The organism is Gilliamella sp. WF3-4, assembly GCF_001690275.1.
GTDB lineage: Bacteria > Pseudomonadota > Gammaproteobacteria > Enterobacterales > Orbaceae > Gilliamella > Gilliamella apicola_C.
Genome location: NZ_LZGW01000045.1, coordinates 1 through 57671, shown reverse-complemented (window position 1 = coordinate 57671; position 57671 = coordinate 1). Strand labels below are relative to the sequence as shown.

51 protein-coding genes (1 of these 51 running past the window's edge) are annotated in these 57671 nt (G+C 35.0%); 5 read left to right on the top strand and 46 right to left on the bottom strand.

Translation table 11 applies throughout. The features are described from left to right. From A9G47_RS09490 to moaC, 5 genes are all read right to left on the bottom strand, one after another. Positions 1–376: the 5' end (the start) of a DUF3413 domain-containing protein gene (locus tag A9G47_RS09490; RefSeq protein ID WP_065642761.1), read on the bottom strand. The gene continues 1469 nt to the left of window position 1, outside the view; 376 of the gene's 1845 nt are visible here — the first part of the coding sequence; it begins with the start codon at positions 374–376; the stop codon falls past the left edge of the window. A 178-nt stretch (positions 377–554) separates the two neighbouring features. Beyond that, positions 555–1253 (bottom strand): Bax inhibitor-1/YccA family protein, encoded by a 699-nt coding sequence (locus tag A9G47_RS09485; protein WP_065566857.1) that lies wholly within the window; start codon positions 1251–1253, stop codon positions 555–557. A gap of 59 nt (positions 1254–1312) precedes the next feature. After that, complete coding sequence (gene moaE / locus A9G47_RS09480; protein WP_141673701.1) at positions 1313–1756, bottom strand: molybdopterin synthase catalytic subunit MoaE; 444 nt, start codon at positions 1754–1756, stop codon at positions 1313–1315. Positions 1757–1760: 4 nt separating this feature from the next. Then, entirely contained in the window at positions 1761–2006 is a 246-nt protein-coding gene (moaD, locus tag A9G47_RS09475; RefSeq protein WP_065566859.1) for a molybdopterin synthase sulfur carrier subunit, read from the bottom strand. An 18-nt stretch (positions 2007–2024) separates the two neighbouring features. Next, a complete protein-coding gene (moaC, locus tag A9G47_RS09470) occupies positions 2025–2501 on the bottom strand; it encodes a cyclic pyranopterin monophosphate synthase MoaC (protein WP_065566860.1) in 477 nt (158 codons plus the stop codon). 215 nt (positions 2502–2716) lie between these two features. Between moaC and priA the strand changes: the two genes are divergently transcribed. Next, on the top strand, positions 2717–4885 hold the full coding sequence (gene priA, locus A9G47_RS09465; RefSeq protein WP_065642760.1) for a primosomal protein N': 2169 nt from the start codon (positions 2717–2719) through the stop codon (positions 4883–4885). A gap of 43 nt (positions 4886–4928) precedes the next feature. Here priA and A9G47_RS09460 read toward each other — a convergent pair whose 3' ends face one another. From A9G47_RS09460 to accD, 21 genes are all read right to left on the bottom strand, one after another. Continuing rightward, positions 4929–5240: a ComEA family DNA-binding protein gene (locus tag A9G47_RS09460; protein WP_065587931.1), complete on the bottom strand. Its 312-nt coding sequence runs from the start codon at positions 5238–5240 to the stop codon at positions 4929–4931. A 153-nt stretch (positions 5241–5393) separates the two neighbouring features. Beyond that, entirely contained in the window at positions 5394–7253 is a 1860-nt protein-coding gene (locus A9G47_RS09455) for a SurA N-terminal domain-containing protein (RefSeq protein WP_081303624.1), read from the bottom strand. 136 nt (positions 7254–7389) lie between these two features. Beyond that, positions 7390–9825 (bottom strand): endopeptidase La, encoded by a 2436-nt coding sequence (gene lon / locus A9G47_RS09450; RefSeq protein ID WP_081301485.1) that lies wholly within the window; start codon positions 9823–9825, stop codon positions 7390–7392. Between the two features lie 183 nt (positions 9826–10008). Beyond that, positions 10009–11283 (bottom strand): ATP-dependent protease ATP-binding subunit ClpX, encoded by a 1275-nt coding sequence (gene clpX, locus A9G47_RS09445; protein ID WP_065642758.1) that lies wholly within the window; start codon positions 11281–11283, stop codon positions 10009–10011. Between the two features lie 10 nt (positions 11284–11293). Beyond that, positions 11294–11896, bottom strand: coding sequence for an ATP-dependent Clp endopeptidase proteolytic subunit ClpP (gene clpP, locus A9G47_RS09440; RefSeq protein WP_065566865.1), 603 nt, complete (start codon positions 11894–11896; stop codon positions 11294–11296). A 92-nt stretch (positions 11897–11988) separates the two neighbouring features. Next, positions 11989–13290 carry a trigger factor gene (gene tig / locus A9G47_RS09435; RefSeq protein ID WP_065642757.1) on the bottom strand — a complete coding sequence of 434 codons (1302 nt, stop codon included), beginning with the start codon at positions 13288–13290 and terminating at the stop codon, positions 11989–11991. 121 nt (positions 13291–13411) lie between these two features. Further along, positions 13412–14425, bottom strand: a complete 1014-nt coding sequence (lpxD, locus tag A9G47_RS09430; RefSeq protein WP_065566867.1) for a UDP-3-O-(3-hydroxymyristoyl)glucosamine N-acyltransferase — start codon at positions 14423–14425, stop codon at positions 13412–13414. Beyond that, complete coding sequence (locus A9G47_RS09425) at positions 14425–14913, bottom strand: OmpH family outer membrane protein (RefSeq protein WP_065566868.1); 489 nt, start codon at positions 14911–14913, stop codon at positions 14425–14427. The genes lpxD and A9G47_RS09425 overlap by 1 nt, the downstream gene beginning before the upstream one ends. Before the next feature lie 37 nt (positions 14914–14950). After that, positions 14951–17374 (bottom strand): outer membrane protein assembly factor BamA, encoded by a 2424-nt coding sequence (gene bamA, locus A9G47_RS09420; RefSeq protein WP_065566869.1) that lies wholly within the window; start codon positions 17372–17374, stop codon positions 14951–14953. Positions 17375–17399: 25 nt separating this feature from the next. Then, positions 17400–18758, bottom strand: coding sequence for an RIP metalloprotease RseP (rseP, locus tag A9G47_RS09415; RefSeq protein ID WP_176700693.1), 1359 nt, complete (start codon positions 18756–18758; stop codon positions 17400–17402). Between the two features lie 13 nt (positions 18759–18771). Next, positions 18772–19629 (bottom strand): phosphatidate cytidylyltransferase, encoded by an 858-nt coding sequence (locus tag A9G47_RS09410; protein ID WP_065642755.1) that lies wholly within the window; start codon positions 19627–19629, stop codon positions 18772–18774. Between the two features lie 9 nt (positions 19630–19638). Then, a complete protein-coding gene (locus A9G47_RS09405; protein WP_065566872.1) occupies positions 19639–20355 on the bottom strand; it encodes an isoprenyl transferase in 717 nt (238 codons plus the stop codon). A gap of 52 nt (positions 20356–20407) precedes the next feature. Beyond that, entirely contained in the window at positions 20408–21040 is a 633-nt protein-coding gene (crp, locus tag A9G47_RS09400; protein ID WP_065566905.1) for a cAMP-activated global transcriptional regulator CRP, read from the bottom strand. Positions 21041–21122: 82 nt separating this feature from the next. After that, positions 21123–21329, bottom strand: a complete 207-nt coding sequence (locus A9G47_RS09395; RefSeq protein WP_065566873.1) for a YheU family protein — start codon at positions 21327–21329, stop codon at positions 21123–21125. Positions 21330–21463: 134 nt separating this feature from the next. Continuing rightward, positions 21464–22414 (bottom strand): hypothetical protein, encoded by a 951-nt coding sequence (locus tag A9G47_RS09390; RefSeq protein WP_141673702.1) that lies wholly within the window; start codon positions 22412–22414, stop codon positions 21464–21466. Between the two features lie 157 nt (positions 22415–22571). Continuing rightward, a complete protein-coding gene (locus A9G47_RS09385; protein WP_065642754.1) occupies positions 22572–25256 on the bottom strand; it encodes an inverse autotransporter beta domain-containing protein in 2685 nt (894 codons plus the stop codon). 463 nt (positions 25257–25719) lie between these two features. Beyond that, the gene (gene purF / locus A9G47_RS09380; protein WP_065642753.1) at positions 25720–27237 is read right to left on the bottom strand and encodes an amidophosphoribosyltransferase; all 1518 of its coding nucleotides are present in this window, start codon (positions 27235–27237) and stop codon (positions 25720–25722) included. Positions 27238–27254: 17 nt separating this feature from the next. After that, positions 27255–27740: a CvpA family protein gene (locus A9G47_RS09375; RefSeq protein ID WP_065566906.1), complete on the bottom strand. Its 486-nt coding sequence runs from the start codon at positions 27738–27740 to the stop codon at positions 27255–27257. Positions 27741–27829: 89 nt separating this feature from the next. Next, positions 27830–28411 (bottom strand): SPOR domain-containing protein, encoded by a 582-nt coding sequence (locus A9G47_RS09370; protein WP_065566877.1) that lies wholly within the window; start codon positions 28409–28411, stop codon positions 27830–27832. A gap of 12 nt (positions 28412–28423) precedes the next feature. Continuing rightward, the gene (folC, locus tag A9G47_RS09365; RefSeq protein ID WP_065566907.1) at positions 28424–29695 is read right to left on the bottom strand and encodes a bifunctional tetrahydrofolate synthase/dihydrofolate synthase; all 1272 of its coding nucleotides are present in this window, start codon (positions 29693–29695) and stop codon (positions 28424–28426) included. Positions 29696–29701: 6 nt separating this feature from the next. Then, the gene (accD, locus tag A9G47_RS09360) at positions 29702–30592 is read right to left on the bottom strand and encodes an acetyl-CoA carboxylase, carboxyltransferase subunit beta (RefSeq protein WP_065566878.1); all 891 of its coding nucleotides are present in this window, start codon (positions 30590–30592) and stop codon (positions 29702–29704) included. Positions 30593–30910: 318 nt separating this feature from the next. Between accD and tmaR the strand changes: the two genes are divergently transcribed. Beyond that, entirely contained in the window at positions 30911–31231 is a 321-nt protein-coding gene (gene tmaR / locus A9G47_RS09355) for a PTS system regulator TmaR (RefSeq protein WP_065566879.1), read from the top strand. A 61-nt stretch (positions 31232–31292) separates the two neighbouring features. On the opposite strand, the gene yciH is transcribed toward tmaR, so the two are convergent. From yciH to casA, 14 genes are all read right to left on the bottom strand, one after another. Continuing rightward, positions 31293–31613 (bottom strand): stress response translation initiation inhibitor YciH, encoded by a 321-nt coding sequence (gene yciH, locus A9G47_RS09350; protein ID WP_065579680.1) that lies wholly within the window; start codon positions 31611–31613, stop codon positions 31293–31295. 7 nt (positions 31614–31620) lie between these two features. Beyond that, positions 31621–32325 carry an orotidine-5'-phosphate decarboxylase gene (gene pyrF, locus A9G47_RS09345; protein WP_065579681.1) on the bottom strand — a complete coding sequence of 235 codons (705 nt, stop codon included), beginning with the start codon at positions 32323–32325 and terminating at the stop codon, positions 31621–31623. Positions 32326–32354: 29 nt separating this feature from the next. Then, entirely contained in the window at positions 32355–33518 is a 1164-nt protein-coding gene (locus A9G47_RS09340; RefSeq protein WP_065566882.1) for a GDSL-type esterase/lipase family protein, read from the bottom strand. Next, positions 33511–34728 carry an SGNH/GDSL hydrolase family protein gene (locus A9G47_RS09335; protein ID WP_065642752.1) on the bottom strand — a complete coding sequence of 406 codons (1218 nt, stop codon included), beginning with the start codon at positions 34726–34728 and terminating at the stop codon, positions 33511–33513. Before A9G47_RS09335 ends, A9G47_RS09340 begins: the two co-directional genes overlap by 8 nt. A gap of 12 nt (positions 34729–34740) precedes the next feature. Next, on the bottom strand, positions 34741–36141 hold the full coding sequence (locus tag A9G47_RS09330; protein ID WP_065642751.1) for an MBOAT family O-acyltransferase: 1401 nt from the start codon (positions 36139–36141) through the stop codon (positions 34741–34743). 62 nt (positions 36142–36203) lie between these two features. Beyond that, a complete protein-coding gene (gene holB, locus A9G47_RS09325; protein ID WP_081303620.1) occupies positions 36204–37199 on the bottom strand; it encodes a DNA polymerase III subunit delta' in 996 nt (331 codons plus the stop codon). Continuing rightward, on the bottom strand, positions 37199–37837 hold the full coding sequence (tmk, locus tag A9G47_RS09320) for a dTMP kinase (RefSeq protein ID WP_065566885.1): 639 nt from the start codon (positions 37835–37837) through the stop codon (positions 37199–37201). The genes holB and tmk overlap by 1 nt, the downstream gene beginning before the upstream one ends. A gap of 560 nt (positions 37838–38397) precedes the next feature. Beyond that, a complete protein-coding gene (cas2e, locus tag A9G47_RS09315) occupies positions 38398–38691 on the bottom strand; it encodes a type I-E CRISPR-associated endoribonuclease Cas2e (protein ID WP_065566888.1) in 294 nt (97 codons plus the stop codon). Positions 38692–38693: 2 nt separating this feature from the next. Next, positions 38694–39611 carry a type I-E CRISPR-associated endonuclease Cas1e gene (cas1e, locus tag A9G47_RS09310; protein ID WP_065566910.1) on the bottom strand — a complete coding sequence of 306 codons (918 nt, stop codon included), beginning with the start codon at positions 39609–39611 and terminating at the stop codon, positions 38694–38696. A gap of 13 nt (positions 39612–39624) precedes the next feature. Beyond that, complete coding sequence (gene cas6e, locus A9G47_RS09305) at positions 39625–40296, bottom strand: type I-E CRISPR-associated protein Cas6/Cse3/CasE (protein WP_065566889.1); 672 nt, start codon at positions 40294–40296, stop codon at positions 39625–39627. After that, complete coding sequence (cas5e, locus tag A9G47_RS09300; RefSeq protein ID WP_065642750.1) at positions 40297–41040, bottom strand: type I-E CRISPR-associated protein Cas5/CasD; 744 nt, start codon at positions 41038–41040, stop codon at positions 40297–40299. Between the two features lie 13 nt (positions 41041–41053). Then, a complete protein-coding gene (gene cas7e, locus A9G47_RS09295; RefSeq protein WP_065642749.1) occupies positions 41054–42118 on the bottom strand; it encodes a type I-E CRISPR-associated protein Cas7/Cse4/CasC in 1065 nt (354 codons plus the stop codon). 5 nt (positions 42119–42123) lie between these two features. Then, positions 42124–42747, bottom strand: a complete 624-nt coding sequence (gene casB / locus A9G47_RS09290) for a type I-E CRISPR-associated protein Cse2/CasB (RefSeq protein ID WP_065566892.1) — start codon at positions 42745–42747, stop codon at positions 42124–42126. 21 nt (positions 42748–42768) lie between these two features. After that, positions 42769–44295 carry a type I-E CRISPR-associated protein Cse1/CasA gene (casA, locus tag A9G47_RS09285; protein WP_065642748.1) on the bottom strand — a complete coding sequence of 509 codons (1527 nt, stop codon included), beginning with the start codon at positions 44293–44295 and terminating at the stop codon, positions 42769–42771. Between the two features lie 623 nt (positions 44296–44918). Between casA and A9G47_RS09280 the strand changes: the two genes are divergently transcribed. Further along, positions 44919–45329, top strand: coding sequence for a hypothetical protein (locus A9G47_RS09280; RefSeq protein WP_065642747.1), 411 nt, complete (start codon positions 44919–44921; stop codon positions 45327–45329). 14 nt (positions 45330–45343) lie between these two features. Beyond that, positions 45344–45700 carry a fumarate reductase subunit FrdD gene (gene frdD / locus A9G47_RS09275; protein ID WP_065566895.1) on the top strand — a complete coding sequence of 119 codons (357 nt, stop codon included), beginning with the start codon at positions 45344–45346 and terminating at the stop codon, positions 45698–45700. Between the two features lie 70 nt (positions 45701–45770). Here the strand turns inward: frdD and A9G47_RS09270 are convergent, their stop codons facing one another. From A9G47_RS09270 to A9G47_RS09250, 5 genes are read right to left on the bottom strand one after another with little or no spacing between them, the layout of a single operon-like run. Next, on the bottom strand, positions 45771–46625 hold the full coding sequence (locus A9G47_RS09270) for a hypothetical protein (RefSeq protein ID WP_065642746.1): 855 nt from the start codon (positions 46623–46625) through the stop codon (positions 45771–45773). A gap of 32 nt (positions 46626–46657) precedes the next feature. Further along, the gene (gene yejF / locus A9G47_RS09265) at positions 46658–48382 is read right to left on the bottom strand and encodes a microcin C ABC transporter ATP-binding protein YejF (RefSeq protein WP_065642745.1); all 1725 of its coding nucleotides are present in this window, start codon (positions 48380–48382) and stop codon (positions 46658–46660) included. Continuing rightward, complete coding sequence (locus tag A9G47_RS09260) at positions 48379–49410, bottom strand: ABC transporter permease (RefSeq protein WP_065566898.1); 1032 nt, start codon at positions 49408–49410, stop codon at positions 48379–48381. Before A9G47_RS09260 ends, yejF begins: the two co-directional genes overlap by 4 nt. After that, the gene (locus A9G47_RS09255; RefSeq protein WP_065566899.1) at positions 49410–50498 is read right to left on the bottom strand and encodes a microcin C ABC transporter permease YejB; all 1089 of its coding nucleotides are present in this window, start codon (positions 50496–50498) and stop codon (positions 49410–49412) included. Before A9G47_RS09255 ends, A9G47_RS09260 begins: the two co-directional genes overlap by 1 nt. A gap of 1 nt (position 50499) precedes the next feature. Next, on the bottom strand, positions 50500–52452 hold the full coding sequence (locus tag A9G47_RS09250) for an extracellular solute-binding protein (protein ID WP_081303616.1): 1953 nt from the start codon (positions 52450–52452) through the stop codon (positions 50500–50502). A gap of 306 nt (positions 52453–52758) precedes the next feature. Between A9G47_RS09250 and A9G47_RS09245 the strand changes: the two genes are divergently transcribed. Further along, positions 52759–55476 carry a CRISPR-associated helicase/endonuclease Cas3 gene (locus A9G47_RS09245; RefSeq protein ID WP_065642744.1) on the top strand — a complete coding sequence of 906 codons (2718 nt, stop codon included), beginning with the start codon at positions 52759–52761 and terminating at the stop codon, positions 55474–55476. A gap of 695 nt (positions 55477–56171) precedes the next feature. Here A9G47_RS09245 and A9G47_RS09240 read toward each other — a convergent pair. After that, positions 56172–57671: primase-like DNA-binding domain-containing protein (locus tag A9G47_RS09240; protein WP_218057459.1), on the bottom strand; the 1500-nt coding region annotated here is incomplete at its 5' end.

The following is a 57671-nucleotide window of genomic DNA, read 5'->3' as shown; positions in this document are numbered from 1 at the left end:
CAATAAGCACAAGCATTAAAAGGTAAGTCAACATTGAAAAATCAACAGTTTGACCAGAAAAAACCATCGATAAAACAGATTGATTTATATGAAACCGGTATTGTTCAAAAACAATCGTATCAATATATAATCCAATTTGGAAAAAACTAAATAAAATAGCAAGAATGATATTACGAATAAATTGCTTAAGTAAAAGCAGAGGAGTACAAATAATTAAAAGTAGCAAGTAGGCAGAGAAGAAATGCCCCAATACCGCAAATATTGAAAATACCATCCCTAGCCAATGAAATGAGCCCCCAGGAACAAGAAAGAATCGAATTGCTATTATTGATGAAATAAAGATATTAATTAGAACAAAGGGGTATAATTTTTTCATAGTATTTGTTATCAAGAAGTTCACTTTATATTATATGAATATTACAGCATTTTATACTTAAAAGTGGTTCTTTCTTGAAACTTTTTAACAAACTAGCACTGCTAAATAAATTTCTCATAAAATATTAACAAAAAGGGCTCACTTTAGGAGCCCTTTTCACTTAATTGGAATAAAAAAATTATCGACGATCGGCAAAGATTCTCAATAACATAATAAATAAGTTAATGAAATCGAGATAAAGCGTTAATGCTCCTAAAATAACAAATCGTCTAAACATATTGGGGTCATCTTGTGATAATTGATCGCCTAACTCTTTAAGTTTTTGTGTATCATAAGCCGTTAACCCAGCAAAAACAAATACACCTATATAAGTAATTGCCCACATTAATGGCTGACTATGCATAAAGATATTTACTATTGAAGCAATGACAATACCAATTAACCCCATAAACAAGAAACGTCCAAATCCTGATAGATCTCGTTTAGTGGTATAACCGTAAAAAGCCAAAGCAGCAAACATACCAGCTGTAATAAAAAATACGCTTGCTATCGAAGATGATGTATAAACAATAAAGTAAATTGAGAACGTACAACCATTTAAAACTGAATAAAGCATAAATAACGTTGTCGCAACAGCCCCAGAAAGTCGATTAATTAAGCCAGAAATGACAAAAACTAATCCAATCTCAGCAATCAACAATACCCACATGCCTTGGTATAATAAGTTCAAAAGCTCAACATTACTAGATGCATACCAAGCCACCAAAGCTGTTAATAACAATCCAACTGTCATCCAACCATAGACATGGCTCATATATGTTTGAATACGGCTACCTGTTTGTTCAATGATTGAACCATTAGGCGAATAATTTTTCATTAATAACCTCTCATTAAAAAGAATGATATAACTTTGTATCATTATAACCTAAATTATATCTAAAGCCATTTTTTCAATGCCTCTTTATCTGTTTTTTTAGCTTCTACCCAATTTTGCCCGTTAGGTGTTCTTTCTTTCTTCCAAAAAGGCGCTTCGCTCTTTAATATATCTATAATAAACTCTGTGGCAGCAAATGCATCTGAGCGATGTGCACTACTCGCGCCCACAAAAACAATTTGCTCATTGGCATTAATTTCACCCACCCGATGAATTATTGCTATTCGGCTTAATTGCCAACGTTCTCTTGCTTGAGCTGCGATATTAGCTAGCACTCTTTCTGTCATACCTGCATAATGTTCTAAAAATAGGCTTATCGTTTGCTTTTCAAGACTACGAACTTTGCCCATAAAAGTGACAATAGCTCCATCTTGCGGTAATTGAGAAAGCCAATCATTAAGCTGATTAACATCAATAGGGTCGTTATTAACTTTGATAAGATCCATAATGCTATCCTCCTGTTACAGGTGGAAAGAATGCAATTTCATCGTTTTCTTGAATAATATAATCAAGATCAACCAAAGTTTGATTTACTGCACATAAAACAGCACTTTCCGTAAAAGCCAATAGCCACCGATCACCGCGTTGACTTAACTGCTCAATAAGATGAGAAACTGAAAGTTCATTAGCATCTAACATAACACACGTAGTTCCCACTAATTCTCTAATTTGTGCAAAAAAAATAACTTTATTCATCTTATCTCTACTAACTTTTTAGGCTATAAAATCACCCGACTTACCACCACTTTTGGTCAGCAAGCGCACCTGAGAAATCACTATATCTTTTTGTACAGCTTTACACATGTCATAAATAGTTAAAGCAGCGACAGAGGCTGCAACCATTGCTTCCATTTCGACACCGGTTTGCCCATTTAATCGACAAAAAGATTGAATCTTAACACAATTGTTTATTCGATCTGGTTCGATTTTAATTTCAATTTTACTCAAAAAAAGCGGGTGGCAAAGCGGGATAAGCTCCCATGTTTTTTTAGCCGCTTGAATACCAGCAATTCTTGCCGTTGCAAAAACATCTCCTTTATGATGTTTACCATCAATAATCATATTCAGTGTTTCAGTTTTCATTAAAACCAATGACTCAGCACTTGCTTCTCGCATTGTTATCTGCTTATCTGAAACATCAACCATATGAGCATCACCATGTTGATTAATATGCGAAAATGATTTGAGCATTATTTTATCCTTTACAATTTATTCTCATTAACTATAGCCAAGATAGCAAATTTTACGAATAGTTACCACTATTGCATATTAGTTTACCAACTAATATATCTCGGTGAACAAACAAATTTTTCTGTAATAATAAATTGCCTTTGATAGCTTTTGCGGGTTAAGTAAAAACTGCGTACAATATAGCTTTATATTAATCGTAACATTTGTGATTTTTGATGCTTATTGCTCATATAGCCTTGCCTGTACCACTTTACCAACTGTTTGATTACCAATTGGCGAAACCTGCACAGATTGGAATGCGGGTGAAAGTGCCTTTTGGCAAACGTAACATAATAGGAATTATTGTTAGTATTGATGAAAAAACTGAGTTTGATATAAAAAACTTAAAATCAATTACGACAGTTATTGATACAGAGCCTGTTTTTCCCCCTTCTATCTGGCAATTATTAGAGTGGGCGGCTAGTTATTACCATTATCCTATTGGTGAAGTTTTATTCCATGCTATGCCTATTTTACTCAGGCAAGGGCACCAAGCAGTCAAAGATGAGGCAAAACGATGGCAATTAACAGCATTAGGAAAACATATAGATCTGCAATTGTTATCTCGTGCTCCAAAACAAAAGCTATTATTATCTTCATTTAGAAATAATACTATACCTGATACGAATGTAAATAGTGCCACGTATAACGAATTACAAAAGAAACAACTTATAGAACAAGTCACCTATCTGCCTAGTAATATTCAATGGCAAACAAATTTTTCAACTAATGTTAGTTCTATTCAGCTAAATAAAGAACAGATCCATGCTATAAATGCAGTGAATGAGGAAATTAACCAATTTAAGGTATTTTTGCTAGAAGGAGTTACTGGTTCGGGTAAGACAGAAGTATATCTAAATGTGCTATCGACTATCTTAGCAGCAGGGAAACAAGCGTTAGTATTAGTTCCTGAAATTGGCTTAACACCACAAACAATAAAACGTTTTAAACAACGCTTTAATGCACCTATTGATATTTTACACTCAGGATTAACAGATAAGCAAAGGCTTAACGTTTGGTTAAGAAGTAAACGTGGAGAAAATGCTATTGTTGTTGGTACTCGTTCATCACTTTTTACCCCATTTAAAAACCTAGGAATGATCATTATTGATGAAGAACATGATAATTCCTATAAACAGCAAGAAGGTTGGCGTTATCATGCACGAGATTTAGCAATCATTCGAGCTAAATTTGATAATATTCCAATTATTTTAGGTTCAGCAACCCCATCTCTTGAAACACTTAATAATGCGCAAAACAAAAAATACCATTTATTGCAATTAACAGAAAGAGCAGGTAATGCAACATTAGCTAAACAATCAATTTTGGATATACGTGGGTTAATGCTTACTTCTGGCTTATCTCAACCTTTAATTGAACAAATAAAAAAACATTTGTCTAACAACAATCAGGTAATGTTATTTTTAAATCGTCGAGGATTTTCACCACTATTGATATGCCATGATTGCGGTTGGATTGCCGAATGCCCTCGTTGTGATAGGCCTTACACATTTCATCAAAAACAAAAAAAACTGATTTGCCACTATTGCGATACGCCAAGAACAGTGCCCAAACAGTGTCCAAAATGTGGCTCTACACATTTAATGCCAATTGGGTTTGGAACGGAACAACTTGAACAACAACTTGAAGTGCTTTTTCCTTACATCAAGATCAGCCGTATTGATCGCGATACAGTTAGTAAAAAAGGTTCATTAGATACCTATCTACAAACGATCCAACAAGGTGGTGCACATATTTTAGTTGGTACACAAATTTTGGCTAAAGGGCATCATTTTCCTGATGTTACTTTAGTTGGAATTATTGATGTCGACGGTGCTTTATTTTCAAGCGATTTTCGTGCAACTGAACGATTTGCTCAAATTTATACTCAAGTATCAGGAAGAGCTGGTCGCGAAGCAAAAGCGGGGGAAGTTATTTTACAAACTCATCATCCAGATCACCCCTTGTTGAACATTTTACTAACGAAAGGCTATCAACAATTTGCTAAACTAACACTGCAAGAGCGCCAACAAACACAATTACCGCCATTTAGTTACCAAGCATTAATTCGTGCTGCAGATCGGAATAACCATTATGCTCCTGCATTTTTACAGCATATTCATGATTGGTTAAAAGTACATTATGGGCCTGCTTTATGGCAACTTGGACCAATGCCAGCTAGCCAACCTAAGAAAGCAGGTTACCATCGTTGGCAATTACTCCTTCAGCATACAAATAGACAACAATTACAACAAATATTAGATCAATTATTAATAACAATCGCTAAATGGAGTGAAACATCAAAATTGAGATGGAGTATTGATGTAGATCCTATCGATAATTAGCGTAATATTATTTCCACCAATACCAATTGGTGGAAATAATAAATTATAATGTTATTTTACCAGCATTTTTGTCCAGTGTTGCCTGTCCGATACCTGAAACTTCTTTTAACTGCTCAACTGAAACAAAAGGCCCAAATTTTTCTCGATATTCTATAATCTTCTGAGCTTTATTCGGGCCAATTCCACTCAACACTTTTGATAGCTCTTCTGCTGTTGCAGTATTTATATTTACTTGAACAATTTGTTTTTGTTCCTGTTTTATTGGCTCTGGTGTTGTAGAAGCCGAATCGGCAAAACTTGTGTTTGAAAAAATAAAGCTTGATAACATAATACATAATAATGGAAATACTTTCATTTGATTAACCTCTTAAAATAGTTACGCAAATAAATTTGCTTTACAACTATCTCACTTAATCAAATGAAAAAATTTCATGAATAATAAAAATGAGAAAAGCCACCTAGGTGACTTTCCATTTTTGCTATTATTTCTACTATTTTGGAGGTTAAATCACAAATTTGCATCAGGCATAATTTCTATCTTAGCCTTAGAACGTATATCTGTGGCAAGATAATAATGCATATCATTAAGTAATATAGGTAATAGTTCTGAAGAAATATCTTTGTATTCTTTTGGTGTATCTACCTTAGTTAGCGCAACAATATACGCTGTTTTATCATCCAAAAGTTCCGCACCATAAACAGGTTTTCCTGATGCTAAAGGGTGTAAATTAAAAACCATATTAACAACGTTTTGATCAATTTCGGTTGAATTTCGATTCAACGTATATTTTTTTGCAAACTGTACGTTTTTAGCACTTCCTTTTTCATTTAGTTGAACCAATGCATTATCAATATTTGATTTAAATTGTTTTTTAGCCATTTCTGCAAAAAGCTTTTTATGGATTTCATCTTTAACTTCATCAAAAGGGGCAATGCCTTCAGGGCGATAATCAACTGTTTGTACAACAAAATCATACTTTCCATAATTTCTATCTGCTGTTATTAAATCAGAAATTTTATTAGTTGCTTTCTCATCAACAATCATTTCGTCACTAAAAATGACATCTCTCACTTCAGGATGAGAAGCAATCGAAAACTTATCATTGAAAGTGATCCAATCCGAAGTTCTTACTTCAAGACCAACTTTTTCAGCAAGTTCTTCAATGTTCTTAGGAGATTTTTTCAAAGCAGCATTAATCATTTTTTCTTGCTTTTCTAAAGCTTGTTGTATTTTTTGCTTAGTTAACTTTGAATCAATTTGATATTTTGCATAATCATAATCCATAAATTTTTTAGGTTGCATACCATCCAATTTTACTATCACATACCCATCATCCACAGCGATTGGCAAGGAAGTTTTACCTACTTTATTCAACTTAGCATCTTTAAGAAATTTAGGTAAAGAATCATCATCAGCAAACCAGCCCAAAAAACTGTTCTCACCATATGGAGAGGTATGATTATCTTGTTGGTTCGTTTTAACCATCTTTTCGAAATCAGCTCCAGAAGAAAGTTCTTTAGCAATTTTATTAGCTTGTTCTTTATCGGTTACAAAAATTATACTGTAAGCTTTCTTTGCTGGATATGAATAATTTTTAATGTTTTTATCATATTCATTTCTTAAATCACTTTCAGTAACAACAATTGTTTTTCTTATTAAGTCTTCAGAAGCCACGATATATTTAACTTTTACTCGTTCACTTTTAAAAAACTCTTTGGGATGTTCATCATAATATTTTTGTTCATCATCTAACGTAACATTTAATTCATCAATACCACCTATAGAAGTATCAACTAAAGTAGCGTATACATTTCTAGTTTGATTTTTGAGTGAGCCTATTTCGGAGTCATTTGGCAAAACAAAGCCACTATTTACTATAGCATTAACAGTTTGTTGTTGTTGTAATACGGTTCTTATAATTTCGGCATAACTATCTGGAGTGAAATTATTTTCAGCAAGAAGATTTAAATAAGTTTGATTATCAAATTTACCATTTTTGAAAAAGTCTCTTTGTTTCTTAATAAACTTTTTAATCTGATCATTACTAATAGCTACACCAATACTTTGCGAAAACTTATAAGCTAAATAATTATCAATTTGATGAGATAATACATTACGGCGTATCTGCTTAATAAAAGAACTTTCACCGCCAGCCTTTGCTGTTACAGCTCTTGCTTGGGCTTCAAATTCAGCTCTGCTAATACCCTCACCATCAACTTTTGCTATGTACAGCTGCTGATCTCGTGGGCTATTACCACCGCTAAAGCCCAAAAATCCGACGCCTGTGAAAATAAAACATAAAATAATTATTGCAAAAATAATCTTAACAAAAATATTATTTGCTGCTGTTCGGATTGTTTCCATCATTTCTTGCGATTCTCCATATACCTAATGTTGAATTTTGAAAGTATAGCACATTTAACTAAATTGGCTATTGCCAGAATGTTAAGCCTCAAAAAAAAGATCAACATAAAGTTGATCTTTTTTAAAATTATAAGATAGATTAATTTAATCTAACAGAATTCCCAACATTATTTTTTACTTTCTTTATAGCTTTTTTCGCTGGTTGCTTCAATGTGACTTTTTTATCTATTGGCTCTATACCTAATGGGTTGTTTTTTAGCGCAATTGTGAGCACTTCATCAATCCATTTTACTGGGCGTATATCAATTTCAGATTTCACATTATCAGGGATTTCTTCCAAATCTTTAACATTATCCATTGGAATCAATACCGTTTTAATTCCGCCTCGGTGAGCAGCTAATAACTTCTCTTTTAGTCCCCCAATAGGTAATACCTCTCCACGTAATGTTATTTCACCCGTCATCGCAACATCCGAACAAACAGGATTACCTGTTAATGTTGAAATTAATGAGGTACACATAGCTATACCCGCACTTGGTCCATCTTTGGGAGTTGCACCATCTGGCACATGTACATGGATGTCTCGCTTTTCATAAAAATCACTATTGATACCCAATTTTTCTGCACGAGATCGAACAACTGTCAAGGCTGTTTGTATTGACTCTTGCATAACATCACCTAATGAACCTGTATAAGTTAATTTTCCCTTACCTATTACACTTACTGATTCAATAGTAAGTAAGTCGCCCCCTACCTCTGTCCATGCAAGACCAATAACCTGACCGATTCGGTTCTCGTTATCCGTTTTACCATAATCGAAACGCTGTATTCCCAAGAAATCTTTTAAGTTATCTTGTGTCACAGTTACTTTCTTCAATTTGCTGTCTAACGCCAATTTTTTAACAACTTTACGGCAAATTTTTGCAATCTCTCTTTCTAAGCCTCGAACGCCTGCTTCGCGCGTATAATAACGAATGATTCCAATAATGGCTGAGTCATCAATACTAATTTCTCTTGATTTTAAGCCATTGTTTTCTATCTGCTTAGCGATCAAATGTTGCTTAGCAATATTCAGCTTCTCGTCCTCCGTATAACCAGAAAGGCGAATAACTTCCATTCTATCCAATAATGGCGCTGGAATATTCATAGAATTAGCAGTTGCAACAAACATTACATCGGATAAATCGTAATCAACTTCCAAATAATGGTCACTAAATGCATTATTTTGTTCTGGATCAAGCACTTCTAATAATGCTGATGCAGGATCACCACGCATATCAGTTGCCATCTTATCAATTTCATCTAGTAAAAATAATGGATTTTTAACCCCCACTTTTGCCATACGTTGAATCAATTTACCTGGCATCGAACCAATGTAAGTGCGTCTATGCCCTCGAATCTCAGCCTCATCGCGCACGCCACCTAATGCCATACGAATATACTGACGTCCTGTTGCTTTAGCTATCGATTGACCCAGTGATGTTTTACCTACTCCTGGGGGACCAACCAAACATAAAATAGGTCCTTTCACTTTATTAACGCGACTTTGAACTGCTAAATATTCTAAAATTCTATCTTTTACACGTTCAAGTCCATAATGATCTTTATCTAAAACTTTTTGTGCCCCTTCAATATCTTTTCTAACTTTACTACACTTATACCAAGGAACTTGAATCATCCAATCAATATAACCTCGAACAACCGTTGCTTCTGCGGACATTGCTGGCATCATTTTTAACTTATTAAGTTCAGCTAATGCTTTATCCTCAGCCTCTTTTGGCATTTTAGCTTTAGTGATTTTTTCTTTTAGCTCTTCGTATTCATCAGTCTTATTATCTATATCACCTAATTCTTTATGGATAGCTTTAATTTGCTCATTGAGATAATACTCTTTTTGAGCTTTTTCCATTTGCTGTTTAACTCGTTGCCGTATATTTTTTTCAACTTGTAATAATTCAATTTCTGATTCCATCAATGAAATAAGCAATTCAAAACGTTTAGCAAGGTTAACTGTTACTAAAATCTCTTGTTTTTGATTAACTTTTAAAAATAGAGTAGCAGCAATAGAATCAGCTAAATGAGATGGCTCTTTAAGTAAACGAATAGAATCAACCACTTCCTGAGCTATTTTTTTATTAAACTTTGAGTACTCATCAAAATTAGATAAAGTTAAGCGAATCATAGCCTCACTTATATCTGAAGCCATTTTTGTTTCACTTAATGGTTTAACCTCAGCAATGAAAAATTCATTGTCGTCATGCTCAACTACATCAAGCATTTTTGCTCGTTCAACACCTTCAACAAGAACCTTCACTGTTCCATCAGGTAATTCTAGTAGCTGTAAAACATTAGCTACAGTTCCAACTTCATATAAATCATCTATAGCAGGATCATCTTGAGATGGATCTTTTTGGGTTACAAGAAAGACTTGTTTATCCATTTCCATTGCCCTTTCCAAGCAACGTATTGATTTACTTCGACCAACAAAGAGAGGGATTACCATATGAGGAAATACAACAACATCACGTAATGGTAAAATAGGCATAATTATATGTTTAGTTCGTTTTATATTCATTTTATTCTCTCTAGTAGTACAAACCCATTAGATAAATATTGGGATCGTTTTTAGATATTCAAGCCTATCTTTTTTGATTAAAATTACACTAGTTATGAAACATTATTAGCAGTATTGGCAACTTTAGTATTAATTCTTAGTTTACATGTTTTGCCATCATATTTATGATGGCAAATTTATATTTTAAGCAGAAAGTTCATCACCTTCACAATGTACTAATTTCGGAGCTTGAGATCTTTCAACAGTATCTTTGTCTACAATCACTTTTTTAATAGTATTCATTGATGGTAAGTCATACATTGTATCCAATAATATATTTTCCACAATTGAACGCAAACCTCGTGCTCCTGTTTTTCGTTGCATCGCCTTTATAGCAATAGCATCTAGAGCTTCTTTAGTAAACTCAAGCTCTACACCATCTAACTCAATTAACGTTTTAAATTGCTTAGTTAGGGCATTTTTAGGTTCAGTTAGTATATTAATTAAGGCATTTTTATCCAATTCAGATAATGTACCAATAACAGGTAATCTTCCAATAAACTCTGGAATTAAGCCAAACTTAACTAAGTCTTCAGCCTCGATTTGAGCTAATAGTTCCGATTCAGAAACTTTATTTTTAGTACTTTTAACCTCAGCACCAAAACCTATTCCTGTATTAGTTGATACACGATTTTCGATGACTTTATCCAATCCACTAAATGCACCACCACAAATAAATAGAATTTTTGAAGTATCAACTTGTAGAAACTCTTGCTGAGGATGCTTACGCCCACCTTTTGGAGGAACTGAAGCAATAGTACCTTCAATAATCTTCAACAAAGCCTGTTGAACGCCTTCGCCTGATACATCTCTGGTAATAGATGGATTATCTGATTTTCGTGAAATTTTATCAATTTCATCAACATAGATAATACCCCGCTGGGCTTTTTCAACATCATAATCACAATTCTGTAATAATTTTTGAATAATATTTTCTACATCTTCACCAACATAACCAGCTTCAGTTAATGTTGTCGCATCAGCCATGGCAAAAGGCACATCTAAAAAACGAGCTAGTGTTTCAGCTAATAACGTTTTGCCACTACCAGTAGGTCCTATGAGCAAGATATTACTTTTGCCTAATTCAACATCACCGCGACTCGCATGACTACGTAATCGTTTGTAATGATTATAGACAGCGACAGATAAAACTTTTTTGGCTTTCTCTTGACCAATTACATATTCATCAAGATGCTCTCTGATTTCATGTGGTGTTGGCAGTGTCTTATTAATAAATTCTTCATAGGAAAGAGAACTTTTCGTTTCTTCTTTTAATATCTCATTGCATAAGCCTATACATTCGTTACAAATATAAATAGATTCTGGCCCAGCAATAAGTTTACGGACTTCATGCTCACTTTTACTACAAAAAGTGCAATAAAGTAATTTTTCTGAACTTTTCTTATTCACTTTTACCACCTACCTAATATTAAGATCGTTTACTAAATATGGCATCAACTAGGCCATATTCAACTGCTTTATCGGCAGACATAAAATTATCACGATCAGTATCTTTTTCAATCACACTAATATCTTGGCCGGTGTGCATGGCTAAAATATTATTTAAGCGGTTTTTTACCTGTAAAATCTCTTGTGCATGTATTTGGATATCTGAAGCCTGCCCTTGGAAGCCACCTAATGGTTGGTGAATCATTACACGGGCATTAGGTAAGCAATAACGTTTACCTTTAGTGCCAGCTGTTAAAAGTAATGACCCCATTGAACATGCTTGTCCTAAACAAATTGTGCTGACATCGGGTTTTATAAATTGCATTGTGTCATAAATAGCCATGCCAGCAGTAACGACACCACCAGGTGAATTAATATATAAATAGATATCTTTATCAGGATTTTCAGCTTCTAAAAATAACATTTGAGCGATAATCAGATTTGCCATATTATCTTCAACTTGCCCAGTCAAAAATATAACTCGCTCTTTTAATAATCGTGAGTAAATATCATAAGCTCTCTCACCACGAGAACTTTGCTCAACAACCATTGGAACAACACCCATATATGATTCTAAAGGCATTTTTATCTCCTAATTAACAAAATAGCCCAAACAGACAATTCTTATTTGGGCTTTATAGTGATCTTTTTATATAAAATGAAAAGACTAGTAAGTTAAGCTGTTTGCTGATTCATTAATTCGGAAAACGAATAATTCTTTTCTGTTACTTTGGCACTAGCCAACAACAGATCGACAACTTGATCTTCTAGTGCTACCGCTCGAATATTATCCATCGCTTTTTTATCTTTACGATAATATTCTAAAACTTCTTTTGGATCTTCATATGCAGTTGCAATTTCATCAATTAATGCCTGAACACGCGATTCATCTGCTGTTAATTTATTGCTTTCAATAATTTCGCTAAACAACAAACCAGTAACAACGCGTTTTTTAGCCTCAGCTTCAAATAATTCTTTTGGTAATTCCATACCTGGTTTTACATTACCACCAAAACGAGATAAAGCTTGCTGACGTAATACATCAACCTCACGGTCAACTAATGCCTCAGGCACATCAATTTCATTATTTTTAACCAAACCATCAATAGCTTGAATTTTGACTTTATTGCGAATTGTCGCATTGAGCTCTCTTGTCATGTTCTTACGAACTTCAGATCGTAAGCTTTCAATAGTGCCATCAGCAATACCGAAGCGTTTAATGACATCTTCTGTAAGTTCTGGCAATTCTAGCTCTTCAACCTTTTTAAGTGTTGCCGCAAATACAGCTGGCTTACCTTTTAGATTTTCAGCATGATAATCGTCAGGGAAAGTCACATTAATTTCAAACTGATCACCCGCTTTATGCCCTATAATTGCATCTTCAAAACCAGGAATCATACGACCTTGCCCTAATACTAATGCAAAATCATTAGCCTTACCACCTTCAAATTCGGCATCATCAACTTTACCAACAAAATCCAAAGTAACACGATACTGCTCTTTAGCTTCTTTATCTGCTTCTTTCCAAACACCTTGCTGTTTGCGTAAGGTTTCAATCATAGTTTCAACATCCGCATCAGCTACTTCAGCAATAGGTTTTTCAACTTCAATTTTATCTAAATTTTCAACTTTGACTTCTGGATAAACTTCAAATTCAACAGTAAAGGTATAATCTTCGCCCTTTTTATATTCTTGTGGTGTATAAGTTGGAGCACCAGCCGGATTTAATTTTTCTTGAATAATTGCTTCAACAAAATTTCGTTGCATTAAGTCACTTAATGCATCTTGTAAAATAGAAGCACCATAACGTTGTTCAACAATTTTTAAAGGCACTTTTCCCTTACGGAAGCCATCAATACGTACTTTTTTTGCCGTATTAATAAGTTCTTTATCAACCGCTTTCGTAATATCTTCAGCTTTAATTATAATTGATAAACGTCGACCTAAACCTTGTGTTGTTTCTACCGAAACTTGCATCTTTATACCTCGAAATTATTGAATATTATCTGCCCATATTTATATAAAAACGATAACTGAGCTAAAAAATTTAAAAATAGGCGTGCATTATACCGACCGCAACCGCTTACGTCGAGACATTTCACTGTTTCTTCTCAAGTGCCTTCAAACGTTTATTCATTTCGTCAATATGTAAAACTAATGAAGCCGTTTTTCGCCAAACTTTATTTTCTTGCAATGGAATACCTGATGAATAAATCCCTGGTTCAGTAATTGGGCGCATAACCATACCCATACCAGTTATGGTAACTTGATCACATATTTCCATATGCCCATTAATAACACTTGCACCACCAATTAAGCAATGACGACCAATAGTTAAGCTCCCTGCCATAATAACGCCACCAGCAACCGCTGTATGATCCCCGATAATATCGTTATGAGCAATCTGGCATTGATTATCTATAATAACGCCATTACCGATAATAGTATCATCAAGCGCTCCCCGATCGATTGTCGTTGAAGCGCCAATTTCAACGTTATTACCAATAACAACTCGACCTAGTTGAGGAATTTTAATCCACTTACCTTTATCATTAGCGTAACCAAATCCATCTGCACCAATTACAGTTCCTGATTGAATTAAGCAATTGTCGCCAATAACACAATTATGATAAACAGAAACATTAGCCCATAATTTTGTTCCTGCACCTATTGTGGTATTTTTACCTACAAAACTACCAGCACCTATAACGCAATTATCGCCTAACACTACACCGCTTTCAATAACTGCGTTAGCGCCTATTGATATATTACAACCTAATTTAGCTGTTGAATCAATCACTGCTGAGCTAGCGATATCCTTAGCTGGAGCAGGCGTAGTATCAAGATATTGTGCCAATTTTGCATATGCAAGATATGGATCTTTAACAATCAGAGCTGCACCATGCCAGAATTTAAGGCTTTCTTCTGTCATTACAACAGCAGAAGCCTTGCACTCTAACAAATTATTTTGTAATTTTTTGTCAGATAAAAAAGTAATTTGACCTGACATTGCACTTTTCATTGATGCAATACCAGTGATAGTTAAATCAGCATCACCGTGTAATTTAGCATCAAGTTGCTTAGCTAGTTGCTCTAAACGAAAAGCAAACATTATTTTTTAACCTTTGCCAATACTTTATCTGAAATATCAACCGCATCTGAAGCTGATAATGTAGCTTCGGCTTTTAAGATAAGATCGTACTTTTCTGTCTCAACAATATCTTTAACAGCTTCTTGGATTTTAGTTAATAATTTGCCTGCTTCTTCTGTTTCACGTTTACGATAATCAGCTGAAAAAGCTTTCGCTTTATTTTCAAAATCAGAAATCACCTTATTTAGTTTAGCTTTTTCAGAAGAAGACAAAGTTAAGCCATCTTTTTTTAGGCGAGCAGCGGCATCACCAGCTTTCTTTTCTTCGACTTGTAATGATTTGGCTCTTGCTTCAAATTCATTATCCAACGCCTTACCGACCGATTCACGTTGAGGCATACGTTGTAAAACTGACATAACATCAACCACACCAATTTTAATTTCCGCATTTGCAACGCCTGCAAAAAGAAATGCTAAACTAACACCAAGAATAGATATAATTTTCTTCACTTTAATCACCTATGTGTTTTTTATTTATAACATGGAATTACCATGTAGACCCTATATTAAATTGGAACTGTTGTGCTGAATCACCCTCATATTTCTTAAGTGGTTGAGCATAAGAAAAGACCAAAGGACCTAATGGTGACATCCATTGTACTGCAATACCAGCCGACATTCTAATATCCGATGGAGAACTATAATCTGGAATATTATTTCCTTTTAGTTTCCATTCGGTATCCCATACAGTCCCTGCATCAAAAAATAACGATGTCCTAATATTATCAGCATATTTTTCACCCGCAAATGGGGTTGGAACAATCAGCTCTGTACTAGCAAAAGCTATAGCATTACCGCCTACTGCATCTTTTGATTTTGTACACCCAGAGGTATTATCTAAACTATCACACACACCACTTTTATTAAGATATACTGCTTTAGGACCAACAGTATTGGATTTAAAACCACGTAATACTGATGCTCCTCCAGCATAAAAGTTTTCGTAAAATGGTAACTCTTTACCACCAAAACCACCTCCATAGCCAATTCTTGCTCGCGTTAAGAATATCCAATTATGGTCATTGTCAATCGGATAATAGTAAGAGGCATCTGAAACCAGTTTATAGAATCGGTTATCAAATAATGGCGCAGTGAATTTAGCGCTAGCTGTCATTTTTAAGCCATCAGTTGGGAAGAATCCACGATCTAAAGAATTATATGTCCAATAAGCGCTTAGTAATAAATCATTAGTATCGAAAGAAATAGAATTTTTATTTTTCAAATTTTCGCCCATGGAGTCAAAATAACGCCACATACTATATTGCGCTTGCATATCGGACAAATTATGATTAGCGTATTCGGCACCAAAACGAACAAAATTATTTTCACTAATAGGGAAACCTAAATTAGCTGAAGCGCCCCAAGTCTTGCTCGCATATTCTGACTCATCATCTTTATCATCGTTTTTATAGGTGTTATAGTAAATGCTACCGCCTAAACTTACACCATCAACAGTAAAATAAGGATCAACAATAGAAACAGACGCTGTTTTATCTGTATCAGTAGTGTTAATATCAAATGAGACACTATTACCTGTGCCTAACCAGTTATCTTGAGAGATACCTGCATTGAAGCTAAGACCGCTATCAGAACCGACGCCAACACCAAATTTGATACTACCCGTATTACGTTCAGCAACTTTATAAATAATATCAACTTGATCATCAACACCAGACACACGCTCGGTATTTGCTTCAACAGTATCAAAAAAGCCAAGTCGATTTAAACGTTCTTTACCTAATTCGACTAACCCGTTACTTAACCAAGCTCCTTCCATTTGTCGAAGCTCACGACGGATTACACTTTCGCTTGTTACGGTATTTCCTACTATCTTAATATTGCGAACATAAAAACGCTCACCAACATCAACAAGAACAACTAATTTAGCCGTATGTTCTGAATCATCCATTTCTGGCTGAATGGAAACTTTTGGATATGCATAACCAAAATTAGCAAGTAAACGTTTAATGCTATCCTCAATTTCAGTAATTTTTTTACCATTATAAAGCTCACCAACGGTTACTTTTTCGTTAGCGATTTTAGCAATTGCTTCTTTATAATTTGCAAAATTACCCATAAACTCAAGTTTAGAGAGCTTATACTGCTCACCTTCATGGATATTAATTGTAACGTAAATACCTTTTTTATCTGGCGTTAAACTAACTTGTGTTGACTCAATATTGAAACGAGCATAACCACGATTTAAATAAAAACTTTGTAACTCATCCAAATCAGAGGCTAATTTTTGTTTTTGATATTTACGATCACCAAGCATATTCCACCAAGGTACTTCATCACGCAAGGTAAAACGTGAAATAAGTTCTTCTGATGAAAAAGCCTTAGCTCCAACAATATTGATCTGATCGATTAATGCTGATTTACCTTCAGCAACAACTAATTTTAAATCGACACGATTACGAGATAATGGAGTTACAACAGCTTTAATTTGAGCATTATATTTACCAACACTGTAATAAAAATCTTCTAAGCCTTTTTCAATACCTGAAAGCATAGTGCGATCTAAAGCTTCACCCTCACGAATGCCTGAACTATCTAGATTTTTCTTAAGCATGTCATTTTTAACTGACTTATTACCAGAAAAACTTATACTAGCAATAGTTGGGCGTTCTTGAACATGAACAATTAACCGATCACCATCACGAGAAATAGTAATATTATCAAAGTTTCCACTAGAATAAAGCGATTTAATTATACGCCCTAAATCCGCTTCATTAACATAATCACCAACTTGGATTGGCATTTCAAGTAATGCAGCTCCAACAGTGACACGCTGTAAACCTTCAAATTTGATATCTTTTACCACAAAATCATCAATACAAAATGCGTTAGGACTATATACTGCTGTAGTACTAAGCAACAAAGATGCTATAAGTAATTTATTTATTTTCATCGTAAATATTTATGCCCTCATTCCATCACAACCGTAAAATATCATTAAATAGTGCAATTCCCATTATTACCATTAATAAAAAAAAGCCAATACGAGAAAAACGCTCTTGTGCTTTATTTGATAAGGTTCGCCCTCTTATTTTTTCAAGTAATAAAAAAACAAGATGTCCCCCGTCTAATATAGGTAATGGAACAAGATTGATAACTCCCAAACTTATACTTATAAAGGCTAGAAAATATAAGTAAGAAGTAAAACCATAACTTGCTGTTTGCCCTGCGCCTTTTGCTATTGTTATTGGGCCAGATATATGTTCTAGACCAATAACACCCGTTACTAATTGATAAAGCGAACGAATAGTTAACTTTGTAGTTAACGCCGTTTGCGCTATACCTTTATTAAACCCTTCGAAAAAACCATATTGCACAACTTTTACATCAGTTGTAGGATATAATCCCGCAACACCTTCCCCGTTTTTTTGAACGGTTGGCACGAGTGTAAGATAAATATCTTTGTTTTCCCGATTGACCTTCAACATCATTGTTTGAGCTTTTTTAATCGTGTTGGAAAAAAACTGCCAATTTGTATATAGCTGATCATTATAACCAATAATTTTATCGCCAACACGCAAACCTGCACGTTCTGCTGCCGAACCTGATACAATTTTACTCACAATTGGATAAATTTCCACCTCTTTAGGAACAAAACCAAATGCGGTAATAGCTGAGTCTTTTTCTATATCAAAATACCAATTGCTAATATCTACACTTTTCTTAACTTCTTTTTTTTGATCACTATTATTGGCACCATCAATATAGGTGAAAGACATATCAGTCTTCCCCATTAGAGAGATTAAAGCCAAGTTTACATCTTGCCATGTTTCAATTTTGATATTATCAATAGTTTTCAATTCAGCACCAACTGGAATTGCTATTGTGGAAGCAGGTGTGTTAGGTATCACTTCCTTTATTTTAACAGGATAAACATTTACACCTATTAAAAAAATAATCCAATAGCTTATCAAAGCTAACACAAAATTAGCAAACGGACCTGCAAAAATAATTGCAGCCCTTTGCCAAATTTTCTTTTGATCAAATGCCAAGCTATTGCTATTGCTATTGCTATTGCTATTGCTATTGCTATTGCTATTGCTTGATAATGCTGTTGATCTGGTATTTAACATTTTAACATAACCACCAAGTGGAATCATAGCAATTACCAATTCTGTTCCACTTGAAAATTTATGTGACCATAATTTTTTACCAAAACCAATTGAAAAACATTCAACTTGAACCTTACATAAGCGAGCAACATAAAAATGCCCAAACTCATGAATAGTAACTAGTATACTAATCGTAATAACAAATAATAACAGTGACCACAGCAAAATCAATCTCCATTTATAATAAATAAAAAGATAATGTAGTAAAAACAGGAACAGCAGCAGTTAAACTATCAATACGATCTAAAATTCCACCATGACCTGGAATTAAGTGACCACTATCTTTTATACCTGCTTCACGCTTAAACATGCTTTCAGTTAAATCACCTAAAACCGAAACAAAAATTGCCGATAAAGAGCTAATAAAAAATGTACTAAATGTCATATCAAATAAATTAAGTATATAAGCAATGATACTAATTATGATAGCCACACTTATACCACCAATAAAACCTTCTATGGTCTTACCTGGAGAAACTTTTGCAGCTAATTTTCGTTTACCAAATGCGCGTCCTGCAAAATAAGCACCTGTATCTGTTGCCCAGACCAACACAAAAACATAAAGTAAGCAAACTGCACCAGTATAAGAATTAGACATATAGTTAATTGCTCTTAGTTCAATCATACCAATAAAAAATGGCACTATCGTAAAAAAAGCAAATAGTAGCTTTATAAAAGTTGAATTAATAACCGTTGAATCACTCCAGTATTTGGTTGTATCTGGATAACTAACCACCAAATACAAAGCAATTAGCCACCATATAATTGATAAAGATAAAATCACAGTGTATAGCTTTATTTTTAATTCAACTGAATTTGGGATCAAATAAAGTATAGTTAATAAAACAACGATTGAAAGAGCAAATATTAATTTTGAACGTTTTTTAGTAATATGAAGAAACTGAGCCCATTCCCATGCAGCTAATCCACAGACCAAAATAATAGTTAGAGAAAATACAGATAAAGGAACAAAAAAAAGAACGACTATGACAAGTGGAATAAGCACAGCTGCAGCAAGTATACGATGAATTAACATAAATGATCCTTAATTGCGAATGCCACCAAAGCGTCTCTCTCTGGCATTAAATGCATTGATTGCTTCATCAAATAAAGTTTGGTTAAAATCAGGCCATAAAGTATCGGTAAAATAGAGTTCAGAATAAGCAATCTGCCATAACAAAAAATTACTGATTCGATATTCTCCCCCAGTACGGATAACTAAATCAACATCAGGAAATTCTCCCATACACATTATTGAAGCAAAACGATCTTCTGTTACTTCATCTAAAGTGATCTCACCGTTAGTCACTTGGGTAGCCATTTTTTTTGCCGATTGCAAAATATCCCAACGCCCACCATAGTTGGCGGCAATATTTAGTACTAAACCTGAATTGTTTTTGGTTAAATTTTGCGCTTGAATAATCATATTTTGTAAATTATCACTAAAACGAGATATATCACCAATAATATTCAAGCGAACATTATTTTTATTCAAACTTTTGATTTCTCGTTTTAATGCATAGATAAAAAGGGAAATCAGAGCGGAAACTTCATTGGGTGGGCGCCTCCAGTTTTCACTGCTAAATGCATATAAAGTAAGAACTTTAACTTTTAAAGTTGCCGCGTAAGCCACAATTTTCCGTACCGTTTTTAATCCTGCCCGATGACCAACAGCGCGTAACTGGTTACGTTGCTGAGCCCAACGACCATTACCATCCATAATTATAGCCACATGACTTGGAATACCTCTTTTTTGTGTCATGCGATATCTCGTATTGTATTAATCATTGTATTAATTATATCATCTTGGTCAATCAACGCGTACCATAAACAACAATTGTCTTGCCATGAGCTGAGATTAAATGCTGATCTTCAAGCATTTTTAAAATTCGCCCCACCGTCTCACGCGAACAACCAACAATTTGACCTATTTCTTGGCGTGTAATTTTTATTTGCATACCATCAGGGTGTGTCATAGCATCAGGTTGTTTAGCAAGGTTTAAAAGCGTTTGCGCAATACGCCCAGCAACGTCTAAAAAGGCTAAATTACTGACTTTTTCAGATGTGACTTGTAATCGACTTGCCATTTGACTGGCAAGATGCATTAAAATATCTGGATTGACTTGAACAAGCTGTTTAAATTTTTTATACGAAATTTCTGCAACCTCACAACTTGTTTTGGCTTTAACCCAAGCAGTTCGCTCAGTACCTTCTTCAAAAAGTCCCAACTCGCCCAAAAATTGATTTTGGTTTAAATAAGATAAAATCATTTCATTACCTTCATCATCCTTAATCAATACTGCTACAGAACCTTTTAAAATGTAATAGAGAGTTTCTGCTTTTTCGCCTTGATGTATAAGAGTACTCTTAGCTGGATATTTATGAATATGGCAATGAGATAAAAACCATTCTAACGTTGTATCCGATTGCTGTTTACCAATCATTATTCCCACCTCTCCATTTAATTTACAACAATAACACTATAACAAAGTTACACAATAAATTATATACAAACAATCATTTTAACCATTATTTGATTGGCTTAATATCCATTGTTTCGTGCAATTGCGACCAAAAAATTGCAACAGAGCCATTAATTAATTGCAGTTTAACTTCATCAACCTTTTCTTGTAGTGATTTTTCTTGTAAACCGTAGTCAGTACCTTCGCGTAATACAAAATATTCAATTAGATTAGTTAATGTTTGTGGATCGAGGTCTTGCCAAGGAATAATCATATATTATAACAATAAATTCAAATTATAATTATTTTATAACAAAGCTTAGATAATATAAAGCATACAAAGTAATGCTTCATCACTAACAAAAAAACCACTCAAAAGAGTGGTTTTTGATAGCAACATGGCTTAACTTACTTTGTTCTAACTGCAAGTTTATAACCTTGAATACCAGCCTTATAATCTGTTGAGTACAGGCTATTATGCTTAGCTCCAGAATCTGAACCTAATAAGATAGCATCGTTAACCCCTACTTTATTATATGCGCCAGATAGAGCAACTGCATCTGCTGCGTTTACTCCCTCATATGCACCAGTTACGTACCATTCATAAGTATATCTTGAGGTATAATCCCCATTATCTGCTGTATCCTTCACTACTACCGCAAATTTTTCACCATATTTAGGACTAACCGCTGTAGTTGCATAATCAACGGCTTCTTCTAGATTACCAGCTGCATCTAACTTGTAAATATAGACTTGATACGAATCAGATTCAATTGGCCCACGACCAGGGTGATTAGGATCAATCTTACCAGGACCTGTTGGATCTGTTGGGTTACCTGGGTTGTCTGGACCTGGACCCGGGTTAGTCGGATCAGTTGGCGTTACATCTGGAGGATTACTAGCAAAAATATCACTTACAGTTATCCATTGGTTTGATAGAGGGTAACCAAAATCTGTTCTTTCTAAAATTTTAAAACCAATTTCAGTTTTACCAGCAAAATCGTTAGTAATAGCGAATGAAATTTCACCTACTCCGTCATTATTATACGTTGCACTGGCTGTTACAGGTACAGTAACCCATTGATTATTTGTATCTCTAACAAAAACTTTTAAGGAGTCTTTTATTCCTGAAGTATCTGTATCGCCATCTGCATCGATCAATTTATATTGAATGTGAATTGTATCGTTAACTTTAAGTGTGTCGTTGCTAGTAAGAAGACGGCCATCACGTTTGAAAGAGACCGCCATTGTATGCTCTGCTGATGAGTCGTCAGCTTTCATTACAGGTGCATTACCGGCGATAACTGCTTGGGTTGTCCCACCTATTGCAAATGCGCTACTTGCTGCATAGCCAGCCAAAAGCAAGCCTAACGCAACTTTTTTTACTGTAAAATTTTTCATGTTTAACTTCCTATTTTTCTATCAATTAACATGTTGTATTTATATAAATACACCACTTTTACTGGTGTTTCCTTTTGATTAACGATACGGCTCGATAATCAAAATTCTTGTTCTATTACAAGACAGTTACTTGTAATTTAAATCCTTGATCGCCTGCACACGCAGAAGATGGTGCCGAAATTGGGCTGAAATCTAATAAACTGGTTGGCGCATCTGCTACAGCTTGAATACTAGTGCCTGATGTTGCATAACTGTCATTTATCCCCCTTATTTTGTAAGGTGCATCTTTACCCATAGCAACGTTAAACCATGGTCCTTTAGGATGACTAATAACATCATGTTCCAATAAAGTCGCATGAGTACCAGGACAAGCTTTATCATTTGAACCAACTAATGACCAAATAACAAACGGATCAGCAATTGGTGTATTGTTTGTGGTAAACGCTTTAACATAGTATTCATGACCAACTAACCATTCTTTTGGTCCTGCTGGGGTAAACTGAAGTATAGCCCCTTCACTTTTAGCAACTAATGTTCCATCTGCCTTCCAAACTTCAATGTAACCTGATTTACCGCCAGAAAAATTAACAGCAGCTTTATTAAATGATGAACCAAAACCGTATTGATCTAACGAAATTGAAAAATCAACTATTCCCTCAATATTTGAAGCCACATCTAAAGTATAACTGTCACCAATCACTTCTATGCCCGCTGCGGTTGAAGCATCAGATGACACTTTTTGACCTTTTGCAACTTTCTCAAAGGATTTGACAATCACGCAAGGTTTTTGCTCTGGGCATTCGTTTACATCGCCCGAAGTACCATTAATTAAAGCTATTTTTTCACCGTTACTCGTTGCAGTCCATAATGCTGAAAATTCTTTAAATGTTCCTGGTATACGATCCATTATTTCATTATCACTAAAGCCATCTACATCATCAAATGAGTTGACTGAACCGTTGTCTACCTTTGGCTTAACAAGCGTTGCCAATACTGTCAAACTACTTAAACCATCAGCTCTTTGAGTCGCTAAGGTTGTTTTATTCCCTGAACTATCAACTGCCCAGACGCCAACTTTACGCATTGCTGGATCGGGCAATACCTCAAAGCTGACTGCATTAGATGTTGCGGATTTACCACGACTATCTGTAACTGATACCGATAAAGAATATTTACCATTTGTGCTCACTGGACGACGTTGGCCATTTTGATCAACATAACTTGGTGCAACAATTTGCCAGTTATTGGTATCAGTAGGAGGATTAAGCCATGAAGAAGCAGAACATGTCCCTGCTGCTGCACATAAAAAACCACCTCCAGCATCAATTTCTAGCATATCACCAGACCATACTAGGCTTGATAAATCCTTAGCATTATGAACACTAATACTTAATGGATAAGTTTGTCCTTCGATCAATTGCGTTTGTTCAAGCCCTAGATCGACAGACATTTTCTTTTCTTTATATTCAAGAACAATATAGTTATTACGGTCAACTAAATCATAACGGCTACCCTTTAAAGAACGAGCTGATTGAACCATATCTGGATCCAATTGATCTTTTAATGGCGTGCCTATACGATAGTTCATCGTTAATTCTGCTTTAGTTGCCTTTTTATTATCTTGACCCCGTTTATGTTCAGCTTTAATCGTGAAAAGAGGAACTGGCGTATAATCAAGACCAACAGTAATGGCTCTTGGATCTTTTTGTAGATTATCTTTACCAAATAAAGCTACTTTATCACCATAGTATTGCTCATACATCAGTGATCCGCCTAAATGCGGATATTGTGGTAAATACCCTTGGAAGCGAACATCAAATCCCCTCGCTGCACGTTCTAAGTAATCATCGAAATCCTTAGAATCTTTCCAATCAGATAATGGATGATAATAGTTAACCGCAAATTTCATGTAATCACTCCACGCTTCAGCACCAATACCTAAGCGGTTGTGATCACGCTGGAAATCATGATCAAAAAATACGTTATAACCAAGTAACCATGTTTTATCAGCAACATCCCAACGTTGACCAATACCAAAGTTACCTATACGGCGCTTATGCTCATATTCTTGAAATGATATTTGGCTAAATATTAATGTATCTTCAGAATCATATAATGGGCTAAATAATTTTAGGTTAACGTTATTAAATTCCCCTTTATCACTCAGATCAAATTGCAACTGAGCGGTACCAAAACGCCCTAAAAAATCCTGTACAGCATTACGAACTGGATCAACAACTTGGCTTTTAACTCCATTGCGTACATAACTTTCGGCGTAATCTCTACCTTTATTTTTTAAATGCCCTGATAAACCACCGTTGTCTGGCGAAGTGATTTGCTTCCAATCCTGACTAGCTAAAGTTTGCAAAGTTGAAGCAATTTGCGTTGAAAGTGCATCTTTGTCTTTTTTTACATCATAGTTATCATCTGAGCCAAGCTGAGGCAAATTAACATGTTTGTCATCTTTGTCATCTTTTATTTTAATTGCCGGCAATAAAGGAGAGTTTTCAGGCAAAACAATGCGCTCACCGACATTAACAACATCTTTTTTATCAAAACGCCCGGCGTTCATTGCACGTAATTCTGAAATAGAGATACTACTTAAAAGCGCAATCTGATAAAGACTACGTTGCTGATTATTAATCATTTCACGAGCTTTTGAGCCATCTTTTAATTCAATTATCGCATTGCTATCTACAGGACCTTGCGATACCTGAGCATCAGTAGCATAAGCAGATTGCCAACTTAATGTGGCAATTACAAATGCAGAGATAATTGTTAAATTAAGATTCTTTCTCATCTTAATAGTCCTTATATTCCACCGACAATGCCCATAACATAAAATTTATAGCCAATATCAATTTATCTTTATTAAATATCAATGTTATTATTTATTAATATATTTTAGAGCACGGTTTCTTCTTTTGTGCTTTACATTTCTTTACAAAGCTTACTTAAGTTTTGCAATTCTATTACAAAAAAGTCATTTATCAAAATATTTTATTACTTTTTTTGATCTTTTTTTATTAGTTTAGAATTTCTTTATATAATTCAATTTATTAATTTGTATTTTTTTGCTAATTTCATTACATTTGATTATATCTTTATGAAAAACAATGATTAAATAACGCCCATATTTTACGTAGGATGACATAAAAAATGTTAAAAATAATAAGCTAAAAATACTATTTCAATAAAAACTTAAATTTTGGGATTAGGTCTTTATGTAATATTTCTGCTCTTTTACAACAGCTATTGTTGTTTTATTGTCCTTCATTATAAATCTCTAAGTTTTCAGGCTCTTTAGATTCTGAAGATTTTTTACTTTCAGTTCTTTTTTGTTCTAATAATGACAAATAGTTATCATCAATCCCTTCAGTAATATATTTTCCATCAAAAACAGAACACTCTAAATGATGAATATTAGGATTTTGCTGTGTAATTGAATCAATTAAATCAGATAAATCTTGAAAAATAAGTTTATCAGCACCAATATCTTTTGCTATTTCATCAACCGTTCGATTATAGGCAATAAGTTCACTGGCAACAGGCATATCGATCCCATAAACATTGGGGTGTCTAATTTCTGGTGCAGCAGATGCTAAATAAACTTTTTTGGCACCAACTGAACGGACCATTTCAAGAATTTCCTTTGAGGTTGTGCCACGAACAACAGAATCGTCAACTAATAGTACATTTTTGCCTTCAAATTCAATACGATTCGCATTGAGTTTTCTTCTTACTGATAATTTACGTGTGCTTTGTCCTGGCATGATAAAAGTGCGACCAATATAGCGATTTTTAACAAATCCTTGGCGATAAGGTTTGTTTAAAATACGTGCTATTTCAAATGCCGCATCGCATGATGTTTCGGGGATAGGGATGACAACATCAATATCAATATCTTTCCACTCTCTCGCTATTTTTTGCCCAAGCTTTTGCCCCATCAAAATACGTGATTGATAAACCGATACGCCATTCATTAATGAATCTGGTCTTGCAAAATAAACATATTCGAAAATACATGGGTAATATTGAGGATTGTTGGAACATTGTTGAGAATATAATTGGCCATCTTGAGTAATATAGATGGCTTCGCCTGGCTCGACATCTCGCATAAATTCAAAATCAAGAATATCTAATGCGACGCTTTCAGATGCAACCATGTATTCGACTTTTTGATTTTCAAGAGTACGTTTGCCTATCACTAAAGGGCGAATCCCATAAGGATCACGAAAAGCAACAAGACCATGGCCAATAATCATCGCAACACATGCATAGGCACCTTTAATAATGTTATGTACATGATGTATTGCGGTAAAAATATTATCTGCGGTTAGAGGATAAGTTGGGAATTTGTCGAGTTCGTGAGCAAAAATATTGAGTAAAACTTCAGAATCAGAATTCGTGTTGATATGCCTTCTTGCTAGCTCAAATACTTTATTGCGTATTTTTTCAGTATTGGTTAAATTTCCATTGTGGGCAAGAGCAATACCATAAGGTGAATTAACATAAAATGGTTGCGCTTCGGATGGATTGGAACTACCTGCTGTTGGATAACGAATATGCCCTATGCCCAAATTACCTTGCAACCGTTGCATATGATGTTCTTGAAACACATCTCTAACTAAGCCATTTGCTTTGCGTAAACGAAAGCGATTTTGATTATCAATAGTCACAATCCCTGCGGCATCTTGCCCTCGATGCTGCAAAACAGTCAATGCATCATAGATCGATTGATTAACAGTACTATACCCTACAATACCAACGACACCACACATGCTATAGTTACCTCGATTTATTGTACTAAAAAAGAAGAAGACTGCTGTATAAAATCAAAAAACCAACGAATAATAAAATGAAAATGTGGAATTAGCTGCGATTGCACCCAGTAAGGTGATTGCGATAACGGTGTAAAAGTATCAACTAAAAAGAGTATTGCAGCAACAACTAAAACTCCTCGTAGCACACCAAAACAGATACCTAATATGCGATCAGTGCCAGATAATCCGGTTTTTTGAACTAATTGACCAATAACATAAGACACTATCGCACAAACCAATAGTGTAGTAATAAAAAGGAGAACAATAGCTACTGCAATACGTATTATATCGCTATCAAAATAAGTTAAATAATCGGTAATATAGATATAAAATCGGCTGGAAATAAAAAAAGCTAAGATCCAACTAATTAATGATAATGCTTCTCGTATAAATCCTCGCACAATGCTAATCAATGCCGAGAATGCAATCACTCCGATAATCGTAAAATCAATCCAATTCAACATAATAATTCACAATTTTATATTAATAATATTTTATTTTAATTACTGTTTACAACATAAAAAAACGATAGCAACCAATAAAACAGAACTTAATTCGCAACGATCATACCTTTTAATTTTGTTAGATTACTTAAGTTAATAATGACTTGTTCTGCTTGCTTTTTATTAGCATATGGGCCAACCTGTAACTTAATTAACTGATCAGGTTCAGGCTTTTGTGGTATTGTTCTAACGTTATAATTATTTAACCTTAATAATGCAACTAATTCTTCTATTTTTTGCCTATTTTTCAAAGCAGTAAGCTGGATCATATAAGGTTTAGGTTCTTGTTGCGAAGTTGAAGAATTAGCTATCGTTGTTGAAGTGTCGATATCAACAATATCTGGCGAAACAAATGAACTTGGATTTTGCTCTGAGTCTGATATATAAGAATCTTTTGACCTATCACTGGTTAAATTGTCATCAAAATCATCTGGGGATTCTACTTCACGGTTTTGCTGAGTAATCACTTCTGGTTGCAAAATAGGTGTTGTCGAAGTTCGTAAGTTGGATTTATCCGTTATAATGGAAGGGATAATTGCTGCGATAATAAGCAATAATGTAGCAAAACCTACAAGGCGATTCCTTACTTTATTTTGGTTTTTGGGGCTAATTTTTTGATTGTTCACCATGTTCAATTTCACTTAATGCTCTGTTTCAGCTAAAACCTCTGATACCGTATGAAATGAGCCACATACCACAATAATATCATCCTCTTTAGCATCTTGAATTGCTGTTTGATAAGCAGTAGAAACTGTATCAAATGTTGATATATTAAGCTCACCTTTACTTAATAAGTGCTGTTTTAATACTGCTGCGCTACAACCTCGCTCACCATAAAGTGAAGCGCAATACCATTTATCACCTTTTAAAATGGACAACGTACTTTTAATATCTTTATCTTTAAGCATACCAACAACAAATCTAACTTCACTAATACTTGGATATTCCATTTTTAGTTTTTCCAATTGTTGTGTTAAATAGCCTGCGGCATGTGGGTTATGTGCGACATCAAGGATCACAAGAGGCTTTTTTTGAATAATTTGAAAACGCCCAATCAATTTAGATTTTGCCAAACCTTTAGTTATTTGTTCTTTGGTTATTTTAAGTGATGAGTAACTTAAGGCAGCAATTGCGGTTGCGGCATTAGCTAAAGGAACATCGGCAATAGGTAGATTGTCATATTGCTTTATTGGTGATTTAAATGTCCAAGCATCTTCGCTAACTTGTTGATAGTGCCAATCGCCATTGACCGCATGGATAGGACAACTGGCTAATTTAGCTGCATTTAAGATGGATTCAGGTATTTCTGGCTCGCCTACAATAGCAATACTTTTAGGCTTGAAAATACCTGCTTTTTCTCGTCCTATGCTTTCACGGGTTTCCCCTAAATAATCAACATGATCAATGCCAATTGTGGTAACTACGGCTACATCAGCATCAACAATATTAGTTGCATCAAGCCTCCCACCAAGCCCAACTTCTAATATAACAACATCTAATTTTGCTTGTTTAAATTGATAAAGCGCAGCCAATGTTGCATATTCAAAATAAGTAAGCGATATATCGCCTCTGGCTTTTTCTATTTCTACAAAGGCTTTTATGGTGTTTTGTTCACTTGACTCTTGATTATTAATACGTACACGTTCTGTAAACCGTAATAAATGAGGTGAACTATAAACGCCAACTTGTAAGTTAGCCTCAAGCAATATCATTTCAAGAGTTCGGCATGTTGTGCCTTTGCCATTAGTGCCTGCAACGGTAAAAACATAAGGTGCAGGTTGTAATAAATTTAGGCGTTTAGCTACCGTTTTGACTCGTTCTAAACCCAAATCAATAGTTGTAGGATGTAATTGCTCTAAATAACAAAGCCATGTACTTAAATCGGACATGGCGTTGGGTTGTTTGTTTTGCATACTCAATTAAACTGTCTCGTTTAGAGTAACATCATTAAAAGGATCCGGCTGTTTCATCAGTTTTGTTATTAAACTGGCAATCTTAGGTCGCATATCTTTACGATGAATAATCATATCAATGGCGCCTTTTTCAAGTAAAAACTCACTGCGTTGAAATCCTTCAGGCAATACTTCACGTACAGTTTGTTGGATCACTCGTGGCCCTGCAAAGCCGATTAACGCTTTAGGTTCAGCTATATTAATATCGCCTAACATTGCCAAACTTGCCGATACCCCTCCCATTGTGGGGTCGGTCATGACTGAAATATAAGGTAAGCCTTCATCTTGCATTTTGGCAAGAATAGCACTGGTTTTTGCCATTTGCATTAATGAAAATAATGCCTCTTGCATTCGTGCTCCACCGCTTGTTGAAAAACAAATTAACGGACATTTATCGGCAATAGCTTGTTCCGCTGCACGAGTAAATAATGCACCAACAACAGAGGACATCGATCCACCAATGAAAGAAAACTCAAAACAAGCGACAACGACAGGTGTACCAAACAATGTCCCCTTCATTACCACCATTGCTTCTTTTTCGTGAGTTTCTTTTTGTGCAGCAGTTAAGCGATCCTTATATTTTTTAGTATCTTTGAATTTTAAGATATCTTTAGGCATAAGATCTGTGCCAATTTCGACATCTGAACCATCGTCTAAAAAGCGGTATAAGCGCACACGGGCGGGAATATGCATGTGGTGATCGCATTTTGGACAGACTTCTAAATTAAGATCCAGTTCAGCCTGATAAATAACTTGCTCACAGTTACTGCATTTTGTCCAAACACCACCAGGAATATTCGCCTTTTTATGATCTGACGATATATTATTTTTACTAAGAATTTTTTCAATCCAGCTCATTATGATTCTCTCATTCTGGCACTCTTTACAAATTTCGGAGTATTGTACAATACTTTGTACTAATTCTTAATAGTTGTTTTTATTTTTATCTTATTTTGTAAATAAATTTTGCTAGAAGACATAACCTTTAAAGAAAAATGTGAAGCTAAATCTGTCATTAAAGTCAAATTAAATGCAATTGATGTGCAAGTAGGCAGTTTTAGTTAATGTAAAAAATATCATTTATTGCTTAATAAATATAATAAATATGACCAAAAAAAAATATTAGTATATAATTAGTAGAAGTTTATTTTCCATTTTTCAGATAAGGGGTTATAGATGGACAAGGAAAAAGCAAGCGCATCGTCATTTCAAGATGTATTAGAATACATTCGTCTATCACGTCGTTTAAATAAATTAAAGCGTGAAATATCAGACAATGAAAAGAAAATTCGTGATAACCAAAAACGTGTACTCTTACTTGAAAACTTAAGTGAATATATTAAACCTGATATGACTTACGAAGAGCTTCAAGCAATTATTGCGAATATGAAAAGCGATTATGATGATCGTGTTGATGATTATATTATTAAAAATGCCGAAATATCTAAAGAACGCCGTGAAATAAGTAAAAAAATGCGTACTTATCGATCAAATTAATATCTATGTTTTTATAAGTAGCGTCCTTTTTAGTTATGGACGCTATTTTTATAGCATGAAATCAGCCTCCAGCTAATTTTACTTTGAATCCTTTTTCTTCTAACAATGATTTTAGTAAATCTCGTTTATCACCTTGAATTTCAATAGCACTATCTTTAACTGAACCACCACAACCACAGCGCTTTTTTAATTCAGCAGCTAACTGTAATAATTGTGCATCGTCTATCTCAAATCCGGTAATTACACAAACACCTTTACCTTTACGGCCTGAAGTTTGTCGCTGAATTCGAATAATGCCATCTCCCTTTGGACGTGAAATAGCTGGCTTTGTCGGTTTAATTCGACCTTGATCGGTTGAATAAATAATCGGGTTATCAGACATAATTTAATTAACTCTTACTTGTATCAAGTGTGGCCAAAATTGTTTTTAACGCTTTAGCTGGATCTTCTGCTTGAGTAATTGGCCGTCCAATGACTAAGTAATCAGAGCCAGCAGCTTGAGCACGTTGAGGTGTCATAATACGGCGTTGGTCATCAGGGTTACTACCCGCAGGCCTAATACCTGGTGTCACTAATTTAAAGTCACTACCTAAACGCGTTCTAAAACTTTGTACTTCTTTTGCTGAACAAACTACCCCATCAAGTCCACAATTTTTAGCTAGCATAGCTAATTTAGTTGCTTGCTCTAAAGGCGATGCATTAATACCTATTTCTTGTAAATCGGTCGATTCCATGCTGGTTAATACTGTCACAGCGATTAATATTGGCGCATCTTTACCATATGAATAAAGAGCATCTTTAGCTGCTGTCATCATGCGCGCCCCACCACTCGCATGTACATTGGTCATCCATATACCTAAATCAGCCGCAGCAGTTACGGCTTTAGCAACCGTATTTGGGATATCATGAAATTTAAGATCTAAAAAAACGTCAAAACCTTTTTGCATAATTTGCTTAATAAATTCGGGACCTGCGTGTGTAAAAAGCTCTTTACCTATTTTAAGACGACAATCTTTTGGTTCAACACGATCAATAAAATTCCACGCTGATTTTACATCTGCAAAATCAACAGCAATAATAATAGGTGATGGCATAACTTATTTGTTCCTTTTAATCAAAATTTTTAGCTATTTTTTCTAACAAATTCATTCAAATCAGCATAAAAGATACGAGCACTTTCTTTATATCCTTTTAATGTTTGGTGAACTAAATCTGCACGCGCAAGCCCACGTTTTCGCCACTGCTTAATAGAAAACTGACCACCCATTGCCACTTGCCAATCCCAAAATAACGTTTTTTCAGATTTAGCAACTTGCTTTTGAATAGTCATTATCTTTGCAAAAGATTTAGGCATATTTTTTTCATTTGCCATAGTGTCTGGGGGTGTCATTATTAAAATAGCAGCATTAGGCAATGTTTCGCGAATCATTCTGATATTATTCACTAAATTTTTTCGATATTGATTACTGTCTAATGTTTCATCAAAACTTTCATTGGTACCATATGCTAGGATCACTAAATCACTTTGCGATACAGCAAGTTCTTTAAACCAGTTTTTTCCCCACTTTTGCCAAATGGTTTGTTTAGCGCCATTAGTCGCAATGGGTGAAACAACAACACCAGATTGTTGATTACAAGTTAACCAAATACCACCCAGTTCCATCTCTTTTTGGCCTTTGATAACTAAAGGCATTTTAGATAAAACCGATGCAGTTTGCCAAACCTTTGGGGTTGGTGTATAGCTGAAGTTAATCTTATTGTTATTAGCATCATAAAGCGATAGTAGGTTTGAGTTGTTTTTTAGTGTTTTAAAGGTCAATTTAACTTGCCAATTTTTATTGCAAGATCCTCTTGCTGTAATTTGGACAGTAGCAGAATCTTTAATGGGTTTAGCAATAAAACCACCCATGGGAAAATCAAGATTACTTAAAGTTCGGCTACTTAGCATATCCCAATCTCTAGCTCGCCATGTAACCGCTGCATGGCTTTGCCCTTTTATCGCTATAGGCGTTATCCAACCAATACCTGCGTTGCCATACTTTTTTTGCATTAATGTTCTAAATTCACCAGTAAAAAAGTCGGCTGCCACATGTGAATCGCCAAATTGAGTAATATTGATTACTCGGTTAGTTTTTTTATGATCCGCTAACGAGTTCAAACGCGCTGCAAATTGTTTAGCGTTAGGATCCCCAAAATCAACAACAGTAGATGTTTTACTTTCAGCTACACTACAACCAGTAATCGTTATTGCAATGAGGGCTATAATATATTTTAAAAATTTAATCACTATGGGTGTCCTCTAATTCTTTATAAATTATTTTTTCCATAATGGCCTTTGCTAGAATTTTTTGGCCTGTTGGCGTAAAGTGAACACCATCATCAACCCTTACCTTAACTTTTGCTTTATTGCTTTCTACGAAATTACTAAATTTTTGATACGTACATCCCAATAAATCATTTGTCATTAAGAAATGTTGTTGGACTTTTTCTAATTCGGACTGATATAAATTATTTAGATAAACCATCGCATTATTTAATTTTGGTTTGCGCATACAAGGCGCTGCCAGCCAAAGTATTTGAACATCATGCTCTATGGCACTATTTAAAATAGATTCAATACGCAAACGGTAGTGTTCTTCCCACAAGCCGGATTGGAATTTAGCATATTTGACATAGCCTTTAACTGGAAAATCCCAAGGATCATTTGCGCCAAGAAAAACAACAAGCAATTTAATTGAAGGATCTGCAATTAGATTATCACTAATTGTTTTTGGCCAATCAAAAGCACTCGGATAAGCAAGCCCAGTGCTCTGTTTGCTCAAATCAAGGCTTTCTATTTTATACTGCTTGAATAGCATTTTTTTAACATATGGTGCAACACCTTGCATTAAAGAATCACCAGCAAAAAACACCTTATCATTGCTTGTTAATATAATGGGTTGTGGCTCAACTGGTACTGTGTCTTTTTGTGCTTTTTGATTTTCATCTTGCTGTGCTAGGTCTGTTTCGGACACGTTGTCAGTATTGACTCTTTGTCCACTTTCAAGTTTTGCATTCTTTAAAGCATCAATTGTCTTATTTTTAGCATCTTTCACCGCAACATCAAGCAACTGAGAAAACGGAGGAAGTATGTTTATTGATATATATTTTTGAAAATCCTGTTCGTCATCCTTGCTTGTTTCAAGCTCTTGTATCAAACTTTCTTGGTTTGCAAGCGTATTATTATTCAACAAATCGGTATGATACACTTGCTCGCAATAAATCAATATTGATTTGTAGTAAATGGCTATTAACGCAATAGCGGTAACAAACATTATCAAAAATACATAGCGAGTAGACAAAAGATTGCTAGTAACAACAAGAGATGAATTTGTTTTCTTATTTTTTTTACAATCTTTTTTAAGCGTATTTTTATGCTGTGATTTATTACGTTGCCGTTTCAAATTCGGTTTGGATTTTTTATTATTTTTTGAAAACGATTTTTTATATATTTTCATAATTAAGCATCATTAAAAATTAGCGTAAATAAAGTTTGGCATTCCTGATGGTGCAATATAAATCGTCAGCCATAAAATCAAAATAAAAACTAAAGGTAAATAGTAATTCGGCATTTTAGTCAACTGTAAAATAAACCACTCAGTCAAATTTTTACACATTGGGTAGGCAAGGTAGATGACACAAATAACCAAAAACGCCCCAACATGATGCGGTTCTATCAAGAAGTTATGCGTTAATGCTGTCAAATAATCTACAGCATCAGATAAACTTTCACTATTAAAAAACAGCCATGTAAAACAAATATAGTGCCATGTTAATAACCGTGCCATCAGTGGCGAACGCGCAGCTATCCAACCTTGCCCCAAATAACGGTCGCCAATGTTAAGTACCACAATACCAATACCATGACATGCCCCCCAAATAATAAAATTAACGCCAGCACCATGCCACAATCCCGATAATAACATGGCTAACATGACATTAATTTGAGTGCGTATAAATCCTCGACGACTTCCGCCTAAAGGAATATAAATATAGTCACGAATCCAACGTGATAAACTAATATGCCAACGTACCCAAAACTCTCTCAAATTCAATGACAAATAAGGAAGATTAAAGTTGATTGGCAAACGAAAACCTAATAATAGAGCAATGCCAGTAACTAAATCAGTATATCCAGAAAAGTTTAAATAAATCTGTATTGCATACGCATAAAGGCCAACTAATAAATCAACCACACTAAATTCTAGTGGGTTAGCAAATATAGGTGTAACCCAATGCTCATTAACTAAACCACCTAAACAGTAAACCTTTATCACAGCTAAGATAAGTAGCGTAAATGCGCGAAATGGCTCTAAAATTTCACGCGGTTGATTAACATTAATTTGAGGTAGAAAGTCTTTTGCTCGGTTAATAGGGCCTGCAATAATACTTGGGAAAAAGGACAGAAATAAGGCAAAATCCCAAAAATTAGCAACAGGTAACTCCTGATTTTTTACTGAAACTAAATAACTTATTGAATGAAAGGTGTAAAATGAGATCCCAATAGGGATTAATACCGTAATAGCGGGAAGCAAAATCGGTAAATCTAATAAATTAAACAGATCTTGTAACTCGTAACGGAAAAAATCAAAATATTTAAATAATGCTAGATTAATTATAGATACGCATAACCCTAAAATTAACCATCGCTTGGCATTGCGTTCTGATGCTGCGATCATCACAGAAAAAAAATAGATCACACAGGTATAAATAAAAAGGATGAGTGAAAATCGCCAGCTGTAACTACCAACAATCAGGTAACTTACAACTAAAAGCAGAGTATTTTGTGTTTTGGGTGATAAGCGACAACCCCAATACAAGGCAAAAAAAGCGATAAAAAGTAAACAAAATTCAATAGATAAATAACTCACTACGATCCTTTTAGCTTAAATGTGTGCTTTTTTGAAGCATTAATAAAATTTTTATAAACAGCTTAGCTTTTTGCCTCGCTAATTAATTCGGATTGAGCAAGTACATTATAAATAATCAGCTCCTTATTCAATCCTGTAATAGTCAATAACTGATTTCTTGCTTGTAACCATAAATGATAAAGAGCAGAAAGCTTTTCATTATTTTGAGTCGCAAGTAATCGAACTAACGGGACTTGATCACGATTAACAATAAAGCGCCCCGCTTTTTGCTTTGCTTTAAGCGCATCGCTTAATAAAGCGCAAAACCAAATAATTCGTTCAATAAAATCTTCATTATCAAAGGTCTTTGCTAATTGCCAATAATTATTTTGAGGAATAACCTCTAATAATTGGCTACAAAACACGTTTCTTTGTTGCCACTTTTCTGGTGCTAATAGTGCGATAGCTCTTAGTGGCGCATTTTCGCTCAATAATAACGCCGAAGCAAGCTCATTATCACTGCATTGTTGATCATGTTTATTTTTTAACCACTCAATAGATTGTTCTAACTTTGGAGTTGGTAAAAAATAAGAAAAACAACGGCTATGAATCGTAGGTAATAATTGGCTATTATGCTCATCACTTAAAATAAAATATGTACTGTCTGGCGGTTCTTCTAACGTTTTTAGTAGTGCATTAGCCGCTGCTTCAGTCATTAAAGCGGCATGTTTTATCCAAATAACTTTGTTACCGCCTTGCTGGGATTTTTCGTAAATCTTGCTAGATATATTACGTATTTGATCAATACCTATTGATTGCTTACCTTGTTCATTAGTTATCGCATAATAATCAGGGTGATGATGAGACAAAAACAATTGGCAACTGTGGCATTTAAAGCACGGCTCCAATTGCTGTGAATTTTGGCATAACAAACGGTTGACAAGATTTTCAATAAATTCATTTTCACCGCTACCTTGGACATAACTAATTAATAGCGCATGATGAGCACGCTTATGCATAATACCAGAAGCCAATTGCTGATAAGGTAGCAAAAGCCAAGGATAATCACTTAACATCATTAAATATTAACCTGTTTTGTTAACCAATCTATTAAAATTTGTTCAATTTGCTCAGCTACATTGTCAATTGATTTTGTAGCATCGACCATCCTAATCGTTTCATCTTGTTTGGCTAGTTCTAAATAGCGTTGATGAACTCGCTTAAAAAAAGGTAGCGACTGTTGTTCAATACGATCGAGATCGCCCCGAGATCTTGCTCGCCGCAAACCACTTTCAGGATCAATATCCAAATACAAAGTCAGATCAGGTTTAAAATCACCTAATACTTGTTCCTTTAGTGTCATCATAAAAACTTTATCTAACTGACGCCCTCCACCTTGATAAGCTTGCGTGGATAAATCATGACGATCGCCAATAACCCATTTACCCGCATGCAGTGCTGGTTTAATCACATTGTCAATCAACTGAATACGTGCGGCATATAGCATAAGTAATTCAGCTTTATCAGTTAAAGGCTCATTATCTAAACCATTTTTAATAATATTACGTAAAGCTTCAGCAATCGGCGTACCGCCTGGCTCACGAGTGAATTGTATATCATCAATATGATGTTGATTCAAAATGCGAGCAACGATATTAATCGCCGTCGTTTTACCTGCGCCTTCAAGCCCTTCAATGGCAATAAATTTGCCTGTCATACTAAATTCCTAAATTATTTATAATAAATCTGCATTTATATGCCATTATATTGTACGCCATTTTTGCTAATTATTTTAGACAGCATTATTAATAATTTCTTTTAGTTTTACAGTAAATATTATAATAACAACTATATTGTTAAACTTTCCGTTAATTGTAAACTATTTATAATAAAGAGAATATTAAACTTATAATTAATACAATAACAACCAACCAATAGATATTTAATGTAGCAATAAAAATCATTCAGAAAACCCATTGATTTTATTAAAGTTTTTATTTTAATTAAATTTCTATAAAATAAATGAAACATATAACAAATACAGCTTTACCTCTGTGGGTACAAGGAACACAGCTTCAGAGGCTTTCTGAGTTAATTTCTCAGCGGTTTATCCCTGTACCTACAGGGAACACGCGCATACTAATCCGCCTGCCCTCTTTGAGGGCGGTTTATCCCTGTACCTACAGGGAACACTCTAAATATAGATATTTGTTTTATTTAAACTTATATCTGCTATTAAATTCTACCAAATTTTTCTAATTTTTAAAGAACATTAACTTATTGATTTTTAATAGGTAAAAATGATACTAAGCGTAGCCCATCAAGATCTACCGGAACTCTTCTATTGGTACCATAGGTTTGAAAATCAAATCCTGATTCAGTATTAGTTGCCCAGGCAAGGACAACATTACCGTCTTCTGCGAGTTTAACAATTTGTTGCCATATCATTTCTCTTATCGGTCTTGATATATCACCAATATAAACCCCTGCCCTAATTTCAAGTAACCAAATGGCTAAACGGCCTCGTAATCGAGCTGGAACATTTTCAGTTACAACAACACACATACTCATTATTAGCGACTCCTAAAACCGCTATCGGCAAGAGATTGAGGTTCGGGAATAGCGGGGGGTTGAACATTGTCTGGAGGCGGTGGTGGTTCAATGCCACCGGCTGACAAAACTTCTTCAATAAGAGGGATTAATGTTGCTAATGTTTTCTGGCTTCTAAAAATTTCGCGACACGCAATTCTAACTTCGCGATCAGGATCGCTCTTATTCTTTGCGGCGATTTCGAAAGCTTTGGGAACGACAGTATCAAATTTAATAATATCAGCAATATCATAAACAAATGATAGTGGCTTGCCACTATGCACAAAACCAATTGCCGGAGCATAGCCTGCTGCCAAGACAGCGGCTTCCGTAATGCCATATAAGCAAGAGGTGGCTGCACTTATACATTGATTAATGGTATCGCCTTTTTGCCAATCTTTGGGATCATACTTTCGCCCATGCCATTTTACGTTATAACGTTTAGCCAATAAAGAATAGGTTTCTCGCACTCGTGCGCCTTCAATTCCTCGTAATTGTTCAATCGAACGACGACTAGGTGCAAGTTCACCAAATCGCAATTCAAACATCTTTTTAACCACTTTTAAACGTAAATTATCATCTAAAGCCAATTTAGCTTGATAAAGCAGTTTGTCAGATCTTGCTCCACCGGGTTGACCTGATGAATACATTCTTACGCCAGCTTCACCAACCCAAACTAGCAAGGTTCCGACCGTTGCTGCTAACTTGACTGCGGCATGTGAAACGCGAGTTCCAGGCTCAAGCATTATGCATGCTATAGAGCCTACTGGAATATGTGTTCTAATACCTGTTTGATCGATTAATACAAATGCCCCATCTAAAACATCAATTTGTCCATATTGTAAAAAAATCATTGAGGTTCTATTTTTTAAAGGAATAGGATTAAGAGGAACATAAACCATAGCACCCCCCATCCTATTGATAATGTTTTATCAAGAATAAGCCACAACCAAATCCTTTACTTTTACCAATACCTCGATAAATTGTGTTCAAAAACAATTCTGTATCCGTCACCGTTAACACCCCTTGATAATCAACGGTGCTATAAGTAATCGGTTTAAGATCATTTCTTTTACTAAATTGCTGTTGGTTATAACTGGTGACCGTGCAATGTACTTGTTGATCATCTGTTGTTAATAATGAAAATCCTCTGGTTTCACTCTGTTTTATTAACCAGTTGATTGCTGCATCATTTTGTCGGATTTTTATCTCTTTTGAACTTAAACCTTGTTGTTTTGCTAGATATTTAGCATTCATCATTACATCACTACGTTTACCATTTTTAAATACCACAGGATTAGCTCGTAAGGAAAAAATCAATCTCATTCCAACAATTAATTTGGGTTGATATGGTTTAGTTTCTATTGAAAATAGATCATGATTTGAGAGTGGCTCGGTTTCCGATAATAAATAGTATTGATAACCTTTACCTATTTGTTCCTCATGGAATAAAAAGGCGCGTTTATCCTGATTAGGGAAGAGTTGCCATAACCATTGATGAATTGCATAAGGCCCCGAATTTTGCATTTTCTGATGTAAAACATCATGAAGCCGATTCAGTTTTAAAGTAACTCGAGAAAAATACATCTATTCACTCCCTTTCAAATGGCCTGAAAACTGCTGACGGTTAATAAATTGCCATCGATGACGATTTATTGGTTGATCTTGTCGGCACTGAATTTTAATGACATCAAATCGATCTTCTTGATTGTTCTGTTCCCAATAATATTCATCCGCAGTGCCTTGTAATAATTTATTGATAACAGGATCTTGACGATGGCAATCTTGGTAATGTTTATCAGCAAAAATAAAAGCATCGCTCAATGTGCCTTGGCACAAGATAGGCGATAATGGCAGTGATAATGGTGAGTTTTTTCTGCCTGCATATAATGGAAAAACGGGCTTAAGTAATGCTTGTTGTATTTGCTCTAAACGATAGGGCGCCTTGTCGGTTTCAGACATGACAATTTGATAATAAACGTCATTATAATATTCACGCTGTGATAATAAGGTTTCTAGCTCAAGAGGGCTTTTTCGTATTTCGTCAAAACGGGTATGCCATACTTGCTTTTTGTTCGCTTTAGGTGCTTGTACCGTTTGAAAATCTCTAAACCAACTATTACTAGCAATAAAAGGACGAATAGCAAAATGATAATGCAAATTAAAGTTATCAATTTGTTTATCGTCACGCCTTATACCAAGTGCGGCAGCCACTATTCCTAATAAAGCCGAACGTGAAGGGATGATATTGCTGTGGCGAACTTCACCAACAGCCGGTTCGCCCCATGAGGCAAAAGGGGCATAAATCTGAAAAATAAGATGGTTTATCATCTTGTCCGCTCTCCTATTTTTGCGCAACAAAATCTAATGCAGCACTCAGTGTTCCTTCTCCTGTTTCACTGTTGAGAATATAGCGGCTATCGGCACATTGCCCATAAACTTTATCAAATTTATCACGTTGCTCTTCTAAACGGGTAATCGCATCATTCACCATATCTTGGCCACGAATTGGGTTAAAATAGGCCACAGCTAAAGAGCGCGGTTGTTGGGAGCCTTTTTCTATTAATAGATAAGAGGTATATGCTCTTGAGGCAAAACTATTTTGCATACCAGTTGGAGCCACTTTTGTTGCCGATTCGGTTAAAGCTTTTAAGGTTTTTTCTACTAATGCCTCATCACCATTTAAATTTTCTAGTAGTAAATCACGGCTGATACAAACATAGGTGTAAAATAGTGCTGAAGCAAATCCTCGCTCACCCAGATGAGCAGAACCAGCATCAACATCGTTATTATTTAAATCATCAACAGCAGTAAAGAAATCATCTTCTATCGTAACCGTACTTACACCTAATGCATGAGAAACTTGGCACGCGGCTTCAATATTAAATGCTGGGCTCTCTGCTAACATTCGTCCAAATAATGCTACATCAACACTACTATTCTCTTTACGCAGTAATTTTACTTCATCATCGCTAGGCTCACGTTTTTCATTAATCAATAATTCCACTAATTGCTTGATTGCTTGTTGCTCATTACTGCTAATATGCACCAATTGTTCAATCTCTAAATTAGTTAATGGATCTTTAGGTGATTTTTCATTTTTTACTTTACCAAACTGGCTTGCTATTTTGATGGTACTGTCTTTGGCTATTTTTTCAGAAATACCACTCTCAATCATTGGCGTATATACCCAATCTCGCGCAAAACGACGTGAACGAACACCAATATGATCGCTTAGTGATTGATAAAAAAAGTCCGAGGTTCGCCAAGCTCGCTTTAAACTTTGTGATGAAATACGTAAACGATCGGTGTTGCCCATTTTGGCTGTTTTTGGTCGCCCTAAATCATCACGGTTTAAATTTGAAGGCGCATAAGCAGTTAATAAGTGTAATTGAATAAATGTAGTCATGATGATTATTCCTTAGAATTATTTTTTGTTGAAGAATAGTCCATTGCCCAACGAACAGAAAGGCGTTCAAACGGATTAGTTTTGGCTGATGAATTATGCTTATACTCTCGCTCATACCACTCTTGCATCCATAAAAAGATGCCGTCGGCAAGTGAAATAAGGTTAACACCTTTTTCGCCACGTATTTTTACCGCACGAATCAAGCGACGACAAAATTCTTCAGGCGTTTGACTTTCGCAAAGCTGTTCAAATCGTAACGGAGATAAAAAGTTATGTTCACCACCTTTTACTTTTTCACTTAATTGTGCGGCAAATGGGGCTTTGTCATTATTAGCTTGAGCAAAAGCAGCAGCATTGACAAATATCTGTAGTGCTTGATACTGAACATCCGTTTGCGGCAATTTGCTATCGTTATGAATAAGTGCCTTGGCTAAAATCATATAGCCTTCTTGTAAGATTATAAATTCAGATAGTGCATTCCGACGTAATTCAGCACGCAATTTACGTCCATTGTAGCTAATACCATTAAATGTACATTGCCTTAGCTGCAACATAGAAAACCACTCATCGATAATCTTTTTATGGTTATCATTTAAGATCATCAGCTTTTTTTGGATAGTGCCTGACATGTTGTTCTCCCCCACATGCAATCAAGACGATTTGTTATTTTTAATCTTTTTGATATTTCTCAGTTTATTAAAAGCTTTAATTAAGTTTTCTCTTGCGGTGATTTTTTCAGAACTAATCATGAGTTGATCTGGGTCAGCAAAAGCAGCTTTATCATAAACTTGTGTGATATATTTCAATAAGGTATTGGTCCAATCGAATAACAAAGGAAAGCGACCATTTGGGTTGTCTTTCTCTTTAATCAATTGTTTAATATATTGATAAAAAGGTGTTTCAGTTTCCTTCCAATAAGCGATATCCACTGTGCTTGATTGCTTGTTAATACTACTCATCGCTTTACGGAGTATTGGCAAGGTATCTTTGCTGAAATCTAGCGCAAGTGTTATTAGTTCTTTAATATCGCTATCCAAATCATCAAATATTGCATAAACAGGGAAAGTATGTTCATACCAACAACGAGCCTTCATATTGTCAAAATCATAGCCAAAACACCAAAGATGATATTTTTCTGAAGCTCTCAATCCACGCGAATAATGAACTGCAACTAATCGGGCTGACTGAGTTTCGTCATTGGTACTCACCATACCTAACCAATCACGATAAATTAATCCTCTCGGTTGGCCTTTAATCGCAATCGGTTCCCCCGTTTTACTGTCGGTCCGATAAGGCGATAACGGATGTCGCCAATTTTTATATTGAACACCGTAATTTTTTGTTTGATACTGACTAATAAGCTCGGACGATTTTTCACCACAAAGGTCACAATCGCCTTGCGTGGTATTTTCAAAATCAAGCTCAATGCGGCGAGGCATCCCCCAATATGCTTGGCAGCAATTAGCTTGCTCAGGGAATACACTTAAATTTTTGGGCGGTTCGCTAGTTACTGTTTTGTTTAACCACGGGAAGACGGTTTCATCATAATGTTGAGGTTTTTCATCATTATCGAGAGGCATCACATTTAGCCATAACTTTTTCCATAATGGCGTCGATGTATCGAGTGCGGGCATCATTAAAGTGGTAATCGGCCCACCACCACGCAAACTAACGCGATGCCCTTGTCCTCCCGACGGGGCATTAGTTTGTAAAGTAAACAGTGCCATAACAGCGCAATGCGGGCAGATCGCTTTGACAAAATCACGTTTAATAAAATGGTCAGTATTCTTCTTTAATGCGTTTTCACCCGGTGCTTCAACCAATAAGCCCGATATTGGTACTTTATTACCATCTAATGGCGTAAAATCTTGCATAAATGCCGGTTTATGTTCACCAAATTGCATGGCCTGTTTAGCAGGTTTAAATGCTTCATCTAATTGTGATTGAGTAATACCTTCATGCCAATATTCTAACCATTCATCATTATCTTCAGGAGAAAAAGTGGTTTGTAGCAAACCGATAAGAAATTGGTATGCAGCACCTTGGAAGTCAGGTCTAAAATAGGCCAAATCGGAGAGGGTTTCGTCAGCAATTTGGCTAGGCTTAATTTTACTTATTTGACCATTAAAATGTCTCACGGGGATCCATTCTTCGTCTAAAAGAGATAAACAGAACAAAACTCACTCCTTTTATTGATAATAAGCAATACATTATACCGCTTATCTTTTTTGTTTTAAATCCAAAATTTAATGAAGTTGTTTTCTACAGTTAAGTAATAATATGTAGTTACTATTAAATTAACACACAAATTCTACAACAACAATAATTTTTACAAAGACAGTGAGCAACAATACACATTCAAGTATGGCATATTATAAATATAAAACACCTTTAGTTATATGTTACAATTAGCTATCTGAATAATCGTTCCTTATATTAATAGGGATAAACCAACAGTTAGCAATAATTGCGATCCGTTCCCCACATTCGTGGGGATTTTTATTTTATCGCCAGTGAGTTAAGCGGGAGTTATTAGTCTAACGAAAATTAACCTAAAAAAATGTGATCTTAGCTTCTTTTTTAAAAAACTTACTTGTTTGAACTTGGTTGGAAATTGACCATGAAAATAATATATCGATTAAACCAACGCACTTTCTGCCTAGGCTATTACATGAAAAACCGATATCATGCATGACTTTAATTTGACTGCTTCAATGGCTTAGTGTTTATAATATTGCATAAAATACTAACCACTCGAAACATCAATTACATAATAATGTTACACACATTGAGAAATGTTATGATTAAAAAAAATAATGATCTAGATAACAGCAACAATTTATCTGAGAGGCTTGATTCACCTAAAGAACAGTCTTCAATTCTGTCAATCCTTAATAAATTAGTTCCCTTTTCAATGATTTGGGTCAGTTTAGTTTTAATGTTTGGTGTTATTTGTATGTACACCAATGCCATGGGGCAAGACGAGTTTTATCGTTTTATCTTTTTTTTACGTAGTCCTTTTATTATTGTGCTCAATAGCATTGCATTGTTGGTTGCTATTTTTCATTCAATCTGTTGGTTTAATTCCATTCCTAAAACGCTATTTTTATATCGTACTGCTAAAAAATCACAAGCTTATTTAATTATTATAGGGTTGTGGATAGCAACAATTTTTGTGTCAGCCTATTTGCTGTTATTTATCTTAAGATAAGTGGTATTTAATCAATGAAAAATCAAGAAATCCAAGCTAGAAGCACCAATGGAAAAGTTGTAAAAGGGCTATTTGCGCTAGGGGGTACATGGGCGGCTGTTTTTTCTCCCATTGTGCTAATAATTATGATATTTATCATCCCTTTTGGTGATGCAGCAACACGTTCTTATATTCTTAAAATAGCCAATACGGAATTTGGCAAGATCTTTTTATTTTTGATGATTTCACTACCTATCTGGTGTGGATTACAACAAATTTTAACCATTTTGCATAAGTATAATATTCACCCAAAACGCGAAAAACTACTTACTTTTAGTTTAGCATTGGCATGGACAGTTCATGCCATTTATGTCTTATTTATTCGGATATAGCAAGCATTTGAAAATTGCGACAAAATAAAAAGCGTTATTAATCAATTAACGCTTTTTTTATTTTTGGAAACTAATAATAAGTAATTTCGCGAATAATATTAGTTTGTTTGTTATTTTTAGATTTTTTGGCTGTAAGCCAATCGTTTTTTTCATTAAATGTTAAAAATTGAGTGACATAATGTGCTAATTCTTTACCAGCAGATAGATAAGATGTTTCTATAGTTGTTAAACGATGAAGGTTGTTATCATACTGATACAAAAAATCACTCTCGTTTTGCATATTATTACTAAATTGATAGCGCACTTTCGCTAATTGGTGTGTTTGGTATTCAAATGTGTAGGTTGAAGCTCCTTTTTGCTCTTTCCCTGTATATTTGCCATTCTCATCAACTTCTTTGAGTTGCCATTGGACATTTTTATTGATAAGGCAATTATTACTATCGTAAACATAGTTATCGGTTTCAAAAAAAATGAAATCAACCGCTTTTTTAGTCTGTTGTGATACAATAATTTTACCTTGTTCATCAGTATTAAATTGGATAATGCTATTGGTTTTATCTTCAACATCTTCAATAATATTTTCCCAACCCGATTTATTTTTTTGTAGGTGTTCAGAATAGATTCGAACGTTTTTATCTAAATAAAGATCATAATGGCTTTTTATTATTTCTCCGTTAGTATCATATTTTAATGCATGTTTAGCGTTCGTACTGTTAGTTTCAGTAGTTAATTTAGTGGTTAATGTTCTCACCTCGTGTTTAATGCCTTGTACAGGGGAATCAATATAATCAAGGATCTGAAAAATATAGTTATTGGCATTCACTGTATTTTGAGTAGGATTATCACTACAAGTTAACGCCGTGGCGTTTATTGATGTGAGTGATAAACAGAGTGTTAATAAAAAAAATCGTATTTGTTTTTGCATCGTGTTCCTGCTGAATAATTTATTGTATGCTTTTACCTTTTGCCCATTAATAATGCATCATCCCAATTCACTTTTTTACCTTGTTTTTTATTTGATTGGCTGTCATCTTGATGAGTAAATTTTTCTTCTTTGTTTTCATCTATCAAAGTGTTACTCGCTCTACGAGGTGGTTTATCTAAAAAAGAAAGTAACTCTTTGGTGTATTCTTCTTCAGGAGAATAGAAAATCTTTTCTCGTGAGCCTTGCTCTATAATTCTACCCTCTTTCATAACAACAACTTGATGACACATTGAGTAAACCAGCGCTAAGTCATGGCTAATAAACAGGTAACTGAGCTGATGTTTTTCTTGCAATGATTTCAGTAAATTAATAATTTGTTTTTGAATTGTATGATCTAAAGATGAAGTTGGCTCATCTAAAATTAACAATTCTGGCTTTAAAATTAAAGCTCTAGCAATAGCTATTCGTTGGCGCTGCCCACCAGAAAACTCTGTTGGATAGCGATAACGCATATCGGGATCTAGACCCACTTCTTGCATAATATCAATAACGGCCTGCTCACGTTGTTTCTTACTTTGTTTTTTGTGCGTCATTAATCCTTCACTAATAATCTGTTCAATATTAAAACGAGGATTAAGTGACGAAAACGGATCTTGGAATACCACTTGGATACGACTTCGGAATGGCAATAATTTTTTGCCAGTTAGATTTTGTATCGGATGGCTATCAAATACAATATTACCTTGTGATTTAATCAACCGCAAAATAGCTAGTGCCGTTGTGCTTTTACCGGAGCCCGATTCACCCACAATACCGACCGTCTCGCCTTGATGTACAGCAAAACCAACATTATTGACAATTTTCTTTTTAGTTTTTTGAAAAAATCCCTTTCTAGCGATTACCTCAACATCCAAATGGTTAACATTAAGCAGTATTCCTGGCGTATTAGGCAATGGCGCAGGATCGCCACTCGGTGCTGAATTTAATAAGGTACGAGTATATTCATGTTCAGGACGTAAAAAAATGCGTTGCCTATTATTATACTCAACGATTTTCCCTTGCTGCATAACAGCAACTTTATCCGCCAGTTTTTTGACAATGCCAAGATTGTGTGAAATAAATAATAGACTCATATTTAATTCATTTTTTAGCTCTTTAAGCAAGCGAATAATTTGTGCTTGTACCGATACATCTAGGGCCGTAGTTGGCTCATCGGCAATTAACAATTTGGGATGAGTTAAAATGGCCATGGCAATCATAACTCGTTGCCGTTCTCCGCCCGACAGTTGATGAGGGTAAGAGGATAATTTACTTTTTGGATCTTTAATGCCCACCCGATCAAGATATTGCAAAATTTCATTACGTGCGACATTTCGGCGCATGCCTCGATGTAATGACAGCACTTCATAAAGCTGTTTTTCAACCGTGTGTAGTGGATTAAGTGACACCATCGGTTCTTGGAAGATCATGCTAATTTGATTACCACGCACACTTTGCAGTGTTTTGTCTGTCGCATGTAATAACGATTTTTCTTCAAACAAAATATCCCCTGTGGGATAAGTCACTTGATCTTTACACAGTAAACGTAAAATAGACAACGCTGTTACACTTTTTCCCGAACCAGATTCACCAACTAAGGCTAATGTTTCTTGTTCATGGATATCAAAACTAACATTGCTTACTACTTGGGATTCAGCTTGAATGTTACGTTTAAAAGCGATACTTAAATCCTGAACGGATAATAAAGGAGAACTCATCGATACACTCCTTTGTTTGGATCAAATGCATCCCTGACTGCCTCACCAATAAAAATAAGCAGCGAAAGCAAAGTTGCAATGATTAAAAATGAACTAATACCAAGCCAAGGTGCTTGCAAATTATTTTTACCTTGTAGCAATAAACGACCAAGAGACGGCGAATCAATAGGCAAACCAAAACCCAAAAAATCTAGCGACGTTAAGGTGGTAATTGATCCACAAAGAATAAATGGTAAAAAGGTTAATGTTGCCACCATCGCATTAGGTAATATGTGACGGAACATAATTTTAATGTCACTAACCCCCATAGCTTTAGCTGCACGAATATAATCAAAATTGCGGGTACGTAAAAATTCAGTACGTACAATTCCCGCTAACCCCATCCAACCAAATAAAACGGTAATACCAAGCAACCACCAAAAATTAAGCGGTAAAATACTAGCTAATAGAATAATCACAAATAATCCAGGTAAACCACACCAAATTTCAATAAATCGCTGACCTATCAGATCAACGATACCACCATAATAACCTTGAATCGCACCAATAATAACACCAATGACAGAAGTAAATACTGTCAAAAAAATGGCAAAAAACATTGAGAGACGAAAACCATATAAGATATTGGCAAACACATCAAAACCCGCATCAGTAGTGCCTAACCAATGTGATGATGAGGGCGGCGTTGGAAAGGTATTTGCCGTATCATAAATTAATGTACTATAACTGTAGCGAAATGGTGCCCATAAAATCCAACCATTAGCTTCTATTTTCTTTTGTACAACAGGATCAAGATAATTGGCTTGTGTTTCTAATTGACCACCAAACTGTGTTTCTGGATAAAAATGAAAAATCGGTGAATAGTAATTATCCTGATATTTAATAAAAATAGGTCTATCGTTAGTAATAAAATCAGCAAATAAACTAACCACAAATAAAATTGAAAATAACCAGAGTGAATAATAACCACGACGATTATGTTTAAACCGTTGCCAACGTTGCTGATTAATAGAATAATTTTTGGTCATTATTTGTGTGCCTCAAAGTCAATGCGTGGATCAATCATCATATAAGATAAATCCGATAAGAGTTGAGTGATGAGCCCTATTAACGTAAAAATATACAAAGAACCAAAAATGACTGGATAGTCACGTTGAATAATAGCTTCATAACCCAATAAACCAAGCCCATTGAGCGAAAAGATAATTTCAATGAGTAACGACCCAGTAAATAAAATACCAACAAAAGCAGCAGGAAAGCCTGATACAATCAGTAACGTTGCATTACGAAAAACATGTTTATATATAATTTTTCGTTCACTTAAACCTTTAGCTCGTGCAGTAATGACATATTGTTTACGAATTTCATCTAAAAATGAGTTTTTAGTCAGCATGGTGAGCGAAGCAAAACCACCAATGACCATTGCAATGGTGGGCAAGCAAATATGCCATGCGTAGTCTTTCACTTTGCCCCAAAAATCAAGTTGTTCAAAATGATTTGAAATAAGCCCTCGTAGAGGGAAAATATCCCAATAACTACCGCCCGCAAACACCACAATTAGCAATACAGCTAATAAGAAAGGAGGTATAGCATAACCAATAATAATTAGTGTGCTTGTCCAAAAGTCAAATATAGAACCCTCTTTCACCGCTTTACGAATGCCTAAAGGGATTGAAATTAGGTAAACAATTAGTGTGCTCCACAGCCCCAACGAAATCGAAACAGGTAAGCTTTTAACAATTAACCCTAATACCGATTCACTTTTAAAAAAACTATTGCCAAAATCGAATGAAATATACTTTTTGATCGTGTCAACATAACGTTCAAATATTGGTTTATCAAAACCATACTGTTTTTCAATCATTGCGACAACTTGTGGATCGAGCCCTCTTGATCCTCGATAGCTAGACTCATTCTTATACTGCTCAATTGATGTCGATGAACTAATGCTTCCAGGTAATAATCCTTGTCCTGCTTGCGATCCATTTTCAATCATAGCAAGCGCCTGATCGACAGGCCCACCAGGGGCTACTTGCACAATAAAAAAATTGATAGTTAAAATCACAAATAATGTTGGGATAATCAATAGAAGTCGACGAATAAGATAATTGAGCATATTAATGTTTCCGATTTTTAGGCAGGCTAGCTGCTTTGTTAGCATCATACCACCAGCTATCAACGCCTATTGCATAAGTCGGTTGTATGGCTGGTTGCCCAAATTTGTTCCAGTATGCATAATACGTTTTACTGTTATACCACATTGGAATCATGGGGTACTCTTGCGTTAGAATTCGGTCAAGAGCTCGCCCTAGAGGGATTAATGCTTCTTGATTATCTACATTTTTGGTAATTTCAGCAATAATGCCATCAATCGCCTTGTTATGCAAACCCGATGCGTTCCACGATGAATTAAGATACTCGCTCCCCCAAAGTATCTGCAAATTAGAGTTTGGGTAATTGACGGCATAATAATCACGAGCAACCATATCATAATCACGCTCACGAACACGGCGTAATTGTTGTGCTGAATCTAATAAGGTAATTTTCATGGTGATCCCTAAGCGCGCTAAATTTTGTTGGAAGGGAATTGCATACTTAATATCACTACCAAGATAACTAATCAGTTCAAATTCAAAAGGTTGCTGTGTTTTAGTGTTAATCAGTTTACCTTTTTTAATTACCCATCCAGCTTGTTTTAGTAATTCAGCAGCTATTAATAAATTATCACGATTAAAACCCAATCCATCACTTTTAGGTACATAATAAGCATTACCAAAAGCACGCTTTGGAATAATATCTTTATAAGCATTTAACCATTTTAGCTCTTGTTCGCTAGGCTTGCCGATTGCTGCATAGATTGTGTTTTCAAAAAAACTATAAGGCCTTTTGTAACTGTCATAATAAAATGCATGATTTAACCATTCAAAATCAAATGCCAGTGTGATTGCTTCACGCACTTTAACATCGTGAAACAGATCTTTTTGCAAATTAAACGCTAACCACTTAGTATCAGTTGCCGTTTGAACGGTTTTTTCTTGTTTAACAATGTGGTTAGCATCAAAATATTTTCCTTGATATTGAGTAAACCAGTTTTTAGGTTGATCTTCAGCTCGTAAATCATATTCACCTGCTTTAAAGGCCTCTAACGAGATATTATCATCCATATAATAGTCAATTCGTTTTTCGTCAAAATTATCTAACCCTTTATTAATCGGCAAATTACGTGCCCAATAATTGGGATTACGTCGATAAACAACATATTGCCCTAATTTATATTCGCTAATATAGTAAGGACCACTACCAATTGGTGGGGTATTTAAAGGTTCAGCAAGATCATGATTCTGCCAAAAATGTTTTGGCATAACTCGCATACCACCGACAAATGAAAATAATTTTTCACGATCAGAATTAGGGATATCAACACGCAAACGATAATTATCTATCACTTTAACGGTAATGCCTTTATTATAAACACGATATTGAGGCACACCTTCGGTCATAAATTTGTGAAAAGTAAACGCAACATCCTGTGCAGTAATTGGCTGATCATCTTGAAAACGAGCATTTGGGTTAATTGAAACTTCAGCCCAGCGATAACTATCAGAATAAGTTATTGAAGTAGCAATAAGTGGATAAAAACTGGTAATATCATCGGCAGTATTGGTAAAAAGTGTGTCATATAACGATCCCGAACTCCGCTCAGGAGCTCCTCGGCTAGCAAAACGATTAAAATTATCAAAAGAGCCAACTTCAGCTAGCTTAATCGCACCACCTTTGGGTGCATTTGGATTGACATAATCAAGATGTTGAAAATTAGCTGAATATTTAGGTTGACCTGAAAGTGAAAAAATCGTTTTATGATAAATTTTTTCAGTTATTTGGCTAGGACCAACAATATCAATTGGTTTATCCCCAGATAATTGAACTGGGACATTAACATCCTTGTTTAGCTCAGTTTGAGGCTCTCGTTGTTCTTCATCGGCAAAAGCAGGCGCAGAACAAATAACTAGACTAGTTAGGCAACTCAAGATGAATAATGTTTTTATAGGTTGTTTAATTCGAATAATCATCCCAATTCCATTAGTAATTTATTTAACAATAGCGTGTTTACGCTACTTTTTTATTTTAACATATCTAAATCATTTAAGGTGATAACACTGCCCTCAACTCAGGCTGTCTATTTTGCCAAACTTCAACTAAATGAGCAAAACCTAATTAATAAAGTTGATATAAAATGATAATGTTAGGTAAAAAGATACCTTTATTTTTACATAAAACAAGTTATATTAAATCAATTATTAAAGAATAAACATCATAAAAAAAGACAAACGTTATTAAACATATCTATTGCCAAACGTAATGAAGGGATAAAATCAATGACTGAATCGTTTTATCAATATTGGGGAAAATGTCGACAAAGGGACAATAGCGATGATAGCGATGATTATCACCTACTGGCTTATCACAATTTAGATGTCGCTGCTTGTGGATACCATATTGTTAAAAAGAATTATTTTTATTCTGCTGAATTATTTGAGCAACTTGGCTTCTCATCAGATGAGATGGAAAACGCAGCCCTTTGGTTTGCCTATTTTTTAGCTTGGCATGATATTGGTAAATTTGCTAATGGGTTCCAGCAATTATTCAAGCATAATAATCCCAAGCTCGTCGCCGCCGATCCAGCAAAAAGTTACACTACCCGACATGATTCGCTTGGTCACTGGTTATGGCAGAACTATTTAATTGAAAAATCAGAAATACAGCTAGAATCATACAATTATAATATTGAACAGGTATATAATATCTGGTTATTAATCATGACAGCCCATCATGGTAAACCGCCAATATTAAAGCCCGATGGCAACTTATCATTTAACGCACAAGATAAACAAGCTTCATTAGATTATATTAAAGCAATTAATCAACTGTTTATCGTAGATAATAATTTAGCCAGTTACCACACCCGCTTTTTTGACAAAACATTCCGTAAAAATCTTAACAAACTAAGTTGGCTATTAGCGGCAATAACCGTTATTAGTGATTGGTTAGGTTCCAACCAACAATTTTTTCCTTTTTCTTCAAATGTGATGGAGTTGTCAGAATATTGGTTAAACTACGCTCTAGTTAGGGCTGAAAAAGCCGTAGCGACTTTACCTCAACAATCCCCTATTATGCCCTTTAATGGTATTGAAAATTTATTTCCATTTATTGAAAAACCAACCCCCTTGCAACAGCAAGCATTATCTTGCCAACTATCAGATAATGGCCCAGAGTTATTTATTATGGAAGATGTTACTGGAGCGGGAAAAACAGAAGCTTCAATGATTTTGGCGCATCGATTAATGGCAGCAGGGAAAGCACAAGGGATTTATATTGGCTTACCAACTCAAGCTACCGCAAATGCAATCTATCAACGCACGGCACAGGTATATGGGCAATTATATCGATCTAACAGCCATCCATCGCTTGTTCTAGCTCATGGTGCAAGTTATATGAATCCCAATTTTACCCAAACAGTCATTAATTTGGATAATCTTAGTCAACCCAAATACCTCACAAATGAAAATTCCGCGAGTAGCGAGTGTAATGAGTGGTTTGTTGACACACGAAAAAAATCATTGCTTGCTGAAGTTGGAGTTGGAACGCTAGATCAAGCTTTAATGGCAGTTATGCCGTTTAAACATCAATCGTTGCGGCTATTAGGACTACGACATAAGTTACTGATTTTAGATGAAGTTCATGCTTATGATAGTTATATGGCGAAATTATTAGAATCACTGTTACAGTATCATTTTTCACAAGGAGGGAGTGCGATTATACTTACCGCAACTTTACCCTTTTTTCTACGTGAAAAATTACTTAATGCTTTTTATAAAGGATTAAATTCAAATCAATCGCCTTTAACGCTAAATTCAGATTTACCTTTTCCTTTATTGACAAAACTCAATCAACAAGGCTTAGTCGAACAAGCAATAGAGACAAGAGATGAAGTAAAGCGGCAAGTTGATATTAACTGGATTGATAGTATTGATTCTGGTATAGAAAAAATTAAGATTGCCATCCAGCAAGGGAAAATTATTTGCTGGATAAAAAACAGTGTGGCTGACGCAATTAGTTTATATCAACAACTACAACAAAATTTGAATCTTGATAGTAAGCAAATTTTGCTATTTCATAGTCGCTTTGCATATTGTGATCGCTTGGATATCGAACAAAAAACGTTAACATGGGCAGGAAAAACCTCAAATCATGCAATTCGCTCAGGAAAGATCATCATTGCAACTCAAGTCATTGAGCAATCATTAGATCTCGATTTTGACGAAATGATTAGTGATATTGCCCCAATTGATTTATTGATACAACGTGCAGGTCGTTTACAACGACATGTACGAGATAAACAAGGAAATATCAAACTATCCACAAACCAAAATCAACCTTGCGATGATCGAGATAAACCAATATTAACGATATTTGCGCCAACTTGGAATGACAATCCAACCGAAGAATGGCTAGATTACCCAGAATTTGGCAATACTAAGTATGTTTACGCTAATCATGCTTATTTATGGTTCACGCAACGAATCTTACGTCAAAAAGGCGCCATAAAAATGCCCGAAGATGCCAGATTACTCATTGAATCAGTTTATCATAGCGATCTTGAGCCTCCTGAAGGTTTACAAGCGGTTTTTTATAAAGAATTAGGACAACAACTTGGGCAAAGTTCACAAGCTAAAAGTATGATATTAAATTTTAAAAATTGTTATAGCCGAGCGCAATTCAATGCTGAATGGGATCATGAAATTGAAGTATCTACCCGTTTATCAAGAGATAATATTGATCTTTATTTAGCTTATCAGCAAGATGATAAAATCGTTCCTTACTGTAGTAGTAGTGAATATGCTTGGGAACAAAGCCATCTTACAATTAGTGTATCAAAATGGAATAGAATAAAAAGTGCAATTCCACAACTAGAACAGCACCATCTAGAAAAATTAAGGCAAAAGATACATAGGCCTAATGCAATAATTGTTTTAATTGAAAAGGAAAAAGTATCTTGTTTTTACACTAAAGAATTAGGCTTTTATCTCAATTAATTAATGCGGTAGATTAATCATATTTGATTAACCAAAGCTAAAATATTTTGGATGGCAGTTTTTGCTTGGTGGCTATTTTTTCAACATGATGATCCAGTTAACAAAGCGCCTTTGTTTAATATTTCATCTAATGTGGTGTTACGTCGTTTTTCGAAAGAGTCTAATTCCATTTGTTGCAATCTTTAAATAATTTTATCACCAACAAATTTTAGTTCTAAAATTGCTAGGTTTGGTATGCTTTAAAGAATGTTACCATTTATTAAATTGGTGGGCCAAGGGAAACAGAATCATATAGATAAACACACTGGAAATACTGAAAGATTAACTTTTAAAAATCGAATCGTATACCTAAACGTATACCTAAAACAAAAAGTGACCCCAATATTAGGTATTTTAATCTTGCCGAATTGAAAGGTTAAAAAAAATTGGTTTTAGAATTTTGACGGTGTAAAAATTTATCTAGGTGAGCGGTATCCGTTAATTATGTTTTAGATTTTTTATACCTCCCCCCCATAAAAATAAAATTTTATAAAAAAGTGTTCACGGTGTTCACTACTTGCTTGAAGCCTTATTCTAAAAGGGTTTGAGCGGTGAACACTTAATGATTTACTATTCACAAGTGTACACTTTAGGTATTCACTCAATAAAAAACCGCCAATTAGGGCGGTCTTATTTTAGTGACTCAATTTGAGCTACTAGTTAGGATCTTCGGCTTTAGGTAGCCAATCTTGACTAGTGTTAATATTAAGCTCTACGTTGGTTCTCATCCCTTTATTTGCTCTTTTACGCATGTAGTCTTTACCGTTTTCTTTCATTGCATAATTAAGTGATGTGCCAAATTGCGTTAGTGATAGCGGATTGTTTAAACCTGTATTGCGAATGTATTCAATATAAGCATGGTATAAATATTTTCGGGGGTTAAAGGGCATTATTCCCATATTGCCAATAAACATACCATTGGGGTAATCAAGCGCATCAAGATAACTACAAAAATCCACTAAATGATCGGATTCGCGTTTAATCGCCGTCGCTTCGTCTGATTGTTGTTGCTGGTGTAGTCTATCTTTAGCTTCTGTTGGGCTGGTAAACTCATTTAATAGCAACCTCACAATTGAGGGTAGCTCTTGCTCTATTTTGCTGACCAAGTCTAAGTCTCTTTCTTTTTCTGGTATCACCTCGCCAAAGTGGAAGATAACTCTACGTCGTGATATGCCACCATTTCGTTCGTTAAATCTCATTGCCTCGTTATTGATAACCAAGACTACCGCAGGGATTTTACATGAGTAAGGTTGCTTATGTTTTGGGTCTATTGCGACTTCATCACCACCAGTAATCGCTTTTAACCCTGCGCCACTGCCCATATAACGCGGTTGGTCGGGTAAGATGACTAATGAGTAGCCTACAATTAAAGCCCTGTCCCTTGCTTTTTCTAATGCGTCCATGGTGCCTATTACGGTATTGTTTTTACCTGCTAACATCGTTGCTATTTCAGCAAAAACACTTTTACCGCTACCGCCTCCGCCTGTAATCTCTAGGAATAATTGCCAGTCATGACGGTTGGCTAATATCATATATAGCGCAGCTAAGATATTTTTAGCTTTATCTTGATTGCCTGATGCTCTTTTTAGCCATTTAGCAAAATTTGGCGTGTGAGTATCGAAAGATTCCTTTTCTTTGGCAGGGTAGTAATCAATATCATTACTGACCAATAGCCAGTCTTGCTTATTGTGCGGTTTAAAGGTTTGTTTTTTTAGCTCGTATACACCATTTTTAAAGCAGATTAAATCTTTCTGAGACGTTCCCATTATTGGTAGGGACAATCTGAGCGATTCAACCGCTGAGCTAATTCTTATGGGATTAAATGGTTCGCCTGATTGAGTAAATAAATCGGCTAGGGTTCGCATTAGCATTTTATCGCTGATGGGTTGCCATGCGTTATCTTGATAGTAATAGATTTCATCTGTAGTAAGATTAATTGCAAGGTTATTGTCATAATATTGATTGAGTAGTTCGGCACGCTGACTTGATGCCATTTGTGATAGATTCATGCCTGATAAATCTTTTTGATTAGTCGGTTTAGGTAAATTGGTTACGCTATCATCAGCATGAGCTAACATTTGATTAAATGAAACTGACATTTTATCAAGCCCAAATTGTTGCCTATAATCATCCCAATCACATTTATAATCTGTATC

Coding starts and splice junctions, on each gene's coding strand:
- A9G47_RS09280 (WP_065642747.1), top strand. CDS start 44,919: ATGATTAAAAAAAATAATGATCTAGATAACAGCAACAATTTATCTGAG.
- tmaR (WP_065566879.1), top strand. CDS start 30,911: ATGGACAAGGAAAAAGCAAGCGCATCGTCATTTCAAGATGTATTAGAA.
- casB (WP_065566892.1), bottom strand. CDS start 42,747: ATGTCAGGCACTATCCAAAAAAAGCTGATGATCTTAAATGATAACCAT.
- tmk (WP_065566885.1), bottom strand. CDS start 37,837: ATGACAGGCAAATTTATTGCCATTGAAGGGCTTGAAGGCGCAGGTAAA.
- A9G47_RS09395 (WP_065566873.1), bottom strand. CDS start 21,329: ATGATTATTCCTTGGCAAGACCTCGATCCACAAACATTAACTAATCTA.
- A9G47_RS09260 (WP_065566898.1), bottom strand. CDS start 49,410: ATGACCAAAAATTATTCTATTAATCAGCAACGTTGGCAACGGTTTAAA.
- yciH (WP_065579680.1), bottom strand. CDS start 31,613: ATGTCTGATAACCCGATTATTTATTCAACCGATCAAGGTCGAATTAAA.
- purF (WP_065642753.1), bottom strand. CDS start 27,237: ATGTGTGGTGTCGTTGGTATTGTAGGGTATAGTACTGTTAATCAATCG.
- A9G47_RS09460 (WP_065587931.1), bottom strand. CDS start 5,240: ATGAAAGTATTTCCATTATTATGTATTATGTTATCAAGCTTTATTTTT.
- cas7e (WP_065642749.1), bottom strand. CDS start 42,118: ATGACTACATTTATTCAATTACACTTATTAACTGCTTATGCGCCTTCA.
- accD (WP_065566878.1), bottom strand. CDS start 30,592: ATGAGCTGGATTGAAAAAATTCTTAGTAAAAATAATATATCGTCAGAT.
- A9G47_RS09485 (WP_065566857.1), bottom strand. CDS start 1,253: ATGAAAAATTATTCGCCTAATGGTTCAATCATTGAACAAACAGGTAGC.
- A9G47_RS09270 (WP_065642746.1), bottom strand. CDS start 46,625: ATGCAAAAACAAATACGATTTTTTTTATTAACACTCTGTTTATCACTC.
- moaE (WP_141673701.1), bottom strand. CDS start 1,756: ATGGATCTTATCAAAGTTAATAACGACCCTATTGATGTTAATCAGCTT.
- priA (WP_065642760.1), top strand. CDS start 2,717: ATGCTTATTGCTCATATAGCCTTGCCTGTACCACTTTACCAACTGTTT.
- tig (WP_065642757.1), bottom strand. CDS start 13,290: ATGCAAGTTTCGGTAGAAACAACACAAGGTTTAGGTCGACGTTTATCA.
- A9G47_RS09250 (WP_081303616.1), bottom strand. CDS start 52,452: ATGATTATTCGAATTAAACAACCTATAAAAACATTATTCATCTTGAGT.
- lon (WP_081301485.1), bottom strand. CDS start 9,825: ATGAATATAAAACGAACTAAACATATAATTATGCCTATTTTACCATTA.
- cas6e (WP_065566889.1), bottom strand. CDS start 40,296: ATGTATTTTTCTCGAGTTACTTTAAAACTGAATCGGCTTCATGATGTT.
- A9G47_RS09245 (WP_065642744.1), top strand. CDS start 52,759: ATGACTGAATCGTTTTATCAATATTGGGGAAAATGTCGACAAAGGGAC.
- folC (WP_065566907.1), bottom strand. CDS start 29,695: ATGCAAAACAAACAACCCAACGCCATGTCCGATTTAAGTACATGGCTT.
- yejF (WP_065642745.1), bottom strand. CDS start 48,382: ATGAGTTCTCCTTTATTATCCGTTCAGGATTTAAGTATCGCTTTTAAA.
- bamA (WP_065566869.1), bottom strand. CDS start 17,374: ATGAAAATAAATAAATTACTTATAGCATCTTTGTTGCTTAGTACTACA.
- A9G47_RS09455 (WP_081303624.1), bottom strand. CDS start 7,253: ATGATGGAAACAATCCGAACAGCAGCAAATAATATTTTTGTTAAGATT.
- clpP (WP_065566865.1), bottom strand. CDS start 11,896: ATGCCTTTAGAATCATATATGGGTGTTGTTCCAATGGTTGTTGAGCAA.
- cas2e (WP_065566888.1), bottom strand. CDS start 38,691: ATGAGTATGTGTGTTGTTGTAACTGAAAATGTTCCAGCTCGATTACGA.
- holB (WP_081303620.1), bottom strand. CDS start 37,199: ATGATGTTAAGTGATTATCCTTGGCTTTTGCTACCTTATCAGCAATTG.
- cas1e (WP_065566910.1), bottom strand. CDS start 39,611: ATGGTTTATGTTCCTCTTAATCCTATTCCTTTAAAAAATAGAACCTCA.
- A9G47_RS09385 (WP_065642754.1), bottom strand. CDS start 25,256: ATGAGAAAGAATCTTAATTTAACAATTATCTCTGCATTTGTAATTGCC.
- A9G47_RS09255 (WP_065566899.1), bottom strand. CDS start 50,498: ATGCTCAATTATCTTATTCGTCGACTTCTATTGATTATCCCAACATTA.
- pyrF (WP_065579681.1), bottom strand. CDS start 32,325: ATGCCATCACCTATTATTATTGCTGTTGATTTTGCAGATGTAAAATCA.
- moaD (WP_065566859.1), bottom strand. CDS start 2,006: ATGAATAAAGTTATTTTTTTTGCACAAATTAGAGAATTAGTGGGAACT.
- A9G47_RS09405 (WP_065566872.1), bottom strand. CDS start 20,355: ATGACACAAAAAAGAGGTATTCCAAGTCATGTGGCTATAATTATGGAT.
- lpxD (WP_065566867.1), bottom strand. CDS start 14,425: ATGTTTGCTTTTCGTTTAGAGCAACTAGCTAAGCAACTTGATGCTAAA.
- A9G47_RS09335 (WP_065642752.1), bottom strand. CDS start 34,728: ATGAAAATATATAAAAAATCGTTTTCAAAAAATAATAAAAAATCCAAA.
- moaC (WP_065566860.1), bottom strand. CDS start 2,501: ATGCTCAAATCATTTTCGCATATTAATCAACATGGTGATGCTCATATG.
- A9G47_RS09410 (WP_065642755.1), bottom strand. CDS start 19,629: ATGTTAATTCATCGTATACTTGCTGCAGCTGTGCTTATTCCACTTGTC.
- A9G47_RS09370 (WP_065566877.1), bottom strand. CDS start 28,411: ATGGTGAACAATCAAAAAATTAGCCCCAAAAACCAAAATAAAGTAAGG.
- cas5e (WP_065642750.1), bottom strand. CDS start 41,040: ATGATAAACCATCTTATTTTTCAGATTTATGCCCCTTTTGCCTCATGG.
- frdD (WP_065566895.1), top strand. CDS start 45,344: ATGAAAAATCAAGAAATCCAAGCTAGAAGCACCAATGGAAAAGTTGTA.